Annotated in this window: 49 protein-coding genes and 2 tRNA genes (2 of these 51 running past the window's edge); 17 read left to right on the top strand and 34 right to left on the bottom strand. The window is 46.6% G+C overall.

Annotation, left to right across the window (positions count from 1 at the left end; genetic code table 11):
- The 6 genes from QU605_RS03495 to QU605_RS03470 form a co-directional block, all read right to left on the bottom strand.
- On the bottom strand, positions 1-598 hold the 5' portion of the coding sequence (locus QU605_RS03495; protein ID WP_289723892.1) for an OmpH/Skp family outer membrane protein. 176 nt of this gene lie to the left of the window's left edge; 598 of the gene's 774 nt are visible here — the first part of the coding sequence; the start codon lies at positions 596-598; the stop codon falls past the left edge of the window.
- A gap of 150 nt (positions 599-748) precedes the next feature.
- Positions 749-3,367, bottom strand: a complete 2,619-nt coding sequence (gene bamA, locus QU605_RS03490; protein WP_289723867.1) for an outer membrane protein assembly factor BamA — start codon at positions 3,365-3,367, stop codon at positions 749-751.
- Positions 3,368-3,371: 4 nt separating this feature from the next.
- On the bottom strand, positions 3,372-4,112 hold the full coding sequence (gene uppS, locus QU605_RS03485) for an undecaprenyl pyrophosphate synthase (RefSeq protein WP_289723866.1): 741 nt from the start codon (positions 4,110-4,112) through the stop codon (positions 3,372-3,374).
- Between the two features lie 10 nt (positions 4,113-4,122).
- Positions 4,123-4,809 (bottom strand): type IX secretion system protein PorG, encoded by a 687-nt coding sequence (porG, locus tag QU605_RS03480; protein ID WP_289723865.1) that lies wholly within the window; start codon positions 4,807-4,809, stop codon positions 4,123-4,125.
- Between the two features lie 115 nt (positions 4,810-4,924).
- On the bottom strand, positions 4,925-5,800 hold the full coding sequence (locus tag QU605_RS03475; protein WP_289723864.1) for an NAD kinase: 876 nt from the start codon (positions 5,798-5,800) through the stop codon (positions 4,925-4,927).
- Positions 5,801-5,803: 3 nt separating this feature from the next.
- Positions 5,804-6,460 (bottom strand): CBS domain-containing protein, encoded by a 657-nt coding sequence (locus QU605_RS03470; RefSeq protein ID WP_289723863.1) that lies wholly within the window; start codon positions 6,458-6,460, stop codon positions 5,804-5,806.
- A gap of 96 nt (positions 6,461-6,556) precedes the next feature.
- Between QU605_RS03470 and QU605_RS03465 the strand changes: the two genes are divergently transcribed.
- The 7 genes from QU605_RS03465 (at position 6,557) to clpX (ending at position 13,708) form a co-directional block, all read left to right on the top strand.
- Positions 6,557-7,270 carry a pyridoxine 5'-phosphate synthase gene (locus QU605_RS03465; protein ID WP_289723862.1) on the top strand — a complete coding sequence of 238 codons (714 nt, stop codon included), beginning with the start codon at positions 6,557-6,559 and terminating at the stop codon, positions 7,268-7,270.
- On the top strand, positions 7,270-8,040 hold the full coding sequence (locus QU605_RS03460; protein ID WP_289723861.1) for an alpha/beta fold hydrolase: 771 nt from the start codon (positions 7,270-7,272) through the stop codon (positions 8,038-8,040). Before QU605_RS03465 ends, QU605_RS03460 begins: the two co-directional genes overlap by 1 nt.
- A 130-nt stretch (positions 8,041-8,170) precedes the next feature.
- On the top strand, positions 8,171-9,757 hold the full coding sequence (locus QU605_RS03455; RefSeq protein WP_289723860.1) for an SGNH/GDSL hydrolase family protein: 1,587 nt from the start codon (positions 8,171-8,173) through the stop codon (positions 9,755-9,757).
- Positions 9,758-9,830: 73 nt separating this feature from the next.
- Positions 9,831-10,178, top strand: a complete 348-nt coding sequence (locus QU605_RS03450) for a phage holin family protein (RefSeq protein ID WP_289723859.1) — start codon at positions 9,831-9,833, stop codon at positions 10,176-10,178.
- An 89-nt stretch (positions 10,179-10,267) separates the two neighbouring features.
- A complete protein-coding gene (gene tig / locus QU605_RS03445; RefSeq protein WP_289723858.1) occupies positions 10,268-11,590 on the top strand; it encodes a trigger factor in 1,323 nt (440 codons plus the stop codon).
- 126 nt (positions 11,591-11,716) lie between these two features.
- Positions 11,717-12,397, top strand: a complete 681-nt coding sequence (gene clpP, locus QU605_RS03440; RefSeq protein WP_289723857.1) for an ATP-dependent Clp endopeptidase proteolytic subunit ClpP — start codon at positions 11,717-11,719, stop codon at positions 12,395-12,397.
- A gap of 75 nt (positions 12,398-12,472) precedes the next feature.
- Complete coding sequence (gene clpX / locus QU605_RS03435; RefSeq protein ID WP_289723856.1) at positions 12,473-13,708, top strand: ATP-dependent Clp protease ATP-binding subunit ClpX; 1,236 nt, start codon at positions 12,473-12,475, stop codon at positions 13,706-13,708.
- On the opposite strand, the gene QU605_RS03430 is transcribed toward clpX, so the two are convergent.
- The 3 genes from QU605_RS03430 to QU605_RS03420 form a co-directional block, all read right to left on the bottom strand.
- The gene (locus QU605_RS03430; protein ID WP_289723855.1) at positions 13,705-14,253 is read right to left on the bottom strand and encodes a hypothetical protein; all 549 of its coding nucleotides are present in this window, start codon (positions 14,251-14,253) and stop codon (positions 13,705-13,707) included. The genes clpX and QU605_RS03430 overlap by 4 nt on opposite strands.
- Positions 14,254-14,441: 188 nt before the next feature.
- Entirely contained in the window at positions 14,442-15,005 is a 564-nt protein-coding gene (locus QU605_RS03425; protein ID WP_289723854.1) for a DUF3575 domain-containing protein, read from the bottom strand.
- Positions 15,006-15,160: 155 nt separating this feature from the next.
- Positions 15,161-16,690, bottom strand: a complete 1,530-nt coding sequence (locus QU605_RS03420) for a GH3 auxin-responsive promoter family protein (RefSeq protein WP_289723853.1) — start codon at positions 16,688-16,690, stop codon at positions 15,161-15,163.
- 74 nt (positions 16,691-16,764) lie between these two features.
- Between QU605_RS03420 and QU605_RS03415 the strand changes: the two genes are divergently transcribed.
- Positions 16,765-17,559: a DUF2797 domain-containing protein gene (locus tag QU605_RS03415; RefSeq protein ID WP_289723852.1), complete on the top strand. Its 795-nt coding sequence runs from the start codon at positions 16,765-16,767 to the stop codon at positions 17,557-17,559.
- Between the two features lie 23 nt (positions 17,560-17,582).
- Here the strand turns inward: QU605_RS03415 and QU605_RS03410 are convergent, their stop codons facing one another.
- Both QU605_RS03410 and sppA read right to left on the bottom strand, forming a co-directional pair.
- Positions 17,583-18,293, bottom strand: a complete 711-nt coding sequence (locus tag QU605_RS03410; protein WP_289723851.1) for a queuosine precursor transporter — start codon at positions 18,291-18,293, stop codon at positions 17,583-17,585.
- Positions 18,294-18,296: 3 nt separating this feature from the next.
- The gene (sppA, locus tag QU605_RS03405) at positions 18,297-20,048 is read right to left on the bottom strand and encodes a signal peptide peptidase SppA (protein ID WP_289723850.1); all 1,752 of its coding nucleotides are present in this window, start codon (positions 20,046-20,048) and stop codon (positions 18,297-18,299) included.
- A 121-nt stretch (positions 20,049-20,169) separates the two neighbouring features.
- Here sppA and folK point away from each other — a divergent pair, with 121 nt between their 5' ends.
- The gene (gene folK / locus QU605_RS03400; protein ID WP_289723849.1) at positions 20,170-21,318 is read left to right on the top strand and encodes a 2-amino-4-hydroxy-6-hydroxymethyldihydropteridine diphosphokinase; all 1,149 of its coding nucleotides are present in this window, start codon (positions 20,170-20,172) and stop codon (positions 21,316-21,318) included.
- Positions 21,319-21,414: 96 nt separating this feature from the next.
- On the opposite strand, the gene QU605_RS03395 is transcribed toward folK, so the two are convergent.
- Positions 21,415-21,954 carry an RNA methyltransferase gene (locus QU605_RS03395; RefSeq protein ID WP_289723848.1) on the bottom strand — a complete coding sequence of 180 codons (540 nt, stop codon included), beginning with the start codon at positions 21,952-21,954 and terminating at the stop codon, positions 21,415-21,417.
- 137 nt (positions 21,955-22,091) lie between these two features.
- On the opposite strand from QU605_RS03395, the gene mutS reads away from it, so the two are divergent.
- The 5 genes from mutS (at position 22,092) to QU605_RS03370 (ending at position 28,678) form a co-directional block, all read left to right on the top strand.
- Entirely contained in the window at positions 22,092-24,707 is a 2,616-nt protein-coding gene (gene mutS / locus QU605_RS03390; protein WP_289723847.1) for a DNA mismatch repair protein MutS, read from the top strand.
- Between the two features lie 139 nt (positions 24,708-24,846).
- Positions 24,847-25,731 carry an MBL fold metallo-hydrolase gene (locus tag QU605_RS03385; protein WP_289723846.1) on the top strand — a complete coding sequence of 295 codons (885 nt, stop codon included), beginning with the start codon at positions 24,847-24,849 and terminating at the stop codon, positions 25,729-25,731.
- Positions 25,732-25,844: 113 nt separating this feature from the next.
- Positions 25,845-26,384: a hypothetical protein gene (locus tag QU605_RS03380; protein WP_289723845.1), complete on the top strand. Its 540-nt coding sequence runs from the start codon at positions 25,845-25,847 to the stop codon at positions 26,382-26,384.
- Positions 26,385-26,594: 210 nt separating this feature from the next.
- Positions 26,595-27,719: an FG-GAP repeat domain-containing protein gene (locus QU605_RS03375; protein WP_289723844.1), complete on the top strand. Its 1,125-nt coding sequence runs from the start codon at positions 26,595-26,597 to the stop codon at positions 27,717-27,719.
- 17 nt (positions 27,720-27,736) lie between these two features.
- Entirely contained in the window at positions 27,737-28,678 is a 942-nt protein-coding gene (locus QU605_RS03370) for an MBL fold metallo-hydrolase (RefSeq protein WP_289723843.1), read from the top strand.
- An 80-nt stretch (positions 28,679-28,758) separates the two neighbouring features.
- On the opposite strand, the gene QU605_RS03365 is transcribed toward QU605_RS03370, so the two are convergent.
- Complete coding sequence (locus QU605_RS03365; protein WP_289723842.1) at positions 28,759-32,796, bottom strand: AsmA family protein; 4,038 nt, start codon at positions 32,794-32,796, stop codon at positions 28,759-28,761.
- A gap of 146 nt (positions 32,797-32,942) precedes the next feature.
- Here QU605_RS03365 and QU605_RS03360 point away from each other — a divergent pair, with 146 nt between their 5' ends.
- Positions 32,943-33,245 (top strand): DUF6747 family protein, encoded by a 303-nt coding sequence (locus QU605_RS03360; protein WP_289723893.1) that lies wholly within the window; start codon positions 32,943-32,945, stop codon positions 33,243-33,245.
- Positions 33,246-33,499: 254 nt separating this feature from the next.
- Here QU605_RS03360 and QU605_RS03355 read toward each other — a convergent pair whose 3' ends face one another.
- The 11 genes from QU605_RS03355 to QU605_RS03305 all read right to left on the bottom strand — a co-directional run bounded on the left by QU605_RS03355 (position 33,500) and on the right by QU605_RS03305 (position 45,956).
- Positions 33,500-34,009 carry a DUF3124 domain-containing protein gene (locus QU605_RS03355; RefSeq protein WP_289723841.1) on the bottom strand — a complete coding sequence of 170 codons (510 nt, stop codon included), beginning with the start codon at positions 34,007-34,009 and terminating at the stop codon, positions 33,500-33,502.
- A 59-nt stretch (positions 34,010-34,068) separates the two neighbouring features.
- Positions 34,069-34,566, bottom strand: coding sequence for a hypothetical protein (locus QU605_RS03350; RefSeq protein ID WP_289723840.1), 498 nt, complete (start codon positions 34,564-34,566; stop codon positions 34,069-34,071).
- Between the two features lie 243 nt (positions 34,567-34,809).
- A complete protein-coding gene (locus tag QU605_RS03345; protein ID WP_289723839.1) occupies positions 34,810-35,385 on the bottom strand; it encodes an HdeD family acid-resistance protein in 576 nt (191 codons plus the stop codon).
- 32 nt (positions 35,386-35,417) lie between these two features.
- Positions 35,418-36,731 carry a DcaP family trimeric outer membrane transporter gene (locus QU605_RS03340; protein WP_289723838.1) on the bottom strand — a complete coding sequence of 438 codons (1,314 nt, stop codon included), beginning with the start codon at positions 36,729-36,731 and terminating at the stop codon, positions 35,418-35,420.
- Positions 36,732-36,890: 159 nt separating this feature from the next.
- On the bottom strand, positions 36,891-38,489 hold the full coding sequence (locus tag QU605_RS03335; RefSeq protein WP_289723837.1) for an amidohydrolase family protein: 1,599 nt from the start codon (positions 38,487-38,489) through the stop codon (positions 36,891-36,893).
- 34 nt (positions 38,490-38,523) lie between these two features.
- Positions 38,524-38,991 (bottom strand): hypothetical protein, encoded by a 468-nt coding sequence (locus QU605_RS03330; protein ID WP_289723836.1) that lies wholly within the window; start codon positions 38,989-38,991, stop codon positions 38,524-38,526.
- 33 nt (positions 38,992-39,024) lie between these two features.
- On the bottom strand, positions 39,025-40,389 hold the full coding sequence (locus QU605_RS03325) for a metal-dependent hydrolase family protein (protein WP_289723835.1): 1,365 nt from the start codon (positions 40,387-40,389) through the stop codon (positions 39,025-39,027).
- Between the two features lie 83 nt (positions 40,390-40,472).
- Entirely contained in the window at positions 40,473-41,636 is a 1,164-nt protein-coding gene (locus tag QU605_RS03320) for a porin (protein ID WP_289723834.1), read from the bottom strand.
- Between the two features lie 52 nt (positions 41,637-41,688).
- Positions 41,689-41,976: a hypothetical protein gene (locus tag QU605_RS03315; RefSeq protein ID WP_289723833.1), complete on the bottom strand. Its 288-nt coding sequence runs from the start codon at positions 41,974-41,976 to the stop codon at positions 41,689-41,691.
- Positions 41,977-42,241: 265 nt separating this feature from the next.
- A complete protein-coding gene (locus QU605_RS03310; RefSeq protein WP_289723832.1) occupies positions 42,242-43,075 on the bottom strand; it encodes a hypothetical protein in 834 nt (277 codons plus the stop codon).
- Positions 43,076-43,241: 166 nt separating this feature from the next.
- Positions 43,242-45,956, bottom strand: coding sequence for a LuxR C-terminal-related transcriptional regulator (locus QU605_RS03305; RefSeq protein WP_289723831.1), 2,715 nt, complete (start codon positions 45,954-45,956; stop codon positions 43,242-43,244).
- Between the two features lie 345 nt (positions 45,957-46,301).
- On the opposite strand from QU605_RS03305, the gene QU605_RS03300 reads away from it, so the two are divergent.
- The gene (locus tag QU605_RS03300) at positions 46,302-47,393 is read left to right on the top strand and encodes a ligand-gated ion channel (RefSeq protein ID WP_289723830.1); all 1,092 of its coding nucleotides are present in this window, start codon (positions 46,302-46,304) and stop codon (positions 47,391-47,393) included.
- 210 nt (positions 47,394-47,603) lie between these two features.
- On the opposite strand, the gene QU605_RS03295 is transcribed toward QU605_RS03300, so the two are convergent.
- The 3 genes from QU605_RS03295 to QU605_RS03285 form a co-directional block, all read right to left on the bottom strand.
- Positions 47,604-48,137 carry a hypothetical protein gene (locus tag QU605_RS03295; protein ID WP_289723829.1) on the bottom strand — a complete coding sequence of 178 codons (534 nt, stop codon included), beginning with the start codon at positions 48,135-48,137 and terminating at the stop codon, positions 47,604-47,606.
- 2 nt (positions 48,138-48,139) lie between these two features.
- A complete protein-coding gene (locus QU605_RS03290) occupies positions 48,140-48,658 on the bottom strand; it encodes a hypothetical protein (protein ID WP_289723828.1) in 519 nt (172 codons plus the stop codon).
- A 108-nt stretch (positions 48,659-48,766) separates the two neighbouring features.
- Positions 48,767-49,501 (bottom strand): carboxypeptidase-like regulatory domain-containing protein, encoded by a 735-nt coding sequence (locus QU605_RS03285; protein ID WP_289723827.1) that lies wholly within the window; start codon positions 49,499-49,501, stop codon positions 48,767-48,769.
- A gap of 193 nt (positions 49,502-49,694) precedes the next feature.
- On the opposite strand from QU605_RS03285, the gene QU605_RS03280 reads away from it, so the two are divergent.
- Complete coding sequence (locus tag QU605_RS03280) at positions 49,695-51,317, top strand: hypothetical protein (protein ID WP_289723826.1); 1,623 nt, start codon at positions 49,695-49,697, stop codon at positions 51,315-51,317.
- Between the two features lie 506 nt (positions 51,318-51,823).
- On the opposite strand, the gene QU605_RS03275 is transcribed toward QU605_RS03280, so the two are convergent.
- From QU605_RS03275 to QU605_RS03245, 7 genes are all read right to left on the bottom strand, one after another.
- A tRNA-Leu gene (locus QU605_RS03275) sits at positions 51,824-51,908 on the bottom strand.
- A gap of 37 nt (positions 51,909-51,945) precedes the next feature.
- Positions 51,946-52,018, bottom strand: a tRNA-Gly gene (locus QU605_RS03270).
- 225 nt (positions 52,019-52,243) lie between these two features.
- Positions 52,244-53,476: an FAD-dependent oxidoreductase gene (locus QU605_RS03265; protein WP_289723825.1), complete on the bottom strand. Its 1,233-nt coding sequence runs from the start codon at positions 53,474-53,476 to the stop codon at positions 52,244-52,246.
- 162 nt (positions 53,477-53,638) lie between these two features.
- Entirely contained in the window at positions 53,639-54,442 is an 804-nt protein-coding gene (locus QU605_RS03260; protein WP_289723824.1) for a 3-keto-disaccharide hydrolase, read from the bottom strand.
- Positions 54,439-55,182 carry an ion transporter gene (locus QU605_RS03255; RefSeq protein WP_289723823.1) on the bottom strand — a complete coding sequence of 248 codons (744 nt, stop codon included), beginning with the start codon at positions 55,180-55,182 and terminating at the stop codon, positions 54,439-54,441. The genes QU605_RS03260 and QU605_RS03255 overlap by 4 nt, the downstream gene beginning before the upstream one ends.
- A gap of 76 nt (positions 55,183-55,258) precedes the next feature.
- Positions 55,259-56,593, bottom strand: a complete 1,335-nt coding sequence (locus QU605_RS03250; protein WP_289723822.1) for a Gfo/Idh/MocA family protein — start codon at positions 56,591-56,593, stop codon at positions 55,259-55,261.
- 30 nt (positions 56,594-56,623) lie between these two features.
- Positions 56,624-57,671: the end of an AsmA family protein gene (locus QU605_RS03245; protein WP_289723821.1), read on the bottom strand. 1,928 nt of this gene lie beyond the right edge of the window; only the last 1,048 of its 2,976 coding nucleotides appear in the window; its start codon lies beyond the right edge, outside the window; its stop codon occupies positions 56,624-56,626.

Raw genomic sequence — 57,671 nt, 5'->3', positions numbered from 1 at the left:
CCTCAGCTGCCTGCTGGGAACGCTGTTCTCTTTCCAGTACGCCTTCCGAAACAGGCTCTTCAACATCCTCATCCTCAAACTGGTCGAGGCGGTCTGGCTGTGTTTTCTTTGGGGCGCTTATCCGTCGGGTCCTCGAAATCCCCCGAAGCACCAACTCGCTGATATCGTGCCTTTTTTCGGAGTACAACATTACAACATCCGCAGATTTATCGAAAATAAAATCATACTTTTTGTTTGCACCTATTTTTTGTACCTCGCTGAAAACCTGATCCTGGATGGGCTGAATTAATCGCTGCTTCTGCAGCACCAAATCCCCCCGGGGCCCAAATCGATCCTGTTGATAATCCAGGAGTTCCTTTTCCAGTATTTCTATTTCCTCTTCACGTTCCAGGATCAGTTCGTCGGTGAGTAAAACCCGTTCTGCTTCAAGATCCTGTCTTAATTGGTCAATGTTCCGCTGGCGCTCCTCCATTTGCCCTTTCCATTGCATCACCTTGTTGTCCAACTGCTGATTGGCCTCCCGGTACTCTTCTACATTCTCCAGGATGTACTCCATATCCACATATCCGATACGCACCCCCCTCTGGGACATCACCATCCCCGAAATGAGGAAAGCAAAGATTAATAGCAACGTATCTCGTTTCTTCACTGAACTGCTAATCAATAGAAAATATCGTGCCAAAATTAGTATTTCTTTTAAAATGAACTACTTACTCATTCAGCGCTATAGGTGAAGACAGGGCATGGATTAGAATTGTTGCCCAATTATAAAATGCGTTTGCCAACCGCTGGGGCCCCTTCCGACAGAAGAAGGTCTGAGGTCCTCGTCAAAGCCATATCCAAAGTCAATTCCCAATAGTCCGAAAGCAGGCATAAATATCCTGAGCCCAACTCCCGCTGATCTTTTTAATGCAAACGGATTAAAATCCTGAAAATTGTTGAAGGAGTTACCAGCCTCTAAAAAGGTGAGGGCATAAATAGATGCTGTTGGCTTTAATGTAAGTGGATATCTCAATTCAAGGGAGTACTTATTATAAACAATCCCCCCCTCTTGTTGCTGGGTGATCGGGTCTACAGGGGTAAGGGAATTGTTCTCATATCCCCTGAGCTGGATAACTTCTCGTCCGTCCAGCGTAAAATTCCTTCCCAGTCCGTCTCCCCCAAGGAAAAAACGTTCAAAGGGCACCTCTCCCACATCGGGGTTGTACGATCCGAGAAACCCGAATTCAATGTTCGTCCGCAGTACCAGTTTACCCACGACCTGGGTATACCAGTCCCCTTTGAACTTGATTTTATAATATTCCAGCCATCTGAATCGCTCCTGATCCACAGCTTCCAACTCAGCCTGCTCAGCTGGGGTCAGCGTTAAGCCCTGTTGAGCCCGCTCAACCTGCAAAGTCTCAAGCTCCTCACTCCGTGCCTTAAGGGATGCGAAATCCTTATTACTGAACAGCGAGTACGGAGGAGTGAATTTTGCAGTCACCTCAAAAACACTTCCCCTAAGTGGGAAAATAAGCCCGGGCCCGGCAGAACTCCTGGAGATCCCAAAGGTGTAGGCAAGGGAGTTAGAAGATCCATTTCCGAAGTTAAAGAGTCCGGATCTGTAATTTTTAAAGTCGTATAGTTGATAGCTTAAAGCATGTGAGACCGTGAAATAATCATCAGGCCATTGCACCCGCTTCGCCAAACCGGTTGAAATTCCGGTAACCGAGAATTGCTGGTTCTTGTCTACCTGAACCCGGCCATTCTGGTCAAAAGAGGCCAGGAACTGCTGTGTTCTCGACAGTGAGAGGTTAAAACGGACCGGTTTACGACCTCCAAGCCAGGGTTCTGAAAAATTCAGAGAGTAAACACGGAAGGTCCTGCTCGCCTGAAGCCTGAGGGCAAATGTCTGCCCATCACCCATGGGTACGGGTTTATAGGCCTTACCGTTAAAGATATTCTGGATTGAAAAGTTGTTAAAAGACAGGCCAAGGGTTCCGATAAAACCACCACCCCCGTAGCCACCCTGTAATTCGATCTGGCTTGCGCCGGATTCAACAAGGTCGAATCTGAGGTCTACCGTTCCATCATTCGGATTGGGGTTTTCGATTTCCGGCCGAATTTGTTCTGCGTCGAAAAACCCGAGCTGACCCAGTTCCCGAACCGACCGAATGATGTCATCCTTGCTGTACTTCTGTCCCGGGCGGGTACGAATTTCCCTGAAGATAACATGGTCATTGGTTTTTTCATTTCCATTGACTGCAACCTTATTCAAAAAGGTTTCCTTTCCTTCAATAATCCGGATTTCGAAATCGATGGTATCGTTCTCTGCGGAAACCTCAACAGGGTTGATTCGCGAGAACAGGTATCCGTTATTCTGGTATAAATTTGTGATATCCTCCCCATCGGGTTTTGTATCGTCAGCAATGCGCTCACGCAGCAGAACCCCGTTATACGTATCTCCTTTTTTGATTCCGAGCACCTGTGAAAGCTGCCGGTCGGTGTAAACACTGTTTCCGACAAAATCAATCTCGCCAAAATAATACCGGTTTCCCTCCTCAACTTTGATCCGGACATCGATATTGCGGTCATTGACTTTTTCAATGGTATCCATCAGGATACGGGCGTCACGGTAGCCGCTTTCGGCATACGCATCACGCACGGAATTCAAATCCTCCTGATAGTCGTCCTCAATAAATTTTGATTTCTTCCAAAACCGCCCGAAGAACTTTTGCTTGGTATTCTTCATGGAACCGCGCAATTTCTTGGAAGAGAGCTTTTCGTTGCCTTCAAATTCTATACTCCGGACTTTTACCTTGTCTCCTTTGCTGACATTGATAACCATGTTCTGAGAATTGATCTCAGTAGTATCCGGACTCGTTGCGATGGTAACGTTCGCATTTAAAAATCCGTCTTTCTGGTATTTGGTTTCGATGTAATTTTTGGTGTTGGCAATAAGGCTTGCCGTAATTTTTTTGCCTTTTTTAAGGTCCGTATCATTGGCCAGGTCGTCTACTTTACCCTTTTTGACCCCGTAAAAAGTAACATTGGAAAGCGTCGGTCGTTCCTCTACATGAAGCTCGAGGAAGATACTGTCATTTCGAACGCCGGTGTAATAAAATTCTACATCAGTAAAGAGTTCTAGGCTCCAGAGCTTATTAATGACCTGGCTGATCTCATCTCCGGGAACCGTAATAGGCTGGCCTTCCCTGAGACCTGTATACGTTTTAACGGTTTGTTCGTTATAACTCTGGAGTCCTGTCACTTCGAGACCTCCCAAGATATACCTTCTGCCGTTCTGGTAGGAAACATCCTGTGCCGTAGCCTGAAACGTCGTCAGGTAAGCCAGTAATAAAAGAAGACTCAGTGGCAATACCCCCCGCATACCACTAGTTAAGTTGTTCGCTCGTTTTTCCAAATCTACGTTCTCTGTTCTGGTAGTCTTTAAGTGCCTCAATCAGGTGCTGTTCACTGAAATCAGGCCAAAAAACCTCTGAAAAATACAGTTCTGCGTAAGCAATCTGCCAAAGCAAAAAATTGCTTATCCGATATTCCCCACTGGTACGGATGAGCAAGTCTACGTCTGGTAAATCGTGCGTGTAAAGATGATTATTAATAATGGTTTCATCAATATTGGCGGGTGAAATTATGTTATTTTTAACTTTGGATGCCAGGGCTTTAAAAGCGGTGGTCAATTCTTCTCTGGAGCCATAACTCAGGGCCAGTGTAAGCGTCATGGAAGTGTTGTCTTTAGTCTGCTCGATAACATCTTCCAGCTCCTGCATCGCTTTTTCGGGAAGCGTGTTGATCCGACCAATGGCGTTGAGACGGATATTATTCTCATGCAGGGTTTTCAGCTCTTTTTTCAGGGAGGCAACCAGTAACCGCATCAGTGTATCCACTTCCAACTTAGGACGTTTCCAGTTTTCGGTACTGAAAGCATAGAGGGTCAGGTACTTAATACCAATTTTTGCAGCGGATTCAACGGTACTTCGAACGGCCTTTACACCGCTTTCATGACCAAAGACCCGCATCTTACCGCGCTCCTTGGCCCACCGACCATTGCCATCCATAATGATGGCGAGGTGCCCCGGGAGGGGCCCCTTCTGTATTGATTCTATAGTGTTCATCGTTCTCTAACTACTCAAAGCAATCCTGACAGGGCTTCCTGCCAAAAGTATACGTCAGGGTAATTCCTGAAAAAACATACCAATCATCGCTAAAGACATTTCCAAATCGAAAGTCCTCGTAAATCGTTCCTTCCGGATTGCTCGCATCCAGGTTATCTGTAAAGGTATACCTGGCACCTATTTCTGCCCCCAAAATAAAATACTGACTGATCCGAAATTTCGCCCCAACGATCATCGGTATCGCCATCGATCCATCGCGCTGGTTTAAATCAATCAGAGTGCCGGCATCAAAATAATTAAAATCATATCTGAAATAGGTTAACCCTGTATACAGATAGGGGGTAAATGCCGGCCCCAGTTTGTGGAGGTTGTATTCCACGAAATTAAATTCCAACCCAGCCGAGAACTCCATTACGGAATTATCCATGCTCAGCCCGCGTTGCTCTCTGGAAGACATACCGGATTTTGCATCATCTGCCGTGAAACTGCCATAAATCACATGGCCCCTCCAGGCGTAGCGTTTACTCTTATTCCATTTGAACAGCGCTCCAAAAGCGGGTCCTGACGGGGCGATATAACTCGTACTTCCAACATCTCCGATATTGTTGGCACCACCACCAAAAACACCTACCTCATAGGTTTGTGCCCTAACGAGCCCTGTCAAAAGCAGGAAAAGAACAGCAATACTGATCCTCATCTATTCCAAAAGTTTGCAAATATAGCAATTTCAATACCTCCGCGGCAGGAATGCAGCTACATTTCTTTACTCTTTTTTAACAGGGTTTATACGTATTTATTGCCCGGTGTGCCGGTCAATTCCGGCGGTCCTCACCCCAAAGGAGTTTATTGCGTATGGTTTTCAGGAAGCTTTCCGAAGTGAATTCGACCATTCGTATGGTGAAGTCGGCCTTTTGAACGATAATTTCGGTTTCATTCTCAACACTAACCAGACGTGAATCGAACGATAAGAGATGCTGAGACTCCCTTCCGCTTACGCGGAGTTTAATCTGTGTTTCATCTGAGATGACAAGGGGCCTCGCGTTGAGGTTATGGGGTGCGATAGGGGTAATGACAAGGGAACGCGTCGTTGGCATGATAACTGGCCCCCCGCAACTAAGGGAATAACCCGTTGACCCGGTTGGAGTTGCGATGATCAGGCCGTCGGCCCAGTACGAGGTGAGATACTCTCCGTTCAGGTGGGTTTCCACGGTAATCATCGAGGTGGTATCCTTCCGGCTAACCGTAATCTCATTGAGTGCGAAATTCAACGCGTTACCTTCAGGAGGCTGTCCCTGGATGGTCGCGGAAACCAGTCGGCGATCTACAAGCTGGTATTGTCCCTCGGCAAATTCGCTGAGCATCTCCCCGATATGTTCTTTTTTCCCTATGGAGAGAAAACCGAGCCGACCCGTATTGATCCCCACAACAGGCACCCCCAAATCCTTAATAAAGGTAATAGCCCGTAAAATCGTACCATCTCCCCCCACACTGATCATCAGGTCAAAACTCGCATCGAGACCGTTATCGAGGGAAAACACATCGGAGACCGCTTCACGCGGGCCGATTAACCGGGCAAATTCTGCCTCTACCACAACGGTGGCATTGTATTTGGAGAGTTCGCGGAACAGGCTGGCAAGGGGAGCTTCGATCTCCGGACCATAGGCCTGACCATAGAGCGCAACCTTCATGGGCTACACATTTAAATATTTATCGAGGTAATCGGAGCGCTGCCTGAGTTCCTCCAGGAATCTGTCCTCAGTGCTTCCCGAGATGATGGTATAATGATACCTGCGAAAAGTCTGCAGGACTTCATTGATATTGGCATCGCTTATTTTCAAGGTTATCTGAGCTGTTTCATTTTCGATGGTGGTAATAAATGCACCGAGCAAACGGGTATTGTTTCCTTCGACGATCTGTGCAATCTCACTGAAACTATACTCCCTGAGATTCTTTTCTACTACAAGAATGGATCCCGGCTCAGTGAAAAATGGCATAGCTGTAAACAGTTCCACGATATCGTTGAGATCAAAGTATCCGACTACCTGTTTTTTGGGGCCGATCACCGGCAGAATATTCGATTCATTCCGGGTAAAAACTTCAAGTACATCCAGCCAGGTCGCCTCCGCCGTTACGGAAAAAGAATCCAATTGATAGCGAAATTCTTCAATAAGGCTGGTTTCCTGAAAGCTATCCAGGTCGGCCTCCCCAAGTAAACCCATGAACTGGCCGTTTTCAGTTATGGCCACATGGGAATACGTAGAGTGCGTAAAGAAGTGGATAACCTCTTTCAGGGAATCCTCCACCTCAAAAACGGGTATCGTACCTATAATGTAATCCTGCATCTGCATACTTCGCTTCCTTATTGCAAATTACTAATTTTTAGACTGCAAAAGGCATACCGAATTTGTATTTTTACAGGCCTGTAATTCGATAAACCCTATAAAATGGTGCGATTAAGTGTGAATGTGAATAAAATTGCCACCCTGCGCAATGCACGGGGTGGCAATATGCCCGATCTGCTAAAGGTAGTCCGGGACATCGAAGCCTTTGGGGGTGAAGGTATTACCATCCATCCACGACCAGATCAGCGCCATATCCGGTACCAGGATGCCCGGGACCTGAAGAAAATAGTCCGTACCGAATTAAACATTGAAGGGAATCCGATTCCCGAATTTCTGGACCTGGTTCTCCAGGTACGTCCAGATCAGGTTACCCTGGTCCCAGATGCCCCGGATGCCATAACTTCCAATGCAGGATGGGACACCATTGCCCATCGCGATTTCCTCAGAGAAGTCATCGGAAAATGCCGCAAGGCCGGAATCCGAACCTCAATATTTGTGGATCCCGACCCAGAGATGATCCGGGGTGCGGCAGAAACCGGAACAGATCGGGTGGAATTGTACACTGAAGCCTATGCCCGTGAGTATCCCACGGATCCGGAGGGTGCCGTTAAAGCTTACAGAACAGCAGCAAATATCGCCCACGAGGTAGGTTTGGGATTGAATGCCGGCCACGATCTCAGCCTCGAAAACATAGCCTACTTCAAGAATCAAGTACCTCATTTACAGGAAGTTTCCATAGGACATGCCCTCATTTGTGAATCCCTGTATCTGGGCCTTGAAAACGTGATCAACATGTACAAAAACAAATTACGCTGATGGAACTCCTGCATTCAAATGTCCTTGGACAGGGAGACCCTCTAATTGTGCTGCACGGGTTTTTGGGCATGTCCGACAACTGGAAAACCCTTGGTAAAAAATATGCCGCCAACGGATATGAAGTTCATCTAATAGATCAGCGGAACCACGGCCGAAGTTTTTGGTCCGAAGATTTTGACTACTCCGCAATGGCAGCGGACTTGCTGCAATACATGGACTCTAAAAATCTGGACAGGCCAATCATCCTTGGCCATTCCATGGGGGGGAAAACAGCTATGCACCTCGCTTGCAGTAACCCGGATCGCGTATCGAAACTCCTTGTTGCAGATATCGCCCCAAGGGAATACCCTCCGCATCATGAATACATCCTCAGGGCACTGGAGGCGTTGCCGCTCGACCAATTGAAGTCGCGTTCAGAGGCCGATGAAGCCTTATCGGAAACCATTGAAAACTGGGGCATCAGACAGTTTCTGCTTAAAAACCTCTATTGGAAGGCTCCGGGTGAACTCGGGTTACGTATAAATCTCGCCGTCCTTAAAAATAAAATGAAGGAAATTGGCGAACCACTGGGTGAAGGGTTCCGATACAAGGGTCCAACGGCATTTATCAGAGGCGGAGCTTCTGATTATGTATCCGATAGCGACCGTTTGCTTATCCTCCAACACTTCCCCCGGGCAGTAGTCATTACACTTGAGGGCGCAGGTCACTGGTTGCATGCAGAACAGCCGGAAGCCTTCCTTAGGGAGAGCCTGAATTTTATGAAATCCTGAATAAAACGCACTAATTATTATGCATGCATACTTTTTTAAGGGTGTATATTGCGTGTGCGATAATTTTACATATTTTTGAACTTATACTGAAACTACCTAATTGATCATAAACGAATTCAAATTAGAACCTATGAAAAAGAGTCTGGCCATAATGGCATTTCTGGGCTTATTCATCTCCTCTTGTAGCAATGATGACAGCCCTTCAGATCCGGGAGGAGAAATTCCCACCAATCCCATTGAGTATACCAGTGGATCTGCCGACCTGAGTAATTTTGTATCTGTTGGAAATTCCCTTGCAGCAGGAGTCTCTGACCAGGCACTTTTTATTGAAGGGCAGGAAGCTTCCTTTCCTTTGATGATGGCATCGAGTTTTTCTGAAGCCGGAGGTGGCGATTTTACAATTCCATTTATGTCTGACAATCTTGGAGGACTAAATATTGGGGGGCAGCAAAGATTTCCAAATCGTTTGATTTTAGATTTCACCACAGGTTCGCCAACTCCGACACCTGTTTCCGGTACTCCGACCACAGAGGCCACAAGTGTCATTGGGGGCCCTTTCAATAATATGGCCGTTCCGGGTGCTAAGAGCTATCACCTTTTGGCGAATGGTTATGGAAATGCGGCAGGCCTGGAAGCAGGCCTTGCAAACCCGTATTATGTCCGTTTTGCGAGCAGTCCGTCGGCTAGCGTCCTGGGGGATGCACTGGCACAGAACCCGACCTTCTTTTCACTTTGGATCGGATCAAATGACGCCCTTTTTTATGCTATTTCCGGGGGTTCAGGCACAGACCAAACCGGCAACCTGGATCCGAGCACTTATGGCAGCAACGATATTTCAGACCCTCTGGTACTGGCTAGTGCCTACAACACCATTTTAGAGCGACTAACGGCAAATGGGGCAAAAGGGGTCATCGCTAATATTCCAGATATTAGCCAAATCCCGTATTTCACGACCGTTCCTTTTAACCCATTGGACCCGACCAATCCCGCATTTGGCCCTCAAATTCCAGCCCTCAACGATCAATTTGCTGCGTTAAATAATGTTTTTGCTTTTCTGGGAGTCCCCGAGCGGTCCATTGTTTTCAGCACGGATGCGGCCAGTGCCCTGGTTATTAAAGATGAATCCCTGACAAACCTCTCAAATGAAATTACAGCTACCTTAATCGGCGGTGGTCTTGACGCTCCAACCGCTACAGTATTGGGCTTACAGTATGGACAGGCAAGGCAGGCAAATGAAAATGACCGAATCGTTTTTCCGAGCCAGACGGTAATTGCGGAACTCAATGAAGAGAATTTTGCGTTTTTACAGAGTATAGGTGTTCCACCGCAGACGGCTGGTCAGTTATCGGTCAACGGAATAACATTTCCTCTTGAAGACCAATGGGTCCTGACGCCAGATGAACAAGATGCCGTAACCACTGCCGTTGATGCGTACAATCAGAATATTTCAGCCCTCGCCCAACTCTACGACCTCGCATTTGTTGACATGAAAGCCTTTTATAACCTGGTTGAGACTGAGGGAATCCCGCTTTCAGATGGCAGTGTCGTAACCGATGTTTACGCAACAGGCGGAGGCTTCTCCCTGGACGGGATTCACCCTTCTCCAAGGGGATATGCACTCGTTGCCAACGAGTTTATTAAGGCCATAGAAGAAAAATATGGAGCTGTCCTTCCCAAAGTGGAACCTCTGGATTACAAAGGACTCTACATCAACTAATTCAAAATTTTATTTTATCTTAACGGGCATCCCTTCAAAGGGGATGCCTTTTTTGTAAAATCGAACCACACCTATGAAATTCATACTTCGACTTCTCCTTAGCGCACTAGCCGTTATTCTCCTTGCCAACATCCTGCCCGGGGTAGATGTCAACGCTTTCGGCAGTGCTGTAATTGTAGCACTGGTACTCAGTATTTTAAATCTATTGGTCAAACCAATTCTGGTCGTACTGACCCTTCCTGTAACCATCCTGACACTCGGTTTGTTCCTGCTGGTCATCAATGCCCTGATTATCCTTCTGGCGAGCTCTCTGGTGTCTGGTTTCCAGGTAGATGGATTCTGGTATGCATTGCTTTTTTCACTCCTGCTCTCCGTACTGGAGTCTATTTTATTTGCCTTCCTGAAGGAAGACTCTAAATAGGAAGTTAAAGATTGACATCCAGCGGGTTGAAAACTTGTCGTGTTGGTTTAAATGCCCTACTTTTGCACGGTTTCTTTAAAAGCTGATTCATGAATATTACCAAAGAGCAAATAGACCCCCTGAACGCCGTTCTCAAAGTAGAACTTTCACGTGAGGACTATCAGGGGAAAGTAGATACAATCCTCAAGGATTACCGGAAAAACGCCAACATTCCAGGCTTCAGAAAAGGGCAGGTACCCATGGGCCTGATCAAGAAGCAATACGGGAAGGCAGTTCTGGTGGACGAGGTAAACAAATTGCTTCAGGACAACCTGAACACATACCTCACCGAGGAAAAACTGGACGTGCTTGGGAATCCGCTTCCCAAACAACAGGATAATTTCAATTGGGATGCCGATGAACTTGCCTTTGAATTTGAACTCGGCCTCGCCCCGGATTTCGAAGTTTCCCTGACCCCTAAAAAGGGTATCCCCCATTTTAAGATTATCGCAGATAAAAAGATGATCGATGATCAGGTGGATCGCATTCGAAAGCAATACGGAAAACTCGTAGCCCAAAGTGAAGTCGGCCCCGATAACGAGGTGACGGGTACTTTTGAAAACGAAGCTGCCGAAATCAATCACAAAACGACACTTGAACTTTCTAAACTGAAAAGCAAGAAGGCGCTTAGTGCACTGAAGGGGAAAAAATCGGGAGATACCGTTACCCTTAAAACCAAAGGGCTCTTTAAAGAGGATTTTCTTTTGCCGGGAATGCTCGGGATCCCCAGGGAAAAGGCTGAAGGCCTCGATATCGAGGTGAATTTTACAATAGAGGAAAGTAACCTTCGTGAACCTGCAGAACTCAATCAGGAACTTTTTGATAAGCTATTCGGGCCTGACAAAGTTCATTCTGAAAAAGAAATGCGGGACAAAATCAAAGAAGATAGCGAAGCGCAGTTTCAGCAGCAGTCGGACCAGAAGCTTCTCAACGATGTGACTGAAAAGCTGATCGAGAACACCAAATTTGACCTGCCCACTGAATTCCTGAAAAAATGGATGCAGAACACAGGCGAAAAAGTCCTTACGGAAGAGGAGGCAAAAGATGAGTTTGAGCGTTCCGAAAAGGGCCTGAGGTATCAATTGATCGAAGGCAAGCTGATCAAAGAGCACGGCCTGGAATTGCAGTTTGAAGAGCTCAGGGACTATGCGAAAAACTTCATCCGTTCGCAAATGGCGCAATACGGCCAGACCGATCCCAAGGAGGAAGACCTGGATGGAATTGCTGCCCGGGTGCTGAGTAACCAGGACGAGGTTAAAAGACTTTCCGAACAACTGATGAGCCAGAAACTTCTTGATCTTTATAAAGAAAAAGCGAATTTGAAAACAAAGGAAGTCACCTATGACAATTTTGTCAAGGAGGTTTACGGCTAAGTAGCGCAAAGCGCTGCCTAAACGGAGTGACCTGCTTTTAATGTTGACAAATTGAGTATCTTTACGGTGCCGGATCAGTTCGTTTCGGCACCTTTTTTTTAAGAAATAAAACCATTAGTATACTACATGGACTACGCTAAGGAATTCAAAAATTTTGCCGTTAAGGATCAGGGGATCAACAGCCTGTACGTTGAACCACTGCTCCAGAGCATGTACCCGGTTGGAATGACCCCAAACATCATTGAGGAGCGGCAGCTCAACGCTATCGCCATGGATGTGTTTTCACGTTTGATGATGGACCGCATCATCTTCCTGGGAACCCCTGTGACAGATCAGGTAGCCAACATTATTCAGGCACAGCTACTTTTTCTGGCCAGCGCCGATTCCTCCAAGGATATCCAGATTTATATCAACTCACCTGGTGGAAGTGTCTATGCAGGTCTTGGCATCTACGATACCATGCAATTCATAAAACCCGATGTAGCGACAATTTGCACGGGAATGGCCGCTTCAATGGCTGCGGTGTTGCTATGCGCCGGAGAAAAGGGGAAACGCAGCGGGCTTCGCCATTCAAGGGTTATGATACATCAACCCATGTCCGGAGCACAGGGACAGGCCAGCGATATCGAAATCGCAGCAAAGGAGGTAATCAAGTTAAAAGATGAGCTCTATGAGATCATCGCTTCCCATACCGGACAGAAATTCGATAAAATCTATGAAGACAGCGACAGAGATTTTTGGATGAAAGCGAAGGAGGCCCTGGATTATGGAATGATCGATGAGATCCTGGAGCGTGAAACCGACTGATTTCAGGTGACCTGATTCCACAATAAGGCAATTTTTGTGAGATCAGACGTTTAATTTACATAAGGTCAAAAAGAAATGGCTAAAGAAAACCTTGAGTGTTCATTTTGCGGGAGGAAAAAACCGGAAACTAACCTGCTGATTGCAGGTCTGGATGCGCATATCTGTGATCGGTGTATTGAGCAGGCTCACGGAATTGTAGCTGAAGAATCACGTCAGTCTAAAAACGAGGATCTCTTTTCGGAACTGGTGCTTAAAAAGCCCATGGAAATCAAAGATTTCCTGGACACCTATATCATAGGTCAGGAAAGGACCAAAAAGGTAATGTCCGTTGCCGTTTACAATCATTACAAGCGTTTATTACAGCCCCCATCCAAGGATGACGAGGTAGAAATACAGAAGAGTAACATCGTTATGGTCGGGCAGACCGGAACCGGGAAAACACTGATGGCCAAAACCATCGCCCGTATGCTTAATGTCCCCCTGGCCATTGTGGATGCCACCGTGCTGACCGAGGCTGGCTATGTAGGTGAAGACGTGGAAAGCATCCTTACCCGTCTGCTGCAGGCGGCCGACTACAACCTCGAAAAGGCAGAAAGGGGTATCGTATTCATAGATGAAATTGATAAAATAGCGCGAAAAAGCGATAATCCTTCTATTACGCGCGATGTTTCAGGGGAAGGCGTACAGCAGGGTCTGTTAAAATTACTCGAGGGAACCGTAGTGAATGTCCCGCCCAAGGGAGGTCGCAAACACCCGGACCAGAAATTCATCGAGGTGAACACTGAGAATATACTCTTTATCGCCGGTGGGGCTTTTGACGGTATTGAACGAATTATCACCAAACGGCTGAATATGCAGGCCATAGGGTATAGCGCCTCAAAGAACGAATCGACCCTGGATAAGGAAAATGTGCTGAAGTATATTATCCCCAAAGATTTAAAGGAATTCGGGCTGATCCCTGAGATTATTGGGAGATTACCTGTTCTGACGCATATGGAGCCCCTGGACCGAAAAACATTACGGGCGATACTTACCGAGCCTAAAAATGCCATCATCAAGCAGTACGAAAAGCTCTTTGCTATGGATGGTATCTCCTTTACGATTACGGAACAGGCACTGGACTACATTGTCGATAAGGCTATAGAGTACAAACTCGGGGCACGTGGCCTTCGCTCATTATGCGAAGCGGTTTTTACGGACGCCATGTTTGAGTTGCCCAGTACGGATATCAATGATTTCAAGGTATCGAAACCCTATGCCGAGGAGAAGCTGTCCTTTGAAACCATGAACAAGCTCAAAGCAGTTTCCTAGAGTCCCTGATATTGTTTCCTAAAGGATTCCTCCAGGAGTTCCTGGCATACTTTCTGAATCACTTTTTCATCGGAATACATTTCCCTTCCAAAGCGCGGAACGACCTCCAGGGTTACCCCGGTTTGTGCAGCCCAGTTGCTTGAAGGTTTGTCATCCATGTATTCTCCATAAAGCACCTTTACCGGACACTTTGACCCTTCGGCCTCACGGTGCAGGTTCATGGGTGAGATAGCGTAGATCGATTTGGCCTGCAGCCCTTTCCTGACGGCATTCCAAACCACGGTACCCCCTGCACAAAACGCAAGGTAGTGGGCGGGTTGGCGTTCTTTGGCTACCAGGTTTTTGACCGCCCGTTCCAATCCGCCTTCATTAAAGGCTGTGGTCAAACTCATTGCGGTAGGATGGCTGACATCCAGGTCTGCGAGCTGGGAGGTATCGTAATACGAAATATCAAAATACTGTTGGAGATAACCCAGATAGGAAGTAATCCAAAGGCCTTTTCGCGGCCCCCATAAATCGGATAAAATAACGAGTCTTTCGGACATGGTTTTGAGGCTTTTCAGAAGGGAAAACTGATTCTTAAGTCTTCACAAGTTGCCTAAAGCCTCACATGAAGCCACAAGAATCGGACTAGTGGATGGAAATTCTCGACATACTCCGGATCCCTGTCCCAAGCCCTGTCATTTAGCCATTACGGCCACTCTTTCAATCCCCGGAAAAATCCGTTGAAATGCTAAAAGCGCTTCACTATGGAAACCCCGCAACGGGGATAAAAAAATTCATCGGAAATCCAGGTCCATAAATTTTCCAGTTGGGGCGTGTCATACAGATTTGTAGTCAGTCCGATTCCCACATAGGCTTCAATACCCCAATGCTTGCCAAAGACCCATTTTGCCCCATAAGCCATTCCGGCACCTAAATCCCAGGCAATAGCATTACCGGAGCCCTTTTCGTCCCGGACCCGGGTATTTGACCCCAGCATAAAGTTGCCTTCGAGGAAAAAACCTTTATATCCCGTTTTTCCAAAGTATACCCTCATATAGGGAATGAGCGAAAAATTCCACGGGAATGAATCCCCGAAAAATATCATCCCATCATCCCTGAAAGCGACATATGAAGAAAGTCCAATTCCCAGCCTTTTCCCAACCCACCGTTCATAACTCATCTCAACCGTACCTTCTGCCAGATACAACGCGTTTAGCTTGAGCTCGTTTTTACGTATATCCTGGAGGGACTGAGCCCCCAGATTCATAACCAACATCAGAATACTCAGCGTAAAGAAGGTCCGAATTTCCATAACCCTTAGTTGTGCAGGTCAATCTATACAAAAAGGAACGGACTCGCCTCCGGAATTTTGCACAGATCATAAATCCGGACAACCCCATCGAGGCTTTAGCACCCTTCTATGGCAGGCAGGAAACACAAAAATTGTATGGATAACTTGCTGAAAACTTAAACTCGTGCGGCTCCTACCTGCATGGCGAGGAGTTCCTCCAGGAGGTCGCGCTGGTTTGAGAGCCTTGGGACTTTATGCTGTCCGCCCAACTTTCCCCTGGATTTCAACCAGTCATAAAACAGGTTGGGTCTCGCCTTATGGATTCTCGGTGGGTTCAGGGTCATGTTTTTGTATCGTTTCGCCTCGTAGTCCGAATTAAGGGATTTCAGTACCTCATCCAGGCAGGCACCAAAAGTTTCGAGGTTCTCCGGGGGTTTCCGGAATTCGATAAGCCACTCGTGTGCGCCCTGGTTTTTGCCATCCATAAATACAGGCGCCACCGTGTATTCTGCGATCAGCGCCCCTGTTTGGGCACAAGACTTTTCAAGGGCCGCTTCTGTATTTTCGATAATCAATTCTTCCCCAAATACATTTATATGGTGTTTGGTGCGGCCTGTGACCCTTATCCGATATGGGTTGGTGCTCGTAAAACGGACGGTGTCACCGATCTGATAGCGCCACAGCCCGGCATTGGTAGTAATCACAATGGCGTAGTTAATACCTGTTTCTACTTCCCATAATGGGACGACTTTCTGAGAAGGCGTACCGTAGGATTCCATGGGGATAAACTCGTAGAAAATACCATAATCCAGCATCAACAACAGGTCCTGGCTGTTATTCTGGTCCTGGATGGCAAAAAATCCTTCAGAAGCGTTATATATTTCGTAGTACTTAAAATTCCCGCCTGGAAGTAACCGCCCGTATTGCTCCCGATATGGATTAAAATTCACGCCTCCGTGAAAATAGACCTCGAGTTGGTCCCAGACCCCAAAGAGGTCTTCCTTGCCCGTTTTTTCAAGCACCCGATTCAGCAGCACGAGCATCCATGAAGGAACACCAGCCAAACTGGTGACGTTCTCCCGAATACTTTCCTCAATGATGGCTTCGAGTTTTTCTTCCCATTCACCCATCAGAGAAACCTTATTGCTCGGCGTACTGCTCAACTCGGCCCAGAAAGGCATGTTGTCGATCAGGATTGCCGAGAGGTCTCCGAAAAAGGTGCCGTTATCCTCATAGAGTTGCTTACTCCCCCCGAGTCTGAGGCTCTTTCCTTTAAATAATTGGGAATCCGGGTTGTTATTCAGATAGAGGCAAAGTAAATCCTTTCCGGACTTATAATGGCAGTCCTCCAGGGCCTCGGAACTCACCGGGATAAACTTACTTTTGGCATTGGTGGTTCCACTGCTTTTGGCAAACCAACGTATCTCCGTAGGCCAGAAAATATTTTGCTCCCCCCTTCGTGAACGCTCAATCAGGGGTTCGAATTCTTCATAAGTGACGATGGGGACCCGGGATGCAAAAGTTTCATAGGACGAGATATCCTCAAACCCGTATTTCAGTCCCAAGTCTGTCTCATCAGCAAATTCAAGGAGTTGCTCCAGCACTTCCTGTTGTACTTCCCCGGGGTACTTTAAAAACAGTTCAATTTGGTGATACCGCTTTTTGAGCAACCAGGAGGCGATAGAATTAAAAAGTGGGATGGGCATTTTCGTATCTTTACAATCTATCTTGAGAGCTGGCTAAAGATACCATTTAATCCTATTTCTTAAAACACATTAGCATGCAATACGAAGGGGTTCTGCGGAAAATGCAAACAGAATTTAAAGACCCTGTGGCATATTATCTTGTTTTTCCCGAGGATTTCATCCATATGAATCTCCTTCTGGACCGCGGGCTTTCCATTCGTTTTCTCAAATACCAGTGTCTGGGGTGCGGTGCGGATTTGCCCATTTTCAGGCAGGGATATTGTAAAAATTGTTTTTTTGAACAACCGCAGGCCGGGGAATGGATTGTTCACCCGGAACGGAGCAAGGCGCATCTGGGGGAGGAAGACCGGGACCTCGAATATGAAAAAAAGGTTCAACTACAACCCCATATCGTTTATTTGGCAAACTCGAGCAGCGTGAAAGTCGGGGTTACCCGCAAATCCCAGGTGCCGACGCGATGGATCGATCAGGGAGCACATGAAGCCATAGAAATTGTCGAGACCCCTAACCGCTATCTGGCAGGGATCACTGAGGTTGCCCTCAAAGAGCACGTGGGGGATAAGACCCACTGGCGCAATATGCTGACCAACCGGGTTAAGGACGAAGATCTCTTCGCTTGGAGGGAAAAACTAAAGGGTTACATCCCGGACGAAGCCTTGGATTACTTTATTGCGGATACCCGGGAGACCGAGATTCACTTTCCGGTCCTCAACTATCCTAAAAAAGTAAAAAGCCTGAATTTGAATAAGACACCCGAATTCAGAGGGACGCTGAAAGGAATCAAAGGGCAGTACCTCATTTTTGAGGACGATACGGTTTTTAATATCCGGGGGAATGAAGGCTATTACGTGGCTTTAGAAATCCTGTGAAATACTTAGTGTTTCCTGGATTTTCAGAAATCCAGGGCTATTTCTTCATTTCGCTTTAAATTGAACCTTCGTCGAAACAGATAGACAAAGAAATACAGCAAGGGTGTATCCAGGAATGCAATGATTATTTTAAAAATCACTCCGCTGATCACCAGTCCCGAAAACATCGACCAGGGGAGCACCCCAAATACACAGAGCAACCCTACTACGGTAGTAGTATCGATAATCTGAGATGAGAAAGTCGAAAAATTATTCCTGAGCCAGAGGTATTTGCCATCAGTGAGGCGCTTCCAGAAATGGTAGATTGCGATGTCTACATATTGTGCAAAGAGGTAGGCGATCATCGAGGCCAATACGGCGATGGGCGAAAGCGCAAAAACCCTGCTGAAGAGGGCATCATCCACAGGGGAACCCGGAATCGCAGGAACGTAATTTGCAAGCAGCACAATTCCCATAGAAAAGAATGAGGCAAAGATGCCCGCAGTCACCACGCGGTTCGCTTTTTTCTGCCCGTATATTTCTGAAATCAAATCCGTAATCAGGAAAGTGATCGGATACGGCAGAATGCCTACGGAAATCTCGAACAGCGGCGCGCCAAAAAGGGTTACATCCCCAAAAGGCTTCCAGTAGAAGAATTTCTGAAATATAAGGTTGGAAACCACCAGTGAGGTTATAAACAGGGCTGCGAGATACAGATAGATCCGGTAGGCCGTACGCTGGTCTTTTGAACTCATGACCTAGTTGATCTTTAAAATAAATGGCATACGGGCTTGTATACCTTCCTGTTTCAGGAGTTGTTTTAAAGCCATGATTGTTTCTCCCCATTCCGGACCCAACTCAGAGGTGATTACCTGATCTGCGCTCACCTGCCCACCTCCAAGATCTTCCATAAGGCGCTCCAATCCGGTTTTGTACCTGGGGAGTATCTGAAGTTTAAAATCGGTAATCCCAGCCATTTCAGCGGCTAATTCCAGGGCTTCAGGCATACCTCCTAAATCATCGACCATACCATTCTCAAGGGCCTGTTTGCCGCTCCAAACCCTTCCCTGGGCGAGGCTGTCGGCCTTAGCCAGGCTTATCTTACGTCCCTCAGAAACCCGCTCCAGGAACATCTGATAGGTATCTTCAATCCCATCCCGGAGTACCTCGCGGAAATCCTCGCGCATGGGCTCAAATAAAGAGTAATCCATGGAATAATGGTGGGTCCCCACCTGTTCGGCATTAATCCCTACCTTCTCCGAAATCCCGCTTAAATTGGGTACGGTTGTGAAAACCCCGATTGAACCTGTAATGGTATTGGGTTCTGCTAAAATTATGTCGCCACCTACAGCCATATAATAGCCACCCGAAGCGGCAATATCACTAAGGGAGACGACGACGGGCTTTGCCTTCCGGGTCAGTTGCAGTTCCCTCCAAATGAGTTCAGAGGATAGGGCACTCCCACCGGGAGAATTTATACGGACCACCACCGCCTTTACATCCTTATCCTCTCTGGCCTTGCGAAGGGCCTTGGTCATTTTCCCCTGACCGATAAACTCAGGACTGCCTTCCCCATAAAGGATTTCCCCCTGGGCATAGATTACCGCAATCTCATCCGAACCCTTGTAAATCGGACGTTTCCGGGAATACCGCATATAGCGCTGCAATGTTATGAACTCCGGATGCTTCCCTTTACCTCCACTCTCCCTCAGCAGCTTGTCCTCATAGGTGTCGGCATACACCAGCGCATCGACCAGCCTGGCGTTCAGGGCCATTTCAGGATTCCGGCCTCCAAGAGAATCCGCGAGCTGATCCAGGGTAGCGGCCGGAATGTTCCGGCTCTCCCCGATCCCATCCCTCATACTTTCCCAAAGGGACTGGATAAGGCTGCTCAGCTGCTCCCGGTTTTCCGGGCTCATTTTATCGGAAAGGAAGGGCTCTACCGCACTTTTGTATTTCCCATGCCGAACAACCTCCATTTTCACACCGGATTTCTCCTGAAAATCCTTGAAGAACAAAACTTCCGCAGCCAGGCCCTTAAAATCGAGGTTTCCGGCAGGGTTGATAAAGAGACTGTCAGCTACAGAGGAGAGATAGTAATCCTTCTGGGTATAGAAATCCCCATAGGCGTAAACGAATTTTCCCTTAGCCTTGAAATCCTCCAGGGCATCGCGTATAGCCTTGGCCTGAGCCATGCCTGACATCAGATAAGGACTGCTGATACTAATCCCCTTTATACGGTCGTCTTTCCCGGCCACTCCGATGGCCTGCACAATCTGGTCCAGCCCCATTTTAGGTTCAAAGAATATCGTAAAAGGATCGTCCGGATCTGTAGTAGAGTGCTCAGACACCGGAAGCGGAAACTCGAGCTTAAGGACCGAATTGGGCTTTACCCGGACCTCGTCTCCCACACTTGCCAGGGAGGCGAAAATTAAAAACATAAAAAACAGGATCCCAAGGGCAAAAAGGGTCCCGAGAATGGACGCCAGCAGATTTCTCAAAAAGGCCATAGCAATTTCTTGATGTATCGGTCAAAGATACGGATTCATAGTAACTTTCTGTGGTTCCTAAAAAGAGGCAACCCACCAAACGCAAGGGTATAAACCATCAGTTTTCCGTACATTGGCACAGATGAAAAAAGACCCCGTACTCGCATATGTCTCCCTGGGAAGCAATCTGGGAAACAGAGCGTTCTATCTTCAGAAGGCCATCTTTTCCCTGGGAGACAAAGCAGGTGAAATCGAGGCAATCAGTTCGGTATACCGGACCCCGGCCTGGGGATTCGAGGGGGAAGATTTCCTGAACGCCTGCCTGAGTATTCAAACAACGCTTTCCCCGGAGGACTTCCTGGACTGTCTTTTGGAAATAGAAAGAGAGGCCGGGAGACAAAGGAAGGCTACCGGGGGATACCGCTCTAGGACTTTGGACATGGATTTGCTTTATTACGGGAAGGCTCAAATCCAATCTGAAAGGCTGACAGTCCCTCACCCGCATATGGAAAAACGCCGGTTTGTTCTCAAACCACTTTCCGATATTGCACCCCAGTTTTACCATCCGGTGCTGGGCAGGGATCATCGAAATCTATTACAGGAATGTCCGGATCACAGCAGTCTAGAAAAAACACACTTAGTACTCCATAAAACGCAAAAGTCCTTTTTTACAGCGCTTGGTTTTGTCGCCATAGAAGGGAATATCGGCGCCGGAAAAACGACTCTGGCCCGGAAGATTTCGCAGGATTTCAATGCCAAACTCATTCTGGAACGCTTTGAGGACAATCCATTTTTACCAAAGTTCTATCAGGACCGTGCGCGGTATGCCTTTCCTCTGGAACTCTCATTTCTGGCAGACCGGTATCAGCAATTTATTGAAGACACCCGTCAACTGGACCTCTTTAAAAGTTTTGTGGTGAGTGATTACGATATATACAAGAGTTTGATTTTTGCCAAAATCACCCTGGGGATTGAAGAGTATAAACTTTACCGGAAATTCTTTTCCATTATGTACCGGGAAGTCCGCAAACCGAACCTCTATGTGTATCTCTACCAGAGTACGGACCGGCTCCTGGAACAAATTTCAAAAAGGGGAAGGGCCTACGAGGAAGGGATCCCTGCAGAATACCTCGAGCAGATCCAGAGTGGCTATTTCGATTTTATGAAGCATACTCCCGAGCTCAATTCCCTGATTATCGATGCCGGGGGGTACGACTTTGTCTCCCGTCCGGAGGACTATAACGCCATATTAGATCAGATGATGGCCCATGTTATGGGTAAGGACATATAGGGCGGGGATGCCACCTTAATCGATGAAAAAAAAATCAGGAATGCAACTTCTTACCCTGACTGACATACCTCCGGCCCTGTCCTGGCTCCAAATAGCTCAGGGCTGCGTTTGACCCCGCGTTTTCGACCAGAAGTCCCAGAGGACCACACCAGCGGCCACAGAAATATTCAGAGAGTGCTTAGTGCCCAATTGGGGGATTTCAATCACACCGCTGCAAATGTCAATAACCTCCTGGGAAACTCCCTTAACCTCATGACCGAGAACAAAGGCAAAGGGCTTGCCGGCAAGGGGCTGAAAAGCTTCAAGAGAAACCGATCCACTGGCCTGTTCCACCGCCCAGCACTCATGGGATTCCCTGAGGGACCTAACCAGGGATTCTGTCTGGGGGGCATACTCCCATGCCACACTTTCCGTTGCCCCAAGGGCGGTTTTTCGGATGTCTTTATGAGGCGGAGTGGCCGTGATTCCGCACAAGTAGATCTTTTCTATCCGAAATGCGTCCGCAGAGCGAAACACAGAACCGACATTATGCAGGCTGCGCACATTGTCCAAAATCAATACCACCGGCGTTTTCGGTGCCTCTTTAAAGGCATCCACCTGCAGACGGCCCAATTCTTCATTCTTAAGCTTTCGCATGCGCTTTGTTTGGGCTTCAAAAGTACAAATAAGCGCAGGAATTGCAGGTAGTGGAAGTTTTCCTTAGATATTAACAGGGGTTGGGGATACCCCATGAAACCCCTATTTTCGTTTGTTACCAAAAAAGAACATGGAAAGTGGCTGCTAAAGGCAAAAAGACGACTCCTCTGATGATGCAGTATAACGGCATTAAGGTGAAATATCCGGATGCCTTGTTACTATTCAGGGTGGGCGACTTTTACGAAACCTTCGGGGCTGACGCAGAGAAGGCCGCCGGAATCCTGGACATCGTCCTGACGCAGCGAAACAACGGTGGAGATCAGACGGCCCTTGCAGGTTTTCCGCACCATGCCCTGAACACCTACCTGCCCAAGCTTGTAAAAGCGGGCCAAAGGGTGGCCATCTGCGACCAACTTGAAGATCCCAAACAAACAAAGACGATCGTCAAAAGAGGGGTGACCGAACTGGTGACTCCCGGAGTTTCCCTGAGCGATGAACTCCTGCAGGCCAAGGCGAATAATTTTCTGGCAGCCGTACACTTTGGAGCCGGCCGGCTCGGGATCTCCTTTCTGGACATATCGACCGGTGAATTTTTCCTGGCCGAAGGAGACCAAACCGATATCGACAAATGGCTGCAGAACTTTGAACCCAAGGAGATTCTTGTGTCTAAAAAACACCGGACGGATTTTAAAGAGGCATTTGGAGCCTCGCACCATTGTTTCTTCTCAGAAGACTGGATCTTTCAGGAAGATTACAGCCGTGAGACCCTGACGGGGCACTTCAATACCTCCAGCCTGAAGGGTTTTGGGGTTGAAGATTTATCTATGGGGATCATTGCGGCAGGAGCGGTAATCCATTACCTGAAGGAAACACAACATCGACAGCTCGGGCATATCACCTCCCTCCGGCGATTGTCTTCAGCGGATTATGTCTGGATGGACCGGTTTACAATCCAAAACCTCGAACTGTTTCAGACCCGGGATCAGCGGGGTGTCCCGCTGCTGAATGTCCTCGATAAAACCCGTTCCCCTATGGGTGGCAGGCTTTTGAGGCGCTGGCTTGCCATGCCCCTGAAGCAACTCGACACCATTCGGGAAAGGCATAAAATTGTAGGCTACTTTAAGGAAAGGGATTCCCTTCTGGAAATTGTACGGGAACACCTGGGCCGCACAGGGGACCTGGAACGTTTAATCGCCAAGGTGGCGGCGGGAAAAATCACCCCCCGGGAGACCGTACACCTGAAAAATGCCCTGGAAACCCTGATTCCGCTCAAGGGCCGGATCAGTGAAGTAGCGGAACCCGCCCTGGCCCGCCTCGGGAAGGCCATCAATCCATGCGATGCACTCCGGGAACGGATAAAAGCAGTGCTTTTGGAAGAGGCGCCTGCAGGGATTGGTAAAGGTGACTCGATTGCCCCTGGATTTTCAGAAGAGCTAGACGAGCTTCGGGGCCTGGCACGGTCCGGAAAAGCCTACCTCGATCAGATGCTGGAGCGGGAAACCAAACGGACGGGCATTACCTCCCTGAAAATTGCTTCCAACAATGTTTTCGGCTATTATATCGAGGTCCGCAATACACATAAAGACAAAGTACCTGAGGAATGGATTCGCAAACAAACCCTGGTCAATGCCGAAAGATACATCACTGAAGAACTCAAGGAATACGAGGCAAAGATCCTCGGGGCCGAGGAACGCATCCTGGAACTGGAACAACAACTCTTTAACCAGCTCGTGGTCTGGATGCAGGAATACATCCGGGATGTACAGGAGAATGCGCGCCTTGTAGCCCAGCTGGACTGTCTATGTGGTTTCGCTCAGCTCTCAAGGGAATGCGATTATAGCGCTCCTGCCATGACCGATGCTACCGACCTGAAGATTATTGGGGGAAGGCACCCGGTCATCGAACGTCAACTCCCCCCCGGGGAGGCCTATATCCCCAATGACTTAATCCTGAATCGCGAAGAACAGCAGCTCATTGTGATCACAGGTCCGAACATGAGTGGTAAATCCGCCATTCTCAGGCAGACCGCCCTGATTGTCCTCCTCGCGCAAATCGGGAGTTATGTGCCCGCAGAAGCAGCCATCCTGGGGATCGTGGACAAGATTTTTACCCGGGTTGGTGCCAGTGATAATATTTCACTTGGGGAATCCACCTTTATGGTCGAAATGAACGAGGCAGCCTCCATCCTGAACAACCTCTCGGATCGCAGCCTGATTCTGCTTGATGAGATTGGCAGGGGTACAAGCACGTACGACGGGATTTCCATTGCCTGGGCGATTGCCGAATACCTGCATGAACACCCGGCACGTCCTAAAACACTTTTTGCCACCCATTACCACGAACTCAACGAAATGGCCTCGCTTTTTCCCAGGGTGAAGAATTTCAATGTAGCCGTAAAAGAGGGCAAAGAAAAGGTCCTCTTTTTAAGGAAACTGGAACCTGGAGGCAGCCATCACAGTTTCGGTATACATGTAGCCCGCATGGCAGGGATGCCAAATCCGGTAATCCAAAAAGCCGAAAAAATCCTGAAGCAGCTCGAAAAATCCCATTCAGGAGATGCCTTGGAAGCGCCTGTAACTTTGGAAAAAGACGAAATGCAGCTGAGCTTTTTTCAGCTGGACGATCCCCTTTTGGAACAAATCAGGGACGAAATCCTGCATTTGGATATCGACCGTCTGACCCCGGTTGAGGCGCTTATGAAACTCAACGAAATCAAAAGGCTCTTAAAGGCGAAAAAATCTTTGGGTTCATGACAAAATCCTGATGCAATAGGATGCTTATACTATTGATTTCGGACAGAAGCCGTAGCTTCCCTTAAAATGTATAATTCCGTACCTTTTACGTCTGGTAAGCCATCAACCCTGTGAGTAACCCTATTAAGACCTAATCTTTATGAAAACTGCAATCCCATTCGCAATGCTCCTTCTGACCTTCTCAACAGGTCTGGCACAACGTAACTTTGACGATGTTGAGATCAAAACAGAAAAGATCACCGACAACATTTATGTCCTGTTCGGAGCCGGCGGAAATATCGGCCTGGCCATAGGGGAACAAGCCGCTTACCTGATCGACGACCAGTACGCTCCCCTCTCGGAAAAAATAACCGCTGCCGTACGTGAGGTTACAGACAAACCCCTGAAATTTTTAGTCAACACGCATTGGCACGGGGATCATACGGGTGGAAACATCAACTTTGGAAAAGCAGGTACAATACTTATTGCGCATGAAAACGTTCGTGAACGCCTGGGGAAGCCATCCGAAAGAAACGGACGGGTGCGGGAGGCATCGCCGGAAGTCGCCCTGCCCGAAATCACCTTTTCAGATGAACTTACCCTTCACCTGGGAGGCGGCCAATCCATGCACGTGATGCATGTAAACGACGCCCACACCGATGGAGATTCATATATCTATTTCCCCGAGGCCAATGTCATCCATATGGGGGATAATTTTGCCAATGGAGGGTTTCCTTTTATCGACCTGAATTCAGGTGGGGATATCGAAGGTTTTATTAAAAACCTGAATATGGCACTTTTTATCGTAGATGATCAAACCCGTATCATACCCGGTCACGGTCCGGTAACTAATCGGGAAACACTTAGGGCCTACCGCGACATGCTGGAAACCCTGCGCAATCGGGTAAAGGCGGCCCAGGACTCGGGTAATTCCCTTGAACAAACCCTGGCCATGGGGCTTTCCAAAGAATGGGACGCTGACTTCGGAACCGGTTTTATCAACAATGAAGGAATCATAACCGCGATTTACAGGAGTTTGGAGTGATCAAGGCAAATGATGCTAACGGCGCTTAAGGTCATACCCTTTCGGAAATTCCAGAAGGAGCGGCTTTGAAAATCGTAAAACGTATGTTGAAACGGTATAATCCCTATAATCGAATGATCCCAATTTATTTGGTACGTAATTCTTTCAAAACCTTCCTTTTGCTTTCAGGAGTCCTGTTAATGCTATCCTGCGCCTCGGGACAGCCGGATGATCCGACCCTATCTCCGGAAGAATACGCCGTAGTAAACGACTTTTATGAGAGGTCACATCTTCCGCTGTACCATAAAACGGTCAACACATCCTTGCCTACTTCATTGTCCGATTACGATTCTATTTACGTCCGGAAACGATATCCGGAGCGCAGCAGTGACCTGGTGCTCAATACCCTGCTTCCCCCTGAGACCCTGCAGCAAGTACAGGAAAAGCTGGAAGAGTCTGAAGAGTTGCGCTTCCGGGAAGAATACCTTCGGCACATTGAGCTGTCAAGTAAAAAGTCCGGATCTGTCACCATTTCACGGCCCATCGTCCTGGACAGTATTGCCATCATCCGCCAAATTGGGATCACGAATGATCCTGTTTTTATCCTGAAAAAGGATTCCGATGGCCATTGGGAGTTGCGCTTTACTTTTTTTGAAGATATTGAATCTGAGTAAAGGTTCCCTATTGGGTTTAAGGCAGGCGATCTTAAGCCAGCGCTGTTTTCAATACGATCAATCCCTATATCCGCGGCCTCACTTTCGAGCCTGTGAAGGTTTCACCTCACCGCTTCAGGCTGGGATACTTCACTGCTTACCCTGAATAACTGACCCAACCCGGATGAACCACCGGCCCAACCTGCTTTCTTTTTTCGTAAATTCCCTCCCATGCTCAAATACTCCAGGATATTGTGCTTTTTGGCTTTGGCACCTATACTTGAAAATAGCGCTGCCCAGGAAATTGAACTCCAGAGTTCGGCACGGCTTATCCTGGGGACCTATACAGAACGCACAGCCTCTATTGCCTGTGGTGACCTGGACGGGGATGGCGATACAGACCTTGTAGTTGCCAACGGCAGGCACTGGCCCGGCCAGAACCGCATTTTCCTGAACAATGGCCGTGGGATATTCACTGTGGAATTACCCCTGGGCTCGTCCCGGGCTACCACCTATGCCACCGAACTGGCAGACCTCGATGGTGATGGAGATCTTGACATTGCTGTTGGCAATGATATGGCGCCCAATGAACTTTTTTTGAACGACGGATCCGGGAATTTTACTAAGACCGCTTCTTTTGGAGCGGAATATGCCCCCACCCGGAACCTCAGCCTGGCGGATCTGGACCAGGACGGGGATGTGGATATCCTGATCACCAACCGGGGGCGGCCCAATGAGATCTGTCTCAATGACGGAGACGGCAATTTTGGCGAAACTATGGAATTCGGAAGCCGTGAGGATTCCACCATTGATGTGGAGGTCGCCGACATGGATGGGGACGGGGACCTGGATCTGATCCTGGCCAACCGCGATGCACAGCCCAATTACGTCTATCTGAATGACGGCGCCCTGGGATTTGGCGAAAAGATCCCCTTCGGCACGGGGAAAGACAATACCCGATCGCTCAGTATAGCAGACATCGACCAGGATGGGTTTCCCGATATCCTGCTCGCCAATATCAGGGAACCCAATGTGATCTATTTTGGAAGCAAGGAATCCCCATATAATAGGTCTACGGCATTTGATGAGAGTACGTCCAGAAGTTTTGCCATATCGGCCGCAGACTTAGACAAGGATGGGGATATAGATATCGCTATTGGGAATGCCGGAAGTGCGAACGCGGTATTTTTCAATACCGGGAACGGCCAAAACTGGAAACTTTCACCCCTGGCCAATGAGGAACACCCCACCTACGATATTATTGCTGCCGATTTAAACGGAGATGGCTATCCAGACCTGATTGAGGCAAATTCGGATGCCCTAAACCGCTATTATTTGAGCCGCGCCAAAAAATAAACCCTAACCATTGACCCATGCGAATCACTCCTAAACCCTTTCCGACCCTTAGCATATTCATCTTGCTCTTTGCGTTTCTGGGAGGCCTTGCCGTCCAGGCGCAGGAATCACCAATAAAACTGACCTATCTGGGTACAGCCGGATGGAAAATTAATGATGGAAACCTCACCATACTCGTGGACCCGTATATTTCCCGTGTCAAGCTGGGGACGGGGCCCGGCATCCACCCAGACGATACCCGGGCGACCGTGGCGCGATCTGATTATTTTGTCTCGGACACCCTCAGTATCGACAGCCTGATCACCCGTGCGGACTACATTATGGTACACCACGCGCATTTTGACCATTTATCCGATGTTCCCTATATCGCGAAAAAGACAGGGGCCAAAGTAATCGGAACCGAAACCACCTGCAATATCCTCAGGGGCTACGGCATCCCTGATGAGCAGCTCTATCCGGTCCGCGGGGGAGAAGATTACCAGTTCGAGAATTTTTCGGTCCGGGTTATCCCCTCCATTCATTCGGCCCTGAACAACAAACACTACCTGGATTCAAGGACGTATACCGAAGTACCTGAAACCCCTTTGCGGGTATCGGAATTCATCGAAGGGGGTTCTCTGATGTTCCTGTTGCGTATGGCAAACCATAAGGTCCTCACCATGGGTTCCATGAATTTTGTGGAAAGGGAGTTAGAGGGAATCAAACCCGATATCCTGCTTGCCGGGGTTAACCAATCCCAATTGGGACTCTATAATTACAACGAACGCCTGCTCCGGGTGACAAGCAATCCTAAAGTCATTATCCCCACCCACTGGGATAATTTTCGTCTGCCCTATGGCTTTTCGCAGCAGGCCTCTGTAGATCTCAAATTAGTACCTTTCAAGGAAGATGTGGGAAGATTGTCGCCTGATACCGAAGTGATTATCCCGACCCACCTTGGGACGATTACCATTAAATGAAGCCGTCCTGCAAAAAGTAGAGCAATGGAATTTCCAGGACGCTCGGAGGGTTGTGTTTACGCTCTGATCTTCAAATGGGCTTAATTTTTCCTTGGGATATCGGAAGCGGCTTTGGAGTCTTTAAGTAATGAAGTGTCCCCCGTTCTTTTGTAGCGGCGGATCTGCATCCTTTCTTTACGTATGTCGCTGCGATAATTTTCCATCATACCCCGTTCTTCATAAAACTTCTTAGGAGTCAAGTGCAGTATGTACTTCATCCCCTTCTTTTCATCGCTTTTCGCTTCTACATAAACCTTTTTCCCGGCGGCAATAAAGCCCTTTTTATCAGGCACATTCCGAACATCCCGACTTTTAAGGTTGTTTAGGGGAAAGCCTACCCAGAGACTTGTCGGGGCATCTCCGAACCCAAGCTCACCAGCCACAAAGAGTTCAAAAGCCGAAGACTGTATCTCCATCAGTGGGATATCCAGTACCCTTTCCGAAAGGACCATTGAATTCTTTATGGGCATAAAGCGAATATCCTCCAGGCGTTCCTTTTTAAATATCTTACCCCCGGATTCTATTATAGGTTCGAATCCGGCAACCTGAGCATTCTCAAGGTCAAAATTAATGATCCCCTTCAGGCTTTCAGGGTCAATAAGGCCCTCTTCGTTTACCTCTCCTTCAATTTCGGTATTCAAACTTACAAGTCCGCTTATTTCAGTAGCAGATTGCAGGGAAGGCATCTTAAAGTAATCAAAGGCCTGCAGCAGCTTATCCACATCGATCCTGTCGGTGATCACCCCAAAAGAGAACATGGTTTTCTCTGGCTCTGTCATATCCAGGTGGGCATCCAGGCTTACCCTGCCCTTATGGAATTCAAATTCACTTCGCTCGAGGTAAAGGCGATTCTGATCTTCAAAATGGAAACCCGATTTAAGATTGTGAACCTCCAGTTTGTCCAGGTGAAATTCCCCGATGGACACTTCCAAACTCGGTCGGAACTTGTTGTAGACATCCCTAATGGTTTGTCGTATGGCTGTCTCGTGTTCTGCGGCAGCCGATCCCTCCTGCCCGATAGCAAAGAGCGACCGGAACTCATCAAAATCCAATCTGGCAGCGTGCAGGCTTATTTCTGAATAGGTCCGAGCCTTGTCTGGTGGCAGGTCGAAAATAAGATCAGAGATATACCCTACCTCACCTTGGAAGATTATGTGATCTCCGGATTCCATTGCAAGTTCAAGGGCTCTGAGTGTGGCCGTATTGTCATGCAGTCCCACATCCAGGATATTGATTGGAAATTCTACCCCACTGGGCTTGTGTACAATATAAGTATCCCTGACATTCAGTTCAGAATCCGAATGGGCGATAAGCGAATCCAAATCCTCGATATCCCCCCTGATCCGTGCCTGTACCTCGTAGGAACCACCCCTAAAAACGAAGGTGTCGTTATTCAGTACTTCATTCAGTTCTTCAGGACCGCCCGAAGCTTTGAGTTCCATACCCACATAGGTTTTCCGGGAATCTGCGACATCAATCTCCCCCTCTAAGCTGACGGCTGTTTTCTGGTCGTACATAAAACGCGTCTGCTCCAATTGAAGGGTCTGTCCGTCTTTAAAGGATATCTCTGTTCCCAGATCGTGAAACCCCGGCATTTCCCGATAGCGAAATTCCTTAATATCCAGGGTAAGGCTGGGATTCAGGGTTGTATAAATATCCCTGAGGCTGGCCTTGAAATTCCGTTCGGCTGCGATCAATTCTTCAGGATCCCTAACGGTTTTGACCGTCCTTACGGAATCTGGTGTCCCGAACATCTGAACAAAATCCTCCCATATCAATTTTTCAGATTGCACATGGAGTTCAGACTGAACAGGCTTTCGCGTACCCCCAAATAGCAGAGCAGACAGATTCTGAATATCTCCCGAGAAGTTTACTAGGTCCTCTTCGCTAAGTTGAAGCGTCAGTTCATTCAATCGTGCGTGGTCTTTTCTAAGTTGTAATTCCAATGATTTCACAGGAAAGGTAATATCCGACGGCACATAGGTCGCATCGAAATCGCTCATCTGAATCAGGCTCTCTGATTGGCCCAGGATCGCTTCGGGACGCAGCAGGTCACCCGTCAGGGTTGCGCTAAAGCGAAATTGCCCCCCATGGAGCATCAGCTGTTCATTGGTCAGGAGCTGGTTTAGCACATCCATGCCTGCCACCCCTTTCAGGAAGAGTTCAACGGGAATCCTTTCTTCATTGGCGAGGTCGAGCTGCCCATGAAGCTCCATTTTCCCCCCGTCGATACCGAAAGAAGTTTCATCCAGCCTCAACAAATCCGGATTTTCAAAATGCAGACCACTCTGAAGCTCAGTTAAAACGGACTGACCAAAATGGAATTTCCCCAGGGCAATATCGATTTCAGGGTTATACTTTTTATGTATATCCCGGAGTAAATCCTGAAGAACAACCTGTGGTCTTTTGGTCTTATCATCGGAAGATGTGATCTCAAAAAGTTGCATAAAATCTTCCCAAACCAGGTTTTCAGAACTCAGCCTGAATTCCGAGCTTACTGCTGAATTGGCATTATCACCAAAAAGGGCTGAAAAATTTGAAAACCCGGCCTGTAGCATGAGGTCCTGACCGGGTTTAACTTCAATTTTAAGTTCTTCCAGGACAGCGCGGTCAGCGCTAATGGCCAATGAAAGACCAGAGACGGGAAGGCTTATCCCGTTATCGTTGTTGATGATACGGGTATCTTGTAGTATAAAGGTACTCTGAGCGGCTGACATAACGCTGGTCATGTCAAGCCCATCCGCATCGATATCGGAGGTCAGTTCCAATTCACCTCCCTGGAAACTCCAGTGCTGGGCGGCTACAAGGTTATTGAGGCTCTCAGGTGACCCCCTGGCACTAATCTTCGCCTTAAAGGCATTCTCGGCGTCCGGACTGCTTGCCAGCTCCATATTCTGAACCTCCAAGGCGATATCCCTGAACTGTCCTTGAAGCTCTGGCACCTGAATTTTGAAATTTTTGGGATCCTCAGGTTTGTCCCTATCTTCTGCGTACAGACGGTTGGCGAACTCCCCTGAAAAGTTCAGCTCCGTAAACGTTTTATCCCCGTCAAAAACCGCTGAATTCCCCGCACTTGAGAATTGGACGTGAATCCGCGGGTTGTTCTTGTAGTAGAATCCCCCCTCCAACCTTGTTCGGGTAGCCAATGGGCCTTCCAGGGTAATGTCCGAAAACTTCTCCCGAATATTCTCTGTCAGCAGCGCCATGGTAGAAAGAAACTGAGTCTTTTCGTTTTCGAGGGTGATATCGAAGGTCCCCGACCCCATAAAGTTCAATTTCGCTGTGGTAACGAAAACCTGGTCGGCCAATTCCAATGGGAACGATTTTACATCCAATTGTTTACGGGACCTGTCGAAAAGGGATTCCAGGGTACCCCGTGCCCTTGTATCGCCTGCAAAAACTCCATTCGCAAGGTTAAAACCCAGGGCTCCAATATCGACATCCAGGGTTGTTTGCGCCGCGATAGCTTCATCGGTGAATTCAATATCTGAAATAATCTCGTTTACCTGAAATTCGAATTGTTTGTTCTTGACATGGTGGCGAATCTCGATATACAGATCCGAAATTTCAAGACGGGTATTTTTCTCCAGAAAAGGATCGATAGTGCGATCGGTAGTCTCCGGGGAATCCATAAGTGGAGGTAACCCTTTGAGTTCCTGAGGGGTTAATGGGGTAAAATTGTCCAGCAATAACTCCCCGCCGGTCAGGGTCGCAGATTTAATCTGAATCATTCCCTTTAACAGGTCTGTTACGGAAAGTTCAACGTTGAGCCTTTTAGCCTTTAGACGCAGGTGGTTTGTAGTGGTCGTATCTGTAACGGTAAAGTTTTCAAAGTAGATGGAGGGGTCGGTTAAGGTACTCCAATGATCCAGTGAAATCCGGTCATAGCCAATATCCCCTCTGTAGTTTTCATCAAGGATATCCAGGACGATGGCAGCAATTTTGTTCTTCCGGGTTTGTATATAGAAAGTGGCAGCCCCAAAAGAGATCAGTAGCAGTAAGAAACTAATCCCCGCAATCCTGTAACGCCGATTTGTCATCCCCATCCAGCCAGGAGAGGCGCCTTTTTCTTTCACCATGCCGTACTCATGGAAGTAGTTAGTTTCCCTTCAGAAGGAAAACGTAAAACTACTGATTTTCCGAATGGGGGAAGGTGCAACTGTAACTTTATGTCGGGAAAATAGGCCGTAAAAAGAACTGGGGTGCATTTACGAAACTCCTTTATTTGCACTTTTTCAGGATGTATGATCGACAAAATGCATTTGACCTGAAAATGTATTCTCCTTATCCATTTTTCGGAATTGAAATTCCAGAAGTAAAGAAATTAGCCTCAGAATCAACCCAAAAAAATATAGCTATGAAAACAGCTCTACTCATTAAAAATATATACAGGGATGCCTTTGAAAGTCTTGGTCATTTTATTACTAAAAACTTCTTCAAGGGATTTGCCTGGTTTAGTTTTGGTATGTTCTCTGTGGTACTCTATGCCTTCATATTCAGAGTCATAACCGGATTTCCGTTTCAATAGTAGACTCTTTTACGAGAAATATGAAAACCCTCAAAAATTATCAATTTAAGGATGTTGTGCTTGGCATTGGAAGCGCAATGGTCTTTTATATGATCATTTTGTTCTGTTTATTGTTATTTGGGATCTAACAAAAGACATTTTCCTGGCCATTGAGCCTCCTTTGACAGGGAGGCTTTTTTTATATCTTGAGATGTATGGCGCCGGCAGGTGAACAACAGGAATAAGCCTTGCTGAAATAGCAAAACAAAGGTCCCCTAATCCATCCGGATCCCGCGGGTCGTAAAGGAGATGCCCTGCTGACCGAGGGTAGAGATCATCACTGCCTCGAACAAAGGAGGATTCTTGGCATTCTGTATGGCCCATTCAAAGGTGAAGTTGCCCCCCGTTCCCCCTTCCTTCTCAGTCTCTTCAATCACAATCTCCAGGGTTTCCAGAGGTCTTAGGTAAACAGGTTTTTCAATATAGGAGCGTTCCATTTCCCCGGTGGTTCCATAGAGGTCTGCTGAAAGCAGGTACACAGTATCCGTGGCAGATACGTTCCGCAAGCTTGCAGTGATTGTTAAGCCATAGGTCTTGTCCCGCTTGTGATGGTAGATGCGAGAGTAAATCGGAAGGTAGGACTTCCCAAAGATCAGGCTGTCTGCGCTATCCAGTCGGGCTTCTCTTGATGTCCAGTCGATTTTCGGCGGGGCCGGTTCTTTTTCAGGCTCCTCGCAACCTGCCAAGAGAAGAATTATAATTGCAAAGGCGATCGCATATTTCATGATAAGTGGGTGTGTTGTCGAGTCAAATTTATAAAATCTTTGAAGCAATTGGAGCGAAATCAGGAAATGGGGCTGTCTTCCTTGTTTTCTTCCAACTTCTGGTCTGCGTATTGATATATGACCTCGTCGATCTTCTTCAGGACCATTCGCCATTTCGAATAATAAATGCCGATAAAGAATAAATACAGGGCATCGCTTGTGTAAACCACATGGAAATTCTCCAGCAGGCTCTTGCCAAAAGCATACCTGAAAACAAGGAGCAAAAAGGTCAGGAGAACGTAGACTGCGCTGGTCGTAAACTCAAAGGACTCCGTTTCCATTTTGAACTGAACTAAAGCGGTCCTTCGGAAAATACCGCCAACAAGATATCCGCCCAGTGCAAAGCCGATATAGTACAAGGGGGTTTTGAATACAAATGCATCATAGACCACATGTGCAAGCATTGCAGTGATCAGCACCAATAAGATCCTGTTCAGCCTGCGGAGCCTGCGATCCACCCGATGTTTGATGTATTTCTTCCTGACACCCATAATTGAACCAGGCCTGTTCAGCCCCATACCCTGTGCTAAGGTAATACCCGCCTTGAAGCCTTGTTGAAATTACAGAAAAAAGTGCTTCTTCAACCAACCTCCCCATGAAACCTGACCGGCACCAATGCAGTAGTCGGACCAGTGGCCAAAGGATAAAAGCAAACGTAATCATTGGACCACAGGAAATCTGGCAACAACTGGAAGTGGCCTGATTTGAACTCCAATGGCCCTTAATCTATAGCGCTTTCCGAAAGTGGTTGAAGCCGTTTTTCAGAGAACTTCTTTTGCCTTTTTAGAAACCTTCCGGACCTGGAAACCAATCATGATCTGTGCTACACCCGCCATGATCAACGAAAGTCCTATAAAGATGCTCAGTGTTGACACGGCATACAATGGGTTTAGCAGCACCATAAAGGCGAGGATCATTGTAAGGATGCCCGAGAATAGGGTCCACCCCCAATTTTTTCCTCCGTCCTTTTTCAGTTCCACCGCAATCGAAATGGTAGCAAACCCCCGGAACAAGAGCCAGAAACCCACAAAGAAGGCAAGGACGATCATCGATACACCTGGGTTGGCGAGCAGGGCAATTCCCATGACGAGTTCAAGGATCCCTCCTGCAAGTTGCCATCCCCATCCGTCCAGGGCTTCCCGGTTGGAGACCGAGAAAGCAATGGCACCGATACCACTGATGATGTAGGTAATCGCAAAATAGATCGCAAAGGTGACAAAGCTTTCAATGGGCGACTGCAGAACCCAAATTCCCAAAAGCAGAAACAGGACTCCCAGAAGGACGCCCACCCACCAGTATTTGATTACATGGCTGATTTTTGAAAGTGCATTTTCCATAATGAATAGTGATTAAAAGTTATTAGTGTTACTTAGTTGAATTTAAATTTGGCCATAAACTGGACCCTGGATGCAGTTCCTTCGACACCGCTCTTATTTTCGCGAACGCCCCACATATATTCGACACCAGTAGATATCCGCGGGTATGGAAACCAAATGAGGTTGGCGTGAAAGGAGCCGGCTTTCTGAATGGTATCATCTGAATGAAATGACGAGAGATCCGTTCCCGCCCAATGCGTGGAAATCGTTGAGTTGAAACTTTTGCTCCAATAGTGGTTGAATCCGGCAAAGGCGAACCAGGCGGGGGACAGATCCAGTCCATCTTCAGTGATCACCCCGGATGCTTTGCCATCCCAGGACAGTGCGATAATACGATGCGCCTGACCCTGACCAAACCCACCACCGTACACAAAGGAGTCATTATAATGAGATGATTTGAATACATAGCGCCCTGTACCCGTAATGGCATAACCTGTCTTGGAGACGTTCGGGGTAGCTGTTGAACCTTTCCAACTCAATACAAAGAGGTCAAGTCCGAGCTGGAAGGACGATCCATTGGCAGACCTGTATTTTATATTTCCAGCTAAATTGGGATACAAAGGTCTGAAGGCTCCGTCCAGGGTGTTGGGATTATCCAGCTGTCCCCCTGTTTCTTCGAGGGCTATGGCGTAGGAAAAATTCTTGGCAAAGGTGTCCTGCCACCTTATCTGTGCCACTCGCCCTCCGTATAGCGCATCACCACCGGAAAAATCGATGGTCCCCGGAAGGGTTGAGACATCACCCGAATTGGTCCAGGTCCTTCCGATGAGCAGACGCCCGATCACCCCATAGGCATGGCGCATTCGAGGCACCAACCTGAATGCGTCCGAATCAAAGAACCAATCGAATTCAACGAATACCTGCATAGGGAATTCCTTGCCATTTTTCCACTTGGCTTTGGACCTGAAGTCCAAGTTGACCCGGGTTTGTTTCACATGAAATGTGGTTATTCCCCCCAGTTCCCTTTCCGGGCTTCCCTCCACCGCGATACTTCCCAATTCAAACTCCCAACGATCTCCTATATAGTCAAAATCATGCAGAAAATCCGCTTTTACATAGCCCCCTATTTTCATACGAACGTTCGTACCGGGTATGGGAAGGGAACTCGGAAAAGAATCGTCAATCAGCTCCATTCCTGTGAGAATGTCTGTATTGTCCGTCAAAGGATTAATAGAACCTTGAATCCCCGGCTCGATCGTATCGGTTGAAACCAATTTATCCGTATCCTCTGCATTCTGCCCAATAACCACCAAGGGTGAGAAAACGAGAAATGAGAGGGTAACCAAAAAAAGTGTACATGCTTTCATAACCTATTTTTATTTAGAATTTTATTTCATGCAGCACCAGGAAGCGCAAAACTATGGATTCCGGATGTTCTGTTTACACGTGAAAAAGAAAACCAAACGCCAGACCCAAAGCCCCTTATCCACTTTAAATCGGTGTCATTATTGTAATGGAATGGAATACTAATTTATTGTTTTGTTCCTGATAGCTACCCCCGCGGCCACATTCTGCACTTTGGAATCATCGACGACTACCGTACCGTTCACAATTACATAAGGAATACCCGTCGAAGGAAGTGAGTTCTCACCAATCTTTGGGGTAGCGTTATCGGTCACAGTTTCCGGGTCAAAAATCGTGATATCGGCAGCTGAACCCTCCTGGATGCGGCCTCGTCTCTTCATCTGAGGCACATGATCCTCCAGAAAGGATGCCGGACCATAAGTCATCTTACCAATTGCCTCCATCAGAGGAATCGCCTTGGTCTCGCGTACCATACGAAGGATGCGGGCGTGGGTTCCTGATCCACGGGCATGGCCGTTGCCGGCACCATATGGGGTGTCAAATGTAGCATTAAAGCCTCCCTCATCTCCTTCAACTATCCAGGGCATACCATCCGAACCAACAATAGTACCCGGCCTCTTAAATGCTTCCATGATGTATTCTTCCTTCATGGTGTACATCAATAAGTTGGTTCCGGGAGCTGCAGTCCGCAAACTGTCGAATTTCTTAGATGTCAGGTGTTCCCCTGTAGCCGTAATAACATAATCTGAAGCCTCAATGCCCATACGCTGCTCGAAACCAGGCCGGTTATAATCGGCATCCACATAAGTGCCGGCATACTGATACGGATAAAACTCGCCGACCACTTTCTGACCCTGGGCGCGCGCGGCATCGATCAAATCAAGACAAGGCCCGGTGAGGCCCAGGCAATTGCTCTGTACGTGATGAAAAAGCACAGGGGCATCGTTTTGACGGGCTATAGTGAGCATTTCTGTAATACCCATATAGCCACTTGGGGGTATTTGTGCGAGATAGCGCACATGCGTGGTAATCGGTAAGTTGTACTTACCGGCCAGTGCGGTTACGGCATTGATTTCAGGGCTGCCCACCACAGTGTAATAGCCAATGGGGTAGGCAATGCCAAGGGCGCCCTGCTTGATTTCCCTTTCAACGGCATCGACGATGGTTTTCTCATCTTTTGGATCATATAATTTTGTTTTAAACTGAGATCCATCGTTCATGGCCCTCCCCATTGCGGGACTGTAAAGCACTCGCCCATCGGGCTCCTGACCATCCAATACCTCCAACCGTGCGCCGACATGGGCTACGTTCGTTCCATAATTAACAAAAGATTTTCCTTCCCAGAATTCATAGAAATCATTCACAGGGAAGGCACCTACCTCCAGATCAAGCGGTGTAGTAACGCCGTCCCGAACATAGAGTTTATGACCATAAGGCTCCTGGGCATGTGAGTGATAGTCTATAAACCCCGGTGCCACTACATGGCCGCTGGCATCGATCACTCTCTTACCTGAAATGTCTTTTTCAGTTATGAGACCCACCGTACCGTCTTTTACTCCCACGTTGGCAACCTTGTCAAAACCGGTCTCGGGATCCATCACTCGGCCATTTTTAATAACCAGGTCAAATTCGGTATCAGCCGAAAGGGCTTTGAATTCACTCTCATTCTTGGCATTTGGCTCACCTGCCTGCTGACAGGCAATCATGGATACTCCTATGAGGAGTATCCAGAGTATGTACTGAAATTTGGTTTTACACATTCCGAGTAGATTTTTGTTATTACTTCGCATTTGATTAAGATTTGTGATTGAAGAATTCCTGAACACTGACGCCTGCGTTTCCTAACGCAAGTTTTAAACGAAGTTTATGATAGGCATGGTTGTATCGGCGCGTAAACCGGACAACATCCTTTCGGATTTCCCTGAGCTCCTTTTTATCATCCTTATCCTCCGCGTCGTGAATTCCCTCACTCAACTCACTTTTAATGTCGGCAAGTATTTCCCGGACAAAAGAATTCAGCGATTTGAGATCGCTGTTAATCAGCTTCTTGTTATCATGGTAAAATGAAAGCACATCTGTTCGAACTTCTTTTTTGACAGATTTCACCAACTTATGCAGGCTTCTCTTTAGTTCATTGCTCGCTTCTTCCAGGGCTTCTTCCAGATCATCGGTGACTTCTGAATCAAGATCTGATACAAGGTTTTCCATATCTGTGATCGTCTCACTTAAAAGATCCTCAATATTGTATCTCTTGTTTTCCATGTTTATAGGTTTTAGTATTATTCATAATGAGTGTTATTGTAACGTGTTCTTGTAAATCTTTCCGTCTTTCATTATGATCATAAGGTTTTCCTGATTGGTAACGGCATCCAGCTTCTCCAATGGGTTACCTTCAACTAACAACATATCTGCATAGGCGCCTTCTTTAATAACACCCAGGTCACCCGGATAGGGGTTCATGAGCGGTCCACTCATTTTGTACAATTCACCTGCATTTCCGGTAGCCATTTTAAGAATCTCTACTGGCTTAAACCAAGGTGTTAAACGCTCCAACTGCTTAACCTGCCCTTCAAATAGATCTTGAGGGACAAAGAACATATCCGTTCCCCAGGTTACTTTTAAATCGGGAATTTCGGAGGCCCATTGGTACATTTTTTTTGTCCCAACACATACAATAGCCAGTTTTTCATTTGAAAATTCAGAATTCTGTGGTTCGCTGCAAAGGGTGAATGCCTGCGTGCTTAAAAACACCCCTTCTTTGGCCATGCGCTGTAAAGTGGGCTTATCCAACAACTGACCGTGAGCAACATCTTTGATACCTGCATCAATGGCCATATTGATGGATTCCGGAAAATAGGAATGTATCGTGACATAGGTTCCCCAGTTTTTGGCTACATCAACTGCTGCCTTAACCTCCTCAGAAGTATACTGAATACCCAATAGGGGGTCTGCAGGAGAAGAATAACCTCCTCCGGTCGCCAGTTTGATCTGGGAGGCACCATTTCGCAAATTCTCGCGGGCAGCTCTCATTACCTCTGTGGGACCATCTGCTAAATACCCATGACCCTGCTGGTAAAGGGCAGGCCATTCTCCGCCATACGCCGGATGTTTCTGATTAGGAATTCGAAAGTCCCCATGACCTGCGGTCTGACTGATCATTCCTCCAGATGGATAAATGCGAGGCCCGGGAACCATCCCCTCATCGATGGCCTTTTTCAATCCAAAAGTATTACCGCTTAAGTCTCTTATCGTGGTTATACCGCGCATCAGCATGGCTTCTGCATCTTTGGTGGCATAGATCACGTTGAAATTGGGCTCACCAAACATAAGTGCTGCCTGTGGGAGCGAAGCAAACATGATGTGCGTGTGGGTATCTGAAAGCCCTGGCATCAATACCCGGCCACCACCATCGATTACGGTTGCATTTTTAGAAGCACCTCTGCTGGCACTAGACCCAATAGCCTTAATTTTGTTGCCTTCTACGAATACTTCCGTGGTGCCACTTAGCTGGTCATTGGTACCGTCAAATACCCGGACGTTTTTAAATACGGTCTGGCTGGGCGTATCCTGGGCGACAGCCAGGAATGAAAAGCACCCTGTTAACACCAATGACAGGATACCCGTCATTAGTTTGGTATTGAATTGTGTTCTCTGTTTCATGAAATTATGGTTTAATGTTAAAATTTACTTTCTTATTGTTCTTATATACCCGTACTCCCTTAATGGTTTCATTACCCACTGGGTTAAAATCCAAACTGCAGCTGAAAGCGAATGCTTTGCTGCCCTCTATATGCACTATCAGCGAACCCGAGTGCCAGGTCGGGGGGTACAATAGTATTATCAAATGTCCCGAAAAGGTGGTTGAATTCCAGGCTGATCTTCCATCGGTTTGTAAAATGAAAGGGATACAGGTTCACACCGAATCCGGGTGCGGAATAGGTTTTAAAATCCCCTGGTGTTCCCCCCGGCAAAACTAAATCGTAGCGGGCGTAGAGCTGGATGACCTGATTGACAAAATACCCTCCCTGAGCATAGAATCCATATTGGCTGAAGCCCTTGGCCCCCTCCGGGAATTGACCCGTCCATACCCCGGCGATCAGGGCCTGATACCCATCGCCGTTATATGAAATATCCAAATTTCCCTGAACCCCGTGGTTTCTCAATAGCCCAACGGTATGCCTTAAAAAATTAAATGAACCGCCTAAAAGAATGCCCTCAGACCTGCCCCGGCGGCCTACCAGATCGTCCCATACCGTCCAGTCATCCCCTTTAAGTGCATATTCATACCTGCCGCCCAGCATATAATCAGACTGATCTGATTGGGTCACCGCCCGGTTCCATCCGTAAAGGCCGTTGGAAAGGGAGGCCCACCAGCGCGCCCTGTTTTTGGGTCTTCGGTATACCAGGATTCCAAAAGAGGTCCCTAAGGCGAAGGCGGCATCGTTGGCGGAACATTGCATGGCCAGGATATTGGAGGGGTCCATCCAATCCTCCCGTGAGGAGGCCACAAATTGATTGCCCACGGTAATGATATAATCCTGGTTGATGGCATAGGCCAGGTAAACCTGCTGCAAGTTGAAGTCGCCGTCGGCTCCGATATTTGTCACAAGGTTAAAATTGAATTTGTCGGAATACTTGCCGGTAAAGAAGATGCGCGTCCGATTAATGGTGAATCCCTTTTCAACACTGGGCACGGAATCAGGGGTGTTGTTCTTGTACACGGTAGTATATCTGGGTGTAGTCCATACACCGAAATTCAATCTGTAATGTCCCTTCCTGCTATCCTGTATATAGAATCCGTTGGTAGCGGTAGAATCAAATCCGGCATGGCCCATACTGCGATAATCCTGTTTGGCCAGGGAGTCGTAGGCAATATCTTTTTCTGTTATTTGGGCCGATACATACATAACCCCACCTAATGTTATAAGAATACAGATGTATATTCTTGATGGTAAAAATCTATTCACTAACGCTACCATGGGGAAATTGATCAGCAAACTCTAAAAGCCTTTTGGTATCCATTTTTTCGATTTTGAGAATGACATATTGCAGTGAATAAAGGGTGTTCAAAAGGCCTGATAATTCTGCCTGGTCCTTCACGCTCACTGAGAGGTAACTCTGTGCATGTTTACTGTTGCAAACGATACTCATTCTCGAAGCATCGAAAATTGGAAATGTATCATCGACAAGGATTCCATCCACGGTAATACCATAGCTGGCTGTTTCGTAAAATTTTGACGTTCCCATCCCTCGGTTACATGATTCGCTAAGTTGTCCAAACTAGGGAGAAACTTCTGGATAATCAATTGACTAAAGTCAACCATAGGTCAAGAAAGCAGCAAGGGTTGAAGGATCATCTGAATATCCGGTAGATTGATCATCTGTCGGTAGCGCTATTTGGTATTTTGGCTGCAAAAGTTTGCAAATGGCAAAACCAGGTCCCTGACAAAAATTCTCAACTCCTGAGATTTTGCTTGTTTAAAGGAATGCCTTCAGGTCCACCAAATTCCAATTATTTCAGTTGTGTTATTTCAACCAACAAGATGGATCCTACCAAATACATCTTATTGCTCACAGCATTCCAGTATAGGCTGGCCTTAAAAGGAATTGAAATGGATTTAGTGTCCACGATTTTCCTGTAAAACGAAACCCCCAGGTCAGTAAATCCGGAGTTCTCGGCATAAAAGGTTTCTCCAGAGGGATCGTTCCAACTAAAGGAATAGGCGGCATGCGCCGATATTTTAAATTTGTCCTTTACCCAATTGTACTGGAGTTTAAAGTACTGGGAGTATCGCTGCTCCCCCCTGCGCAATGGAATTCCGGCCGCATCATCCTCTGGCAGCGGGGGTCTGTCCCTGCCGTACAGGAATGTAGAGGACATAAGTTCAAAATTCTTTAAAGGTTTTACTTTCACCATAAAGTCCAGTAAGCCGCGGGTTATGTCAGGCCTGAAGTCAAAAAATCCGGAAGGCGTTGGAATATTCGTAATCCCTTCAGTAAAATTGTAGTACCAGTCTGCACGAATGTAGAATTTCGGGCGATAATACATCAGGATAAGGTCCGTTTCAGTATATCCGCCATTAAAGGACGCACCCCCGTAGGCACCAAGCACGAAACTCCCTTCCTTGAAACCTGCCTGTGTTGATAAGACGGGCGCCCTGGAAGGAAGCAAACCCCTGAAGACATTCATCGTCTTAAACGCAAAGGACATATCCCAGGCAAATCCCTTATCATTGAACGGAATAATACTGTCCTGCACCAGGTTACTCTCATTCTGGGCAAACGAACTTTGAGTAACTAAGAGCAATAGAACGGTGCAAACAGCATGTCTGACGATTAATCTCATAACCTAATTTATGTAATCCTCCTTTATCCCGCCTAAACTATCGTTTTTTATCCTTCGGACATTGGCTGCGAAGTCAATAAAAAGTCAGTTTTAAGCCATTTTTCCCTTTAGTGGTTAATGGAAAGGGCAGGTTATTCCATGACAGGAGCATTAGAATGGTAGAGAATCATTTGAATGTCGCAGCTGATTTTTCTTCCAAAGCGTGGAAATATGCGATAGCCTGGCCCCGGTTTTTGACCCCGATTTTCTGGTAAAGGTTGTAGATATATGTTTTGACCGTACCCAGGGAATAGTAGAGTTTTTCGGCAATTTCTTTGTTCTGATAGCCTTCTGAAATGTATTGCAGTATTTGAATTTCCTTTTGAGTAATTACAGAAGCCCGATTCTTTTTTAAAGGTTCTTCACCTTTTCCGCCACCTTTACGGGTCCCGGCTTTTAAATTGAAACTGTGAAGTATCTCCTGAACATACGGATCTTTCGGTGAAGTGTCTGAAACCTTAGACAATAAAGCCTGCATAGGGCTTCCACAATCCGTATACACCCTGATTATGGACTCGGCCTTTGTACGTGAGAGCAATGATCTCAAGTGTTCCAATGCCCTCTCAGTTTCATTCTTCAGCGAATACCATACAATTTTTAAGGCATTCGCCTGAAAAAGCAGGATCAGGTTATTTACTTCTGCTGCAAATACTTCGAAGCTTTCCAGCAAGTCCCCGGCCCTGTTAAGGTCCTGATAAGGGTGATCGGCCATCAGGAGCTTCACTTCGGTTAATTGGGATTGGTAATAATGGTGGGTGTACGAAGTGTTTTTTTTGGGACCATCATGCCATGAATTCCAGGCCAGGGAAGCATCACCCATTCTTAGCATTAGTTCCGTTTTCAGTAAGGACTGTAAGTGCTCATAGGACCTGGAGTGAAATTGTTTTTGAAAGGCAATCATCTTTTTAAAACAGTGATCGAACCTGGTATCCTCACTTCGGGCCAAATGATATAAACACTTCAGATAAAAGCATTCAATGATCCAGGAAGGTCTTGTCACATAACTGCTTTCTATGGCTTCATTGAGGTATTCAAGCCCCTTGTCCAATTCATTGCGTTGATAAAGGGCAATCGAGCAATAGTAGTTGGCTATCAACAGTATCCCCTGATTCCGATGATTGACAGCAAGGGAGCGGGCCTTCTGGGCATTTTCTATAATGTCTTCCTGTTTCCCCCGCATAAAAGCAAACATAGCTGCAAGAGCGAAATAATTCATGTGGTAGGAGGGGTCGGTCGTTCTTAAGGTCTTTCTATAGGAATCCAAAAAGGCCTTGGCTTGATCCGACTTCCCGGAAGCATTCAATGCAAATATGTAGAATGCCATCGCATGATCGTGAAGGTAGGAACTGTTCGAATGCAGCAGTTCCATAGCTTTCTGGGAATATTGGATTACCTCGTCGATTTTCCGGTTTTGAAATAAACGGAAGCTTGAACTGGAGTAGTACTCCCCCCACAACCTTTTTGCTTCTTCCGATGCACTGGATAGGGGTGGCAAGAGATGCCGGGCACGCTCCAGGTCCTCCGACATTTGATCGTGTTTTTTGGTGAGATCGAAAAGCACAGCCCGAACCAGGAGCAGGCTCGGTTCTGTTTCTATAACCTCTCCGGGGAATAGATTGAGCAGCCTTCGGAACTGATCAAACCTTTGGTTATCGAAAAGGGAATACCGCTCCCGGTTCAAAAGGTCGATAGCCCTTGAAAAATCTCGATACTCAAGGCTCAATTGGATCGCCTCGAAAATGGAGTTCTCAGCTGCCAGAAATGAACAACCGTACCCAATGGATTTTGAAAGAGTTTCCCCGGAATATTTCTTTTTGCATCTGGTTTTCAGGAACACTTTAACCAGTTGATGGAAGCGATACCAATTATTATCGTCATCCAATGCCATAATAAACAGAGAACGGTCCAGGAGTTCCCGGATGCGGATTTCAATTTCGTCAAATGATTGATCTCCTTCGGGATGAATTGTATCGTGCACCCCTCGCAGTAGTGCCAAATTGAACCGGGGAAACAACGAAGCCATCATTAAATAATTCCTCACGGATGAATCAAGGGAAGCGAATACACCCTCTATAAGATCTCCCAGGACTTTTGTTCCCTGGACTTGGTTTTTAGCGAGTTCCAGCGTTTCACTATCTTCATTTGAGGCGAGTTCTTTCAACCACAATCGTATGGGAATGACCCACCCTTCTGTTTGGTTAAATATAACGGTAGCTGAATCCGGGGATAATTTTTTACCGGTTTGCGCCTCTGAAAGTGCCCTAATTTCCTCCTCAGTGAATTTAAGGTCTGCCATCCTGATTTCGTGCACCTTGGCATAGGCAATCAATCTTCTAAGATCCAAGGGGGGGTCATATCTTGAAATAAGGATAAATCGGTGCTGTTCAGGAAAGTGATTTAATAGTTCAGAGAAAAAATCATGCACTTGTTGATTGTCAATCTTGTGATAATCATCCAACACAAAAATGATCTCCTCCTTGATTCCTTGCAGGACATTTAAGATGGGTACGGACAATTCCGTATTCTCAGGTAATTCAAGTGTATTCCCCAGGTGACTCAATCCCAAGAACCCTTTCGGATCAAGTACACTAAGGGCTTCAATAAGGTACTGCAATAAGGTAAGCAGGTCATTGCAGTCTTCCTCTATGGCTATCCAGCAATGTGGACTGTTGGTTTCATCAAGCCATTGACTCACGAAGATACTCTTTCCATATCCGGCGGGAGCGATTACCTTCTGGACGGGTTTATTCCGACCGTTCTCCATCATCTGGATCAGCTTGGGCCGTGCAATATAACGATTGGCAACTACCGGCTTAAAGAGTCTGGTTCTTAAAATATTCATACAACAATCTAGGCATTTTATGCCAGCTGTGACAAATTGATTCGTGATTGGCCAAATCATCACCCACTTCAAAGATTATCTCAATATTGCAGGTATCATATCAGCTCAAATCAATTAATTGTAAGGTATGAATAATTGAACTTCTGAAAAAACCTACGAATATCATGCTGTTCAACACTGGAAGCACAAAAAGAGAGATAACTGCCAGGCGGCAAATGCTCTTTGATTCATTATACATGATTAATTGAGGTGATTCAGCTGAGGGAAGTTAATGATGCCGATTGGCAGTAAATTATTAATTTGGTAGCGGAGCAAGTTTAATCCACAAATTTTCCGCACAAAGCCATGGGTAAGCAGTTTAAGGAAATGCGTTGTTTGTTAAGTCTGATTATTAGCCTTACAGCCCCTTTATTCTTGTGGGGACAGTCGAGTTCGGATGAACTGTATACCATCCCGAGATCCGAAGGACCCGTGGAGATTCGCATAGGCTATAGTATCTTAAACATCTCCAACATCAATGAAAAAGAGGAAACCATCCAGTTTGACGGAGCCCTCTTCCTGAGATGGAAAGATGAGCGACTGAAATATACTCCTGCAGATTCTACATACTACGGAAAGAAGGATTTAAGAGTTCCGGAAAAAGTATATCAGGGCATATATAGTATCAACCGGCTTTACAAAGGATGGCGGCCACAACTATACTTCCTCAATGGAGTTGGAAACAAGGGTGTGAACACTCAAACCATTGCGATATGGCCGGACGGGACGGTACAGTATACTGAAGGGTTCATTGCGGAGATGGGCACTCCAATGGATCTCCGGTCCTATCCTTTTGATACCCAGGACCTTTTGCTTTATCTGCACCCAACGCCTTACACCGAGGACGAACTTGTATTTGTTCCCGACAAATCCCTTTCGAAAACCTGGGTCCAAAACCTTGGCACAGCAGAATGGGACAGAAAAGCAGAAGAAATGGCTGTAAGAACCGCCGAGATTCAGGCTCATGATGGAAGTGTCATCCCCGTTTCCGAGTTTGTTATCGCTCTGAAGATCAAGAGAAAACCCCTGCATATCCTATTTAGCATCATCCTGCCCATGGTCTTGTTAGTTTCCCTCACCTGGATTGTGTTCTGGTTGGATAAAAATCCGGTAATAGACCGAATCAACATCCTATTTATAGGCATCCTTTCAGTTGTGGCTTTTTATATGGTCATCCAGGACAACATTCCCAGGATAGATTACCTGACACTTATGGACTTTTTTGTGCTGGAAAATTTTGGCATCCTGGCTGCCTCGGTTTTAGTGAGTTTGGCCCTTGACCGTATGAAGCATTCGGGAAAAACAGCACGAGCACAGAAATTGCATCGGATATGCCGATGGGCATTTCCGGCAGGATATGTGTTCACAGCCCTGATTATTTTTCTGATTTTTTCCTGAACAAGCATAATAACATTCCTAAAGGAAGAATCACCTGGATCGCGCTCAGACCGCTGTGGTTCTGGTATTGATGCGTGGATGACACCCTCATAAAGGAGATTTCTTATAAGGGATTATCGTCCTTTAGGGGATAATGCTCCCCCTGCGGCGCCGTTCTCGATCAGGAATTAATATACGTCAGTGCAAATCAGGTAAGTGTTCTTGAAGATCTTATTGCTGACATTTATTGAATATCTGTAAAAGTTCTTCTTCGGTAAGTGAAATCACATGATGGGGGTTCGGAATAAGCTCACGTACTTCAGCCAGGGCACAATCACAATATTTCTCGGCATCGTCATCACTGATGCCTTGTTGCATCTTTCCTTCCTTGCAATGCTTTTTAAACAACTCTTCCGCCTCCTCTGTCCAGGGATGCTCAATTTTTACCAGGAGAAGTTCATCTATGCATTCAGATTGTTCGAATAGGGAAACGATTTCGGTTTGTTCCAATTCCATAGCCGACCCAACATCGGGATATTTCTCCATTGACGATTTCAAAAGACAATCACAATACTTTCCTGAATCTTCGACTCCCTCAGCCTCAAGGAATCCAGCGCAGTTCGAGTTGAATCTGGCCCTATCCTCTTCCGTCCATCCCTGCAATGCCGCTGCGGCAGTAACGGAAGGTGTTTCATTGTTTTTCTCTTGTTTGCATCCACATAGTATCAGAAATGCAAAAGCCGTTAATAAAGCAGTTGGTTTCATAATCAATATTCACTATCTATGATTTCACATCTGATCCGATCGGTCTTGATCTTTTGGCGGGAGACAAAATCCGAAATAATGTTCCCTGCGGTTGAACCATAAAAAATCACATCCCCTGTCGTACCTCCTATGGACGATCCGAGAAACTGACCTGCCGTTGCAACAATCGCCCTGTTTTCCCTCCCTCTGTGTTCCTTCTCATCGAGTCGTTCCACAGCAATGATCTCATCAATTTTTATTTTCTTACCGGCAATTGGAACCACCCGTGTGCTTCTGGCATAATCAAAAACCCGTACAACCTGTCTGTCCTTAAAAATCCCGGTAATCTTACCTTGAAAATAATGCGGATTCTTACCCTTTTTAGCATGGCCGAGAACCACCAGATCCCCAAGGAACAGCGTGTCAGTCTCAACCTCTTGCCGGTCCGCATTAAAGTGATGGACAATCAGTTCCTGAGAGTGCACAAAAGAGGACATCCAAAACAGCGTGCCCAGAGTAAACAAAACTTTCATTTTACACATAAAAATAATTCTCAAGATAAAACAATAATCGGAAGCCCACAGAGTCCCTGTTTTTCAGATGCAAATTCGAATTGAGGAATTTCCACCGGAACTATTTCACGCCAGAAACTAGGGCACCACAAAGGAAATGGCTCCAGAAGTGTTACTATTCAGGTTTGGAAAAACTGTAAAGTCAAGATCCGGATCATCATACTGATTGCTCCAAAAGGATTCGCCATAACAGATTACATAAACGGTTTGACCACCTTGAAACCCCAGTGCTTCCAAAGAGGCAGTAGTTAAGGTTAAATTATAGGGATTGATTTGTGCTCCAAACGTATCTAAAACGGCCTCATAGTTCTCATTGCTAACATTGCTTTCAGTTGAGAAGAAATATCTGATGTAGCGGGTATTGCTATTATTTGCTTCCGGGTCTAATGTCGTTGCTATAGTAATCGTGCCACTTTCTTCACTCGCTGCCAGATTCGTTATGGTTGTCGAAGAGGTTTGCCCTAATGAAGGGGTATTTGAAATAGTTGTATTCCCGTTTCTATGGCCAATGCCAAAACTCTTAAATGTGCCATATCCAGATTTTTCGTAGATCACCGTATAGGTCCCAAAAGGAACGTCAGATAAGATAAAATCTCCATTGTCATCCGTCATAGCCGTTTTGGAGGAACCCTCTAACCTAATGGTCATATCCGAGTTGTCAATTTCTGTAGTACCTTCGTCATAAAGATTTACTGAACCCCTGATATCAGCGGAAGTAGGGTCTGGCGTACTTATTTCTTCATCGCTATCGCCACCACAAGAATTGAACACCATCAATGCAAACAGTCCGAGAATTAGATATTTTAATTTCATGATTGCGTTTTTTTAAATTATTCTTTTTTTAAAAATTTCAATGTTCATGTCGTGTAACAAGCAACAAAAAGAATTTTGACCGACTAATATTTTGTTGAAAATAAATACAAATATGTGTCACTGAAATAATAACCTCAAACTCTTTTCATCCAGCCCATAGATATTTCTTATATTTAAAATAAGAATTATCATTTTGGTTCTAAAAATTATCTTTTTATCGCTTTCGTTGATCGGTAATGTAATTACCCGGGATACTCTGATGGAGGCATTTTATAATGATCGCGTCTATTACAATCTAGTTCTGGATAATGATGGGTATGTTTTGGTTTCATCCAGTGAGGGGGTGTTTCAGATTGTGGGTTCAGAACTTAAAGAAGTAAATGGAAATCGGGGTTATATCACTTTTAAAAATGGTCTCATAGTACATTCTAAATTTACGGATGAAGAAATGCATTCGAGATTCAATCATCTTTTACCAGATTACTATAAAAGCTTTAAACATTATTCACGGGAAAGGGGTGCCTTCCTATATCTTATTAGCAACAATTCACTTTTCATTTATAAAGTATCTGATTATAAGACTTACTTACCTCAACTTAGTGTTAGGGCCTTTAGTGCTAACAGTATTGGCACATATGATGGTATCTTTTGTTATGGTAAAAAAATAAGAATTCCGGACTTTACATCTGGTCACATACTCGAGCAGGACTCTACATTTTACATCTGTTATGATGGTTTGGCTATTTACAGACCAAAAAATGACAGCATACAGTTATTTAAACGTGATTTGAATGGTGAAGCAAAATTTGGCGCAAATTCTGTTGGATTTGCCCGGGATATTTTTAAGCTGAATGACGGGAGGTTTATACTGGCAACCACCAAAGGGCTTTATATTCTTAATTCATCATTCACATCCATTGAAAAAATTCTCGAAGAAGCATCAATAAATGGCGCTGAAATTGTTCATGTTGATCAACAAGCGGAAACCCTGGTAGTAGCATTTTGCATCAATAATTCATTTTACGAGTACAGTTTACGGGATGATGAATTGATAAGTCTTGCTCAATTTACCAAACCCATCGAGGATGGCTTTAAAACAGATCACAATAATCAAAAAAAATACGTCCTTTTAACAGACAGTGAGCTATTCCTGGTAACGGACCGTTCCAAGGACCGCATTGTGTTCAATGAATTCTCAAATGCATATTCGTTACTGGATTATGACAAGGACGCGGTTCTTATTACTACCATTGACGGGGCTGTTTCTATTAATTTAACCACAAATAAGGCGACGAAAATATTATCGGGTATTGAGTTCAATAAAAGAGCCGTTTTCAAAACTACAGATTCTATTAAGTTAGGTACGATTAATGGCTATGTTTCTCTCTCTATTGACCAATTAAAAGAAATGATTCGAAAAGCAGATTCATTAAATGAAGAAGAAAGAAAGAATTCACTTTTCATCACTATCATTACCATTTTGACATTGGTGTCATCAATCTTGATTGTATTTTATTTTATTTCATCACGAAGAAAACGAGATGTCGCAAACAAGATAGATTTACATCAGGTTGAAACTTTTATAGCCAATAATCTACATCAGGCAACTATTGATTCAATAACCAATCATTTTAATCTCAGTTTAAAAGAGTTATATGAATTAACGTACCCAAACAAACCAGGTAAACTCATTACCAAAAAAAGAAAAGATATGGTAAGATCTTTATTAAATCAGGATAAAGACCTGGTCTATATTTCTGAAATAACGGGATTTTCAGTTAGCTACTTAAAAAAGATTAAGAGCTCTTTAATTTGAGTCGTACAAAAGATACAGATGTGTTTCCAAATGACTTTCAACGAAATAAAATTGCTCTAGGAACACTGATAATATTCTAACTGAAGAGAGTTGAATCTGGATTCTCGATATGTTACCACAACGTAACTTATGAAATTTTAAAACCCTCTATATCAGTATTATAAATAGGGTTTAAGTGCTCGGGACGGGAATTACCTCCCGCTTCGCAGTCGGTGAGTCCCGCCCAAACGTGGTGAAATAGGAAAAGTACGCCCGCAGCGCGGGCTGGCCTTTTTTGTTACCCAATCCCTTACAACAAAGGAAATCGAAATCAAATGGAAACTACAGACGGGAATTACCTCCCGCTGCGCAGTCGGTGAGTCCCGCCCAAACGTGGTGAAATAGGAAAAGTACGCCCGCAGCGCGGGCTGGCCTTTTTTGTTTGTCACCTATTCGCTCAGGCAAGCCTGGCTCTGGATACAAACAAAAAAGCCAGTGCCTTCGGCACTGACTTTTCCTCTTATCCGTACTCGGGACGGGACTTGAACCCGTACGGCCGCGATGGCCATTGGATTTTAAGTCCAACGTGTCTACCAATTCCACCACCCGAGCGGAAACAAAAAAACGCTGACAGGCAGCGTTTCTGTCGAGCGAAAAACGGGATTCGAACCCGCGACCTCCACCTTGGCAAGGTGGCGCTCTACCAACTGAGCTATTTTCGCAAAGTAAAAGATCGAACCGCCCTTACGAACGGGAAGCAAATTTAAAACAATTCCTGCAATTGCCAAGAATTTTTCAACCCCAAAACACGTCTTTAATATTCACCGGAAAGACGGATTACCATCAAAGCAAGCACACGGACATCTCAGAGGCCGGCATGGGACTTGCTTTTTAATTCCGAAACATCGACATGGAGTTGACCAAACATTAATGGGAGCCCGGGTAATCTATGCCAGTGAAGCCGCAAGCGCTTCGGCGGCAGCCTCACCAGAAGCCATGGCTGCGTTCAGGGATCCGTTTAATAAATAGTCCCCTGCCAGAAAGAGGTTATCGAAGTCCAGACTCTGAACCTCCACAGGTTTCATCTTAAGATCTCCTCTTTTGGGAAGCGCTCTTTCAACCGCATAATGCTTCAAAAAGGATTTCGTTTTTATCCCGCAATAACGTTCCAGGTCCTCGCTTACCCTTTGAATTAATTCCGCCTTGGATAAAGCGTGTTTCTTTACCACGGTAACCGAGAGTACCGGACACCCCTCAGCGTTCTGGCCAAATGGGAAGTACAGGTTGTTTATCAGGGCATCCGGGTCAGCTACCAGGGCAATGACACCTTCCTCGAACGTCCTTTTGGACACGTTGAAATAAAGGTTGTCACAGCGCTCCCAGGCTACGCCGGATTCACGGAGCTCCCCCGTTTCAGGGTTAAAGGGAACCGTAATCAGCGTGGCCCGACTGGGCAGTTTTTCTCCTCCTTTCAAAATCACCGCTCCCGATGTCACCTGCTGTACCGGCTGATTGTACCTTATGGTTGTTCTATTCAGCCCAGCTACGAGCTGTGCCGCGATCGCCCCGATACCTGAGTCCGGAATCGCTGCATAACCCTCACTGAACATTTTAAAGGTAAACTCAAACATACGCGATGAGGTACTCAGTGCCTCTTCCAGGAAAATACCGCCAAAAAAGGGTTTAAAAAAGGTTCGGATAACCTGATCTGAAAACCCATAGGCCTCCAGATATTGAAGTGTCGTCTGTTCGGGCGTTGCAAAGATTTCATCGACAGACTTTTGCTTCAGCCCTGATGAAAGTCTAAATATCTTCCACTTGTCCTTTAAGGTGCCCACTTTGGAATTCAGGGTAGGCAGTAAACTGGAAAAATTCCTGAGCGGATCTCCAATGCGTTGAGGCGTTCCCGTATTAAAAACAAGGGCTCCCGGAAGAAACCTTCTCAAATTTAGCTTATCAAAATCCAGGTGCCTGCGGGCCTGCGGATAGGCCGTAAGCAAAACCTGAAATCCATGATCGTAAACGACTCCGCTTTCTGTATCTGACTTAACCCGGCCCCCGGGCCTATCCGAGCTTTCAAGGATGACCGGGGCATACCCCTTTTTCTCAAGGGTCCGGGCCGCGACGAGACCACTTATACCTGTCCCTACGATATAGATTTGATCAGCAGTAGTATTCATAAACACATTGGAAATTCAAAAAATGGAACGAGTTCAAAAATAATGAAAATCACGTGGAGGCCTTTTGAATGATTAGAAGGTCGTAGTATGGTATGCCCGAATGACAATTTGAAACAGGAAATATGGAATTCCTTTGTGACCTCCTTCATCGACCCGCCTGAATCACTTCGGGTCCAGTTCCATGAGTTCAATTTTGCGGAATTCCGTGGGATGGCTTTCCGCCTGAATCGCAATATACCCCGAGGTCATTGGTTTCCCTTCTATATATACCTTTGAATCATATCCGCTGATCGCCCCTCCACCCATTACAGGATGGGAATAAGTGAGCACTGTGTCTCCTTCCACAAGGTGATGGATTACAGAATCTCTGTACACAATTACTTCTGCAGTAACCCAACCATCCCCCCTATAGGTTTTTGAACGCGAATCGATACAGTGCGCTTCCCGCAATTCGCCCTGCATCACAACATTGGATCCCGGGGTGCATAAATTCATGGTAGATCGCTCGCCTTCCGGGGCACCTCCGAGTAATTGGGCTTCCAGGGATATGGGAAAATCCTGATCCACTCCCATACTCTGAGCAGACTGGCTGTGCAACATCAATCCGTTATTTCGTAAGGCCCAGCCCGGGCCATCGGGAACCTGATCCCCCACAAACCGATATTCAACCCTCAGCCGATAGCTCGAAAACGGATGCTGGTAAAACAGGTGCCCAAATTCTTCATTAAAGGTGTCATAATCGTCATAAGAGACCTTGAGCAATCCATTTTCTACCCGGAAGGTATTCCTGTAGTTTACCCCTAACTCGAAGCCCCGTATTTTTATATCCCATCCGGTAAGGTCCTTTCCGTTAAAAAGCGGTACCCATTGAGCTTCCACTTCTGCTTCCTTCTGAAAATTCCGGCAGCCAAACAGGAGAATAACCGCCATCAAAGCTGTAAAATATCCGCGATAGGTTGTCTTCATTTTTTCGTATCAGATGTCTGTTTGCCTTCGTCTTTATGCTCCTCGATTTCACGGGCCCTTGATAGTGCAGAGGCGACCAGCCCGGCCGGAACCGTGACGATTCCCACCCCGATGATCAGCACAAAAAATGTAAATATTTTGCCTCCGATCGTAACCGGGAATACATCCCCGTAGCCAACAGTAGTCAGGGTGACAATGGCCCACCAGAAGCTGTGGAATATTGAGGCAAAGGAATCCGGTTGGGCCTCGTTCTCAAAAAAGTAAATCCCGGCAGAAGTCAGGTAGATCAGGATCAGGGTAATGATAAAAAACAGGACGATTTCCTCTTTGACCAGATGTGCAGCCACATGGAAGCGCTTCAGGGCCTTGTTGTAACGAACGAGCTTAAATGCCCGGAACAGCCTTAGAATCCTGAAGGAACGCAGGGCCCTGAGGTCCAGGGTCGTACTAAGGTAAAACGGCAGGATGGCCAAAAGGTCCACGATGCCGTAAAAACTAAAGATATATTTCAGGGGCTTCTTGGCCACGTAGATCCTCAGGACATATTCGATGGTAAACACCACGACACAGAACAATTCAAAATTATAGAGAAAATGCCGGGCCTGATCTGATAGATCAGGGAGGGTTTCCACGGCAAACCCAATTAGGGAGAGCATGATCAGCCCCTGTATGATGTTGTCGAATATCCGGCCTTTACGGGTCGTGTTGTCCTCCAGTATATTCCAGAGCCAGGTTCTCATATTTCGGACGGTGTTTTAACTGCTTAAAGGTATTTGACCCTTGGGGAAAAATCAAATAACCCTGTCAGAAAGGTATTCAGAATTTCCTGTACGTACTTCCCAGGAACGCATTGGCTTCCTCCTCCTGGAAACGTGCCGACTTCGCATCCCAGTTCAGGGTCTTCCCGGGAAACCTGCCGGCAATTACGCCGAGCAGAATGGTTTCTGTGAGCCGGGCAGAATAGGAAAACGGCGCTGAACATTCGTCTTTACCCAGGCAGGCATCCACAAATTCATGGTAGTGTTTCCTTCCTTCACTTTCGTAATCCCGAACAGGCTGACCGAGCTTGAAGCGTTCGACATCTATATCGACATAGCTCCCATCGACAATATGGCGGGGGAGCATTTCAAAATGAGGCAGATAGAGCCTTCCGGTTTCTCCAATAAACATAGCACCCTGATCGTGAAGCGGCTCCTCCTCAGGTAATTTCAGGTCGGGATGGGAGTCAGGAGCTCCTGGGCCGTCGGACCAAATCCAGGTAAGGGATTCGCCCGTATACGCTGTGCCCGGGAATTCATAGGTAACTTCATTGCGCTCCGGATGCCCAAAGCCATTTGGAGGACGGCAATTATTTGTGATCGTTTTCGGGACATCCAGGGCAAGTGCATTGTACGGGGTATCGAAAATATGAACGCCCATATCCCCGAGGGTACCACAGCCATAGTCCAGAAGCTTCCTCCAGTTTCCAGGGTGATAAAAATTCTTTTTAAAAGGCCGCCTAGAGGCAGTTCCCAACCATAGGTTCCAGTCCAGGTTTGCGGGCACGGCATCAGACCCTTCTGGAGCTGGCCCATCGAAGCCCCAGTTTTTCGGAGACCAGGCCCGTACCGTATGTACTTTTCCAATAATACCGGACTGAATGAGCAAAGTCGCCAGCTTATAATCGTAAAAAGAATGTACCTGAATTCCCATCTGGGTTGTGAGGTTTTTTGCTTCAGCCAGCTTTTTCATGGCGCGCACCTCCTCTACCCTATGGGCCAGCGGCTTTTGACAATACACGGCTTTGTCGAGTTCCATGGCCAGCAGGGAAGCCGGGGCATGCGTGTGGTCCGGGGTGGAAACGATGACCGCGTCAATACCATCCCCCATTTCGGTGAGCATAATGCGGTAATCCGAAAATGTCCGTGCGTCAGGGTAGCTTTCGGCTGCTGCTTTCAGGTATTCGGAATCCACATCGCACAGGGCCACCACATCCACCATATTGTGAGAAGCGATGGCTTTGAGATCCTCACCCCCCATATTCCCAACCCCGATATGAGCGGTCCTAAGGCGCCTTTGGTATCCCGTCTCTAAAGCCCCTAGGAGCTGTGGCGCCAGTAAAACTCCAAATGCCCCAAGACTGCTTTTCTTTAAAAATTCCCTTTTTTTCATATCTTATCTTACGCTGCTTTTAACTCTTAATTATGGTACATCCGGTATAGGTCTCTTTGCCTCAGCAGGAGCCGTCACTGTATCTCGTGGTGCCACAAGGCTGTCCTGTACTTTTGGTTCCTTTTGGAAATATAGGGTATCCAAACGCTTTTCAAAACTATAGATGTCTTCAATGTCCATATTCTCAGTGATTGAATCCCTCAGCATCCGGAACCGCCGGCGCTCTTCCTCGGTAAACTCATCATCGTCGTAATCCAGGGCCTCCAGGTCTTTTTCCCGCCTGCCCATCTTGATCTTCAGACTGTCACTAGTACCTGTGATTTTTATGGGTATTCCGATAAGGCCAAAAGGAGGAAGCCCCAGGCGCATTTGTAGGTCCATGTCCCCGTCAAGGGTAGTCTGTCCTTCCAGCCGGAGGCGGAAGGGTTTCACCTTAAATTTAAAGCGCTTCAGCTCCAGCAGATTGTCATCAATATTAGAATGCACCGTAATTTCCTTCATTTTCGGGTCTTTGAGCGCACCCAGCCGGGTTTCCCTGGAAACGGTTCCAAAGAATTTATAATTCTTAAACTGTACGTCGTGCACCGTAAGGGTCCCCCCGCCTTCAAGAGACGGCAATATGGGGTTCATGCGCTGGTCCATACTACCCCTGATTTCATAATCCAGTGAAATGATGCCGCTGGCGTTCTGGGCAGCCGGCACGAGGTCGGTAAAGAGCTCTATTTCATCATAGGCGCGATGTACATCCAGATTCTGCCCCTGAAGATTGTAGTTAAAAAGGGCCCTGTCGTTTCCTTCAGGCTTGTAAAACCCTTTCATCGTTGCCGTACCCCCAACCATATTCATACGGGTATCATTGAACACGAAGCCACCTTCTGTGACACTGATCTGGCCGCGTAATTCCGTAATATCCAGCTTAAAATGCCTGAGGGTATCGATATCCGCATTCAGTTTAAAGTTGATGTTGGCAGGTACCTGCAGCACCCCTGAAATGTCGTCCCTCGTTCCAAGCGAATCTGTCTGGGTCTGGGCCAGGGTTTCCGGGGGTACTTCTTTTTTGGGTATGAGCGCATCCAGG

The organism is Robiginitalea aurantiaca (genome assembly GCF_030380815.1).
GTDB classification, from domain to species: domain Bacteria; phylum Bacteroidota; class Bacteroidia; order Flavobacteriales; family Flavobacteriaceae; genus Robiginitalea; species Robiginitalea aurantiaca.
This window is presented reverse-complemented; position numbering and strand designations above follow the sequence as displayed.

Excerpts from the sequence above, each read along its gene's own strand:
- bamA (WP_289723867.1), bottom strand. The coding sequence starts at position 3,367 with ATGCGGGGGGTATTGCCACTGAGTCTTCTTTTATTACTGGCTTACCTG.
- uppS (WP_289723866.1), bottom strand. The coding sequence starts at position 4,112 with ATGAACACTATAGAATCAATACAGAAGGGGCCCCTCCCGGGGCACCTC.
- porG (WP_289723865.1), bottom strand. The coding sequence starts at position 4,809 with ATGAGGATCAGTATTGCTGTTCTTTTCCTGCTTTTGACAGGGCTCGTT.
- QU605_RS03475 (WP_289723864.1), bottom strand. The coding sequence starts at position 5,800 with ATGAAGGTTGCGCTCTATGGTCAGGCCTATGGTCCGGAGATCGAAGCT.
- QU605_RS03470 (WP_289723863.1), bottom strand. The coding sequence starts at position 6,460 with ATGCAGATGCAGGATTACATTATAGGTACGATACCCGTTTTTGAGGTG.
- QU605_RS03465 (WP_289723862.1), top strand. The coding sequence starts at position 6,557 with ATGGTGCGATTAAGTGTGAATGTGAATAAAATTGCCACCCTGCGCAAT.
- QU605_RS03460 (WP_289723861.1), top strand. The coding sequence starts at position 7,270 with ATGGAACTCCTGCATTCAAATGTCCTTGGACAGGGAGACCCTCTAATT.
- QU605_RS03455 (WP_289723860.1), top strand. The coding sequence starts at position 8,171 with ATGAAAAAGAGTCTGGCCATAATGGCATTTCTGGGCTTATTCATCTCC.
- QU605_RS03450 (WP_289723859.1), top strand. The coding sequence starts at position 9,831 with ATGAAATTCATACTTCGACTTCTCCTTAGCGCACTAGCCGTTATTCTC.
- tig (WP_289723858.1), top strand. The coding sequence starts at position 10,268 with ATGAATATTACCAAAGAGCAAATAGACCCCCTGAACGCCGTTCTCAAA.
- clpP (WP_289723857.1), top strand. The coding sequence starts at position 11,717 with ATGGACTACGCTAAGGAATTCAAAAATTTTGCCGTTAAGGATCAGGGG.
- clpX (WP_289723856.1), top strand. The coding sequence starts at position 12,473 with ATGGCTAAAGAAAACCTTGAGTGTTCATTTTGCGGGAGGAAAAAACCG.
- QU605_RS03430 (WP_289723855.1), bottom strand. The coding sequence starts at position 14,253 with ATGTCCGAAAGACTCGTTATTTTATCCGATTTATGGGGGCCGCGAAAA.
- QU605_RS03425 (WP_289723854.1), bottom strand. The coding sequence starts at position 15,005 with ATGGAAATTCGGACCTTCTTTACGCTGAGTATTCTGATGTTGGTTATG.
- QU605_RS03420 (WP_289723853.1), bottom strand. The coding sequence starts at position 16,690 with ATGCCCATCCCACTTTTTAATTCTATCGCCTCCTGGTTGCTCAAAAAG.
- QU605_RS03415 (WP_289723852.1), top strand. The coding sequence starts at position 16,765 with ATGCAATACGAAGGGGTTCTGCGGAAAATGCAAACAGAATTTAAAGAC.
- QU605_RS03410 (WP_289723851.1), bottom strand. The coding sequence starts at position 18,293 with ATGAGTTCAAAAGACCAGCGTACGGCCTACCGGATCTATCTGTATCTC.
- sppA (WP_289723850.1), bottom strand. The coding sequence starts at position 20,048 with ATGGCCTTTTTGAGAAATCTGCTGGCGTCCATTCTCGGGACCCTTTTT.
- folK (WP_289723849.1), top strand. The coding sequence starts at position 20,170 with ATGAAAAAAGACCCCGTACTCGCATATGTCTCCCTGGGAAGCAATCTG.
- QU605_RS03395 (WP_289723848.1), bottom strand. The coding sequence starts at position 21,954 with ATGCGAAAGCTTAAGAATGAAGAATTGGGCCGTCTGCAGGTGGATGCC.
- QU605_RS03385 (WP_289723846.1), top strand. The coding sequence starts at position 24,847 with ATGAAAACTGCAATCCCATTCGCAATGCTCCTTCTGACCTTCTCAACA.
- QU605_RS03380 (WP_289723845.1), top strand. The coding sequence starts at position 25,845 with ATGATCCCAATTTATTTGGTACGTAATTCTTTCAAAACCTTCCTTTTG.
- QU605_RS03375 (WP_289723844.1), top strand. The coding sequence starts at position 26,595 with ATGCTCAAATACTCCAGGATATTGTGCTTTTTGGCTTTGGCACCTATA.
- QU605_RS03370 (WP_289723843.1), top strand. The coding sequence starts at position 27,737 with ATGCGAATCACTCCTAAACCCTTTCCGACCCTTAGCATATTCATCTTG.
- QU605_RS03365 (WP_289723842.1), bottom strand. The coding sequence starts at position 32,796 with ATGGTGAAAGAAAAAGGCGCCTCTCCTGGCTGGATGGGGATGACAAAT.
- QU605_RS03355 (WP_289723841.1), bottom strand. The coding sequence starts at position 34,009 with ATGAAATATGCGATCGCCTTTGCAATTATAATTCTTCTCTTGGCAGGT.
- QU605_RS03350 (WP_289723840.1), bottom strand. The coding sequence starts at position 34,566 with ATGGGGCTGAACAGGCCTGGTTCAATTATGGGTGTCAGGAAGAAATAC.
- QU605_RS03345 (WP_289723839.1), bottom strand. The coding sequence starts at position 35,385 with ATGGAAAATGCACTTTCAAAAATCAGCCATGTAATCAAATACTGGTGG.
- QU605_RS03340 (WP_289723838.1), bottom strand. The coding sequence starts at position 36,731 with ATGAAAGCATGTACACTTTTTTTGGTTACCCTCTCATTTCTCGTTTTC.
- QU605_RS03335 (WP_289723837.1), bottom strand. The coding sequence starts at position 38,489 with ATGTGTAAAACCAAATTTCAGTACATACTCTGGATACTCCTCATAGGA.
- QU605_RS03330 (WP_289723836.1), bottom strand. The coding sequence starts at position 38,991 with ATGGAAAACAAGAGATACAATATTGAGGATCTTTTAAGTGAGACGATC.
- QU605_RS03325 (WP_289723835.1), bottom strand. The coding sequence starts at position 40,389 with ATGAAACAGAGAACACAATTCAATACCAAACTAATGACGGGTATCCTG.
- QU605_RS03320 (WP_289723834.1), bottom strand. The coding sequence starts at position 41,636 with ATGTATGTATCGGCCCAAATAACAGAAAAAGATATTGCCTACGACTCC.
- QU605_RS03315 (WP_289723833.1), bottom strand. The coding sequence starts at position 41,976 with ATGGGAACGTCAAAATTTTACGAAACAGCCAGCTATGGTATTACCGTG.
- QU605_RS03310 (WP_289723832.1), bottom strand. The coding sequence starts at position 43,075 with ATGAGATTAATCGTCAGACATGCTGTTTGCACCGTTCTATTGCTCTTA.
- QU605_RS03305 (WP_289723831.1), bottom strand. The coding sequence starts at position 45,956 with ATGAATATTTTAAGAACCAGACTCTTTAAGCCGGTAGTTGCCAATCGT.
- QU605_RS03300 (WP_289723830.1), top strand. The coding sequence starts at position 46,302 with ATGGGTAAGCAGTTTAAGGAAATGCGTTGTTTGTTAAGTCTGATTATT.
- QU605_RS03295 (WP_289723829.1), bottom strand. The coding sequence starts at position 48,137 with ATGAAACCAACTGCTTTATTAACGGCTTTTGCATTTCTGATACTATGT.
- QU605_RS03290 (WP_289723828.1), bottom strand. The coding sequence starts at position 48,658 with ATGTGTAAAATGAAAGTTTTGTTTACTCTGGGCACGCTGTTTTGGATG.
- QU605_RS03285 (WP_289723827.1), bottom strand. The coding sequence starts at position 49,501 with ATGAAATTAAAATATCTAATTCTCGGACTGTTTGCATTGATGGTGTTC.
- QU605_RS03265 (WP_289723825.1), bottom strand. The coding sequence starts at position 53,476 with ATGAATACTACTGCTGATCAAATCTATATCGTAGGGACAGGTATAAGT.
- QU605_RS03260 (WP_289723824.1), bottom strand. The coding sequence starts at position 54,442 with ATGAAGACAACCTATCGCGGATATTTTACAGCTTTGATGGCGGTTATT.
- QU605_RS03255 (WP_289723823.1), bottom strand. The coding sequence starts at position 55,182 with ATGAGAACCTGGCTCTGGAATATACTGGAGGACAACACGACCCGTAAA.
- QU605_RS03250 (WP_289723822.1), bottom strand. The coding sequence starts at position 56,593 with ATGAAAAAAAGGGAATTTTTAAAGAAAAGCAGTCTTGGGGCATTTGGA.